General features: G+C 67.4%; 50 protein-coding genes, 2 tRNA genes and 1 pseudogene (1 of these 53 cut by a window edge). 9 read left to right on the plus strand and 44 right to left on the minus strand.

Translation table 11 applies throughout. The features are described from left to right. Positions 1 to 192 precede the first annotated feature (192 nt). From RIF23_RS03210 to RIF23_RS03220, 3 genes are all read left to right on the plus strand, one after another. Positions 193 to 426: a hypothetical protein gene (locus tag RIF23_RS03210; RefSeq protein ID WP_310910793.1), complete on the plus strand. Its 234-nt coding sequence runs from the start codon at positions 193 to 195 to the stop codon at positions 424 to 426. A gap of 91 nt (positions 427 to 517) precedes the next feature. After that, the gene (locus tag RIF23_RS03215) at positions 518 to 709 is read left to right on the plus strand and encodes a hypothetical protein (RefSeq protein ID WP_310910794.1); all 192 of its coding nucleotides are present in this window, start codon (positions 518 to 520) and stop codon (positions 707 to 709) included. Between the two features lie 90 nt (positions 710 to 799). Beyond that, positions 800 to 1174 (plus strand): tyrosine-type recombinase/integrase, encoded by a 375-nt coding sequence (locus RIF23_RS03220; protein WP_407659388.1) that lies wholly within the window; start codon positions 800 to 802, stop codon positions 1172 to 1174. Positions 1175 to 1251: 77 nt separating this feature from the next. Here RIF23_RS03220 and RIF23_RS03225 read toward each other — a convergent pair. From RIF23_RS03225 to uvrB, 16 genes are all read right to left on the minus strand, one after another. Then, a tRNA-Pro gene (locus RIF23_RS03225) sits at positions 1252 to 1325 on the minus strand. Between the two features lie 112 nt (positions 1326 to 1437). Further along, a complete protein-coding gene (locus RIF23_RS03230) occupies positions 1438 to 1974 on the minus strand; it encodes a DUF523 domain-containing protein (RefSeq protein WP_310911238.1) in 537 nt (178 codons plus the stop codon). 26 nt (positions 1975 to 2000) lie between these two features. Then, a complete protein-coding gene (gene der / locus RIF23_RS03235; RefSeq protein WP_310910795.1) occupies positions 2001 to 3461 on the minus strand; it encodes a ribosome biogenesis GTPase Der in 1461 nt (486 codons plus the stop codon). A 96-nt stretch (positions 3462 to 3557) separates the two neighbouring features. Continuing rightward, positions 3558 to 4277 (minus strand): (d)CMP kinase, encoded by a 720-nt coding sequence (gene cmk, locus RIF23_RS03240; protein ID WP_310910796.1) that lies wholly within the window; start codon positions 4275 to 4277, stop codon positions 3558 to 3560. Positions 4278 to 4401: 124 nt separating this feature from the next. Next, the gene (locus tag RIF23_RS03245) at positions 4402 to 5544 is read right to left on the minus strand and encodes a prephenate dehydrogenase (protein ID WP_310910797.1); all 1143 of its coding nucleotides are present in this window, start codon (positions 5542 to 5544) and stop codon (positions 4402 to 4404) included. Between the two features lie 49 nt (positions 5545 to 5593). Beyond that, positions 5594 to 5956, minus strand: coding sequence for a chorismate mutase (aroH, locus tag RIF23_RS03250; protein ID WP_310910798.1), 363 nt, complete (start codon positions 5954 to 5956; stop codon positions 5594 to 5596). A 117-nt stretch (positions 5957 to 6073) separates the two neighbouring features. After that, the gene (locus RIF23_RS03255) at positions 6074 to 6997 is read right to left on the minus strand and encodes a pseudouridine synthase (RefSeq protein WP_310910799.1); all 924 of its coding nucleotides are present in this window, start codon (positions 6995 to 6997) and stop codon (positions 6074 to 6076) included. Next, on the minus strand, positions 6990 to 7541 hold the full coding sequence (gene scpB / locus RIF23_RS03260; RefSeq protein WP_310911239.1) for an SMC-Scp complex subunit ScpB: 552 nt from the start codon (positions 7539 to 7541) through the stop codon (positions 6990 to 6992). The genes RIF23_RS03255 and scpB overlap by 8 nt, the downstream gene beginning before the upstream one ends. A gap of 53 nt (positions 7542 to 7594) precedes the next feature. After that, positions 7595 to 8536, minus strand: coding sequence for a segregation and condensation protein A (locus RIF23_RS03265; protein ID WP_310910800.1), 942 nt, complete (start codon positions 8534 to 8536; stop codon positions 7595 to 7597). A gap of 73 nt (positions 8537 to 8609) precedes the next feature. Continuing rightward, complete coding sequence (locus tag RIF23_RS03270; RefSeq protein ID WP_310910801.1) at positions 8610 to 9047, minus strand: hypothetical protein; 438 nt, start codon at positions 9045 to 9047, stop codon at positions 8610 to 8612. Continuing rightward, positions 9044 to 9967, minus strand: coding sequence for a ParA family protein (locus tag RIF23_RS03275; RefSeq protein ID WP_310911240.1), 924 nt, complete (start codon positions 9965 to 9967; stop codon positions 9044 to 9046). Before RIF23_RS03275 ends, RIF23_RS03270 begins: the two co-directional genes overlap by 4 nt. A 188-nt stretch (positions 9968 to 10155) precedes the next feature. Beyond that, positions 10156 to 11205 carry a site-specific tyrosine recombinase XerD gene (locus tag RIF23_RS03280; protein ID WP_310910802.1) on the minus strand — a complete coding sequence of 350 codons (1050 nt, stop codon included), beginning with the start codon at positions 11203 to 11205 and terminating at the stop codon, positions 10156 to 10158. Positions 11206 to 11292: 87 nt separating this feature from the next. Next, positions 11293 to 11910, minus strand: a complete 618-nt coding sequence (locus RIF23_RS03285; RefSeq protein WP_310910803.1) for an NUDIX hydrolase — start codon at positions 11908 to 11910, stop codon at positions 11293 to 11295. After that, complete coding sequence (locus tag RIF23_RS03290) at positions 11907 to 13568, minus strand: CTP synthase (protein ID WP_310910804.1); 1662 nt, start codon at positions 13566 to 13568, stop codon at positions 11907 to 11909. The genes RIF23_RS03285 and RIF23_RS03290 overlap by 4 nt, the downstream gene beginning before the upstream one ends. A 169-nt stretch (positions 13569 to 13737) precedes the next feature. Next, on the minus strand, positions 13738 to 14733 hold the full coding sequence (locus RIF23_RS03295; RefSeq protein WP_310910805.1) for a GNAT family N-acetyltransferase: 996 nt from the start codon (positions 14731 to 14733) through the stop codon (positions 13738 to 13740). Between the two features lie 191 nt (positions 14734 to 14924). After that, entirely contained in the window at positions 14925 to 17030 is a 2106-nt protein-coding gene (gene uvrB / locus RIF23_RS03300) for an excinuclease ABC subunit UvrB (RefSeq protein WP_310910806.1), read from the minus strand. 199 nt (positions 17031 to 17229) lie between these two features. On the opposite strand from uvrB, the gene RIF23_RS03305 reads away from it, so the two are divergent. Then, on the plus strand, positions 17230 to 18396 hold the full coding sequence (locus RIF23_RS03305; protein WP_310910807.1) for a hypothetical protein: 1167 nt from the start codon (positions 17230 to 17232) through the stop codon (positions 18394 to 18396). A gap of 171 nt (positions 18397 to 18567) precedes the next feature. On the opposite strand, the gene coaE is transcribed toward RIF23_RS03305, so the two are convergent. From coaE to polA, 4 genes are all read right to left on the minus strand, one after another. Further along, positions 18568 to 19158, minus strand: coding sequence for a dephospho-CoA kinase (gene coaE / locus RIF23_RS03310; protein ID WP_310910808.1), 591 nt, complete (start codon positions 19156 to 19158; stop codon positions 18568 to 18570). 9 nt (positions 19159 to 19167) lie between these two features. Continuing rightward, complete coding sequence (locus tag RIF23_RS03315; RefSeq protein WP_310910809.1) at positions 19168 to 19689, minus strand: GNAT family N-acetyltransferase; 522 nt, start codon at positions 19687 to 19689, stop codon at positions 19168 to 19170. 93 nt (positions 19690 to 19782) lie between these two features. Beyond that, positions 19783 to 21315, minus strand: a complete 1533-nt coding sequence (gene rpsA / locus RIF23_RS03320) for a 30S ribosomal protein S1 (protein ID WP_310911241.1) — start codon at positions 21313 to 21315, stop codon at positions 19783 to 19785. 374 nt (positions 21316 to 21689) lie between these two features. Next, on the minus strand, positions 21690 to 24482 hold the full coding sequence (polA, locus tag RIF23_RS03325; RefSeq protein WP_310910810.1) for a DNA polymerase I: 2793 nt from the start codon (positions 24480 to 24482) through the stop codon (positions 21690 to 21692). Positions 24483 to 24631: 149 nt separating this feature from the next. Between polA and RIF23_RS03330 the strand changes: the two genes are divergently transcribed. Both RIF23_RS03330 and RIF23_RS03335 read left to right on the plus strand, forming a co-directional pair. Continuing rightward, positions 24632 to 25018, plus strand: coding sequence for a PaaI family thioesterase (locus RIF23_RS03330; RefSeq protein ID WP_310911242.1), 387 nt, complete (start codon positions 24632 to 24634; stop codon positions 25016 to 25018). Positions 25019 to 25249: 231 nt separating this feature from the next. Continuing rightward, complete coding sequence (locus RIF23_RS03335) at positions 25250 to 26473, plus strand: ABC transporter substrate-binding protein (RefSeq protein WP_310910811.1); 1224 nt, start codon at positions 25250 to 25252, stop codon at positions 26471 to 26473. Positions 26474 to 26706: 233 nt separating this feature from the next. Here the strand turns inward: RIF23_RS03335 and RIF23_RS03340 are convergent, their stop codons facing one another. From RIF23_RS03340 to RIF23_RS03360, 5 genes are all read right to left on the minus strand, one after another. Continuing rightward, on the minus strand, positions 26707 to 27510 hold the full coding sequence (locus tag RIF23_RS03340) for an ABC transporter ATP-binding protein (protein WP_310910812.1): 804 nt from the start codon (positions 27508 to 27510) through the stop codon (positions 26707 to 26709). Next, on the minus strand, positions 27507 to 28448 hold the full coding sequence (locus tag RIF23_RS03345; RefSeq protein ID WP_310910813.1) for an ABC transporter ATP-binding protein: 942 nt from the start codon (positions 28446 to 28448) through the stop codon (positions 27507 to 27509). Before RIF23_RS03345 ends, RIF23_RS03340 begins: the two co-directional genes overlap by 4 nt. Next, on the minus strand, positions 28438 to 29424 hold the full coding sequence (locus RIF23_RS03350; RefSeq protein ID WP_310910814.1) for a branched-chain amino acid ABC transporter permease: 987 nt from the start codon (positions 29422 to 29424) through the stop codon (positions 28438 to 28440). Before RIF23_RS03350 ends, RIF23_RS03345 begins: the two co-directional genes overlap by 11 nt. Positions 29425 to 29433: 9 nt before the next feature. Further along, positions 29434 to 31167, minus strand: a complete 1734-nt coding sequence (locus tag RIF23_RS03355) for a branched-chain amino acid ABC transporter permease (protein ID WP_310910815.1) — start codon at positions 31165 to 31167, stop codon at positions 29434 to 29436. A 269-nt stretch (positions 31168 to 31436) separates the two neighbouring features. After that, positions 31437 to 32003: an ANTAR domain-containing response regulator gene (locus RIF23_RS03360; protein ID WP_310911243.1), complete on the minus strand. Its 567-nt coding sequence runs from the start codon at positions 32001 to 32003 to the stop codon at positions 31437 to 31439. 138 nt (positions 32004 to 32141) lie between these two features. Between RIF23_RS03360 and RIF23_RS03365 the strand changes: the two genes are divergently transcribed. Both RIF23_RS03365 and RIF23_RS03370 read left to right on the plus strand, forming a co-directional pair. Next, a tRNA-Leu gene (locus RIF23_RS03365) sits at positions 32142 to 32227 on the plus strand. 793 nt (positions 32228 to 33020) lie between these two features. After that, on the plus strand, positions 33021 to 33962 hold the full coding sequence (locus RIF23_RS03370) for a DUF1266 domain-containing protein (RefSeq protein ID WP_310910816.1): 942 nt from the start codon (positions 33021 to 33023) through the stop codon (positions 33960 to 33962). Between the two features lie 100 nt (positions 33963 to 34062). Here RIF23_RS03370 and pyk read toward each other — a convergent pair whose 3' ends face one another. From pyk to hisI, 18 genes and pseudogenes are all read right to left on the minus strand, one after another. Continuing rightward, positions 34063 to 35490 carry a pyruvate kinase gene (gene pyk, locus RIF23_RS03375; RefSeq protein WP_310910817.1) on the minus strand — a complete coding sequence of 476 codons (1428 nt, stop codon included), beginning with the start codon at positions 35488 to 35490 and terminating at the stop codon, positions 34063 to 34065. A 97-nt stretch (positions 35491 to 35587) separates the two neighbouring features. Next, a complete protein-coding gene (locus RIF23_RS03380) occupies positions 35588 to 36463 on the minus strand; it encodes a prenyltransferase (RefSeq protein ID WP_310910818.1) in 876 nt (291 codons plus the stop codon). Positions 36464 to 36527: 64 nt separating this feature from the next. After that, positions 36528 to 36953 (minus strand): DUF2784 domain-containing protein, encoded by a 426-nt coding sequence (locus RIF23_RS03385; protein WP_310910819.1) that lies wholly within the window; start codon positions 36951 to 36953, stop codon positions 36528 to 36530. 131 nt (positions 36954 to 37084) lie between these two features. Then, entirely contained in the window at positions 37085 to 38545 is a 1461-nt protein-coding gene (locus tag RIF23_RS03390; protein WP_310910820.1) for a glutamate synthase subunit beta, read from the minus strand. Positions 38546 to 38575: 30 nt separating this feature from the next. Beyond that, positions 38576 to 43165: a glutamate synthase large subunit gene (gltB, locus tag RIF23_RS03395; RefSeq protein WP_310910821.1), complete on the minus strand. Its 4590-nt coding sequence runs from the start codon at positions 43163 to 43165 to the stop codon at positions 38576 to 38578. A gap of 810 nt (positions 43166 to 43975) precedes the next feature. After that, a complete protein-coding gene (locus RIF23_RS03400) occupies positions 43976 to 44983 on the minus strand; it encodes a hypothetical protein (RefSeq protein WP_310910822.1) in 1008 nt (335 codons plus the stop codon). Between the two features lie 47 nt (positions 44984 to 45030). Continuing rightward, on the minus strand, positions 45031 to 46191 hold the full coding sequence (locus RIF23_RS03405; protein ID WP_310910823.1) for a hypothetical protein: 1161 nt from the start codon (positions 46189 to 46191) through the stop codon (positions 45031 to 45033). A 103-nt stretch (positions 46192 to 46294) separates the two neighbouring features. Continuing rightward, positions 46295 to 47500, minus strand: coding sequence for a prolipoprotein diacylglyceryl transferase (lgt, locus tag RIF23_RS03410; RefSeq protein ID WP_407659368.1), 1206 nt, complete (start codon positions 47498 to 47500; stop codon positions 46295 to 46297). Further along, positions 47469 to 48401 carry a DsbA family protein gene (locus tag RIF23_RS03415; RefSeq protein WP_310910824.1) on the minus strand — a complete coding sequence of 311 codons (933 nt, stop codon included), beginning with the start codon at positions 48399 to 48401 and terminating at the stop codon, positions 47469 to 47471. The genes lgt and RIF23_RS03415 overlap by 32 nt, the downstream gene beginning before the upstream one ends. Next, positions 48355 to 48954 (minus strand): MauE/DoxX family redox-associated membrane protein, encoded by a 600-nt coding sequence (locus RIF23_RS03420; RefSeq protein ID WP_407659369.1) that lies wholly within the window; start codon positions 48952 to 48954, stop codon positions 48355 to 48357. The genes RIF23_RS03415 and RIF23_RS03420 overlap by 47 nt, the downstream gene beginning before the upstream one ends. 27 nt (positions 48955 to 48981) lie before the next feature. Then, positions 48982 to 49800, minus strand: coding sequence for a tryptophan synthase subunit alpha (gene trpA / locus RIF23_RS03425; RefSeq protein ID WP_310910825.1), 819 nt, complete (start codon positions 49798 to 49800; stop codon positions 48982 to 48984). Then, positions 49800 to 51062 (minus strand): tryptophan synthase subunit beta, encoded by a 1263-nt coding sequence (gene trpB / locus RIF23_RS03430; RefSeq protein ID WP_310910826.1) that lies wholly within the window; start codon positions 51060 to 51062, stop codon positions 49800 to 49802. Before trpB ends, trpA begins: the two co-directional genes overlap by 1 nt. A gap of 204 nt (positions 51063 to 51266) precedes the next feature. After that, a complete protein-coding gene (trpC, locus tag RIF23_RS03435) occupies positions 51267 to 52073 on the minus strand; it encodes an indole-3-glycerol phosphate synthase TrpC (RefSeq protein ID WP_310910827.1) in 807 nt (268 codons plus the stop codon). A 106-nt stretch (positions 52074 to 52179) separates the two neighbouring features. Next, a complete protein-coding gene (locus RIF23_RS03440) occupies positions 52180 to 52650 on the minus strand; it encodes a DUF2752 domain-containing protein (RefSeq protein WP_310911245.1) in 471 nt (156 codons plus the stop codon). Positions 52651 to 52746: 96 nt separating this feature from the next. Next, a complete protein-coding gene (locus tag RIF23_RS03445) occupies positions 52747 to 52986 on the minus strand; it encodes a CD225/dispanin family protein (protein WP_310910828.1) in 240 nt (79 codons plus the stop codon). 401 nt (positions 52987 to 53387) lie between these two features. Further along, positions 53388 to 53711 (minus strand): HGxxPAAW family protein, encoded by a 324-nt coding sequence (locus tag RIF23_RS03450; protein ID WP_310910829.1) that lies wholly within the window; start codon positions 53709 to 53711, stop codon positions 53388 to 53390. 25 nt (positions 53712 to 53736) lie between these two features. Beyond that, entirely contained in the window at positions 53737 to 54411 is a 675-nt protein-coding gene (locus RIF23_RS03455; protein ID WP_310910830.1) for a Trp biosynthesis-associated membrane protein, read from the minus strand. 85 nt (positions 54412 to 54496) lie between these two features. Next, a pseudogene (gene hisI, locus RIF23_RS03460) lies at positions 54497 to 54871 on the minus strand (phosphoribosyl-AMP cyclohydrolase); the annotation flags it as partial. 117 nt (positions 54872 to 54988) lie between these two features. Between hisI and RIF23_RS03465 the strand changes: the two are divergent. Further along, positions 54989 to 56023 (plus strand): sugar isomerase, encoded by a 1035-nt coding sequence (locus tag RIF23_RS03465; protein ID WP_310910831.1) that lies wholly within the window; start codon positions 54989 to 54991, stop codon positions 56021 to 56023. Here the strand turns inward: RIF23_RS03465 and RIF23_RS03470 are convergent. Next, a protein-coding gene (locus RIF23_RS03470; RefSeq protein WP_310910832.1) for an ABC transporter ATP-binding protein crosses the window boundary here: on the minus strand, positions 55993 to 57671 show its 3' portion. The gene runs 190 nt beyond the window's last position; only the last 1679 of its 1869 coding nucleotides appear in the window; its start codon lies off the right edge, out of view; it ends in the stop codon at positions 55993 to 55995. The two genes, RIF23_RS03465 and RIF23_RS03470, sit on opposite strands and share 31 nt — an antisense overlap.

The raw sequence follows: 57671 nt of genomic DNA on the forward strand, positions 1-57671 counted from the left end.
GCCTGGCGGGAATCACGGCGTCCCCGATCGCTCGGTCCGTGGTGCTCGATCGCGCCACGGCGCTCGCGGCGCACGGCCACGGTCACACGATCCCGTGCCACCGGACCCCTACGACGACCCGGAACAGCCTGCCCCACCACCCCCCAGCACCCGGCCACCTCCCCCCAACGCAACACACACGCGGCACCCCAAATGGAGGGACAGTCCAAGACCGGACACCAGCCCACAGCCCGCCCCACCCCCCACGACGGCGCGGAGCGCCACCACCGGGACCGGTGGGGCGACCTCCCCCTCAACGCGATCCACGCTGAGGACATCGCCGTGTGGGTCGCCCAGCTCCAGAAACCGCGCGACGAGGGCGGCGCCACCCTGGGCGCGTCACAGACCTGCCATGCGCACGCCGTGCTGTCCATGATCCTCGGCTGATGCGTGCCTCGCCGGATCCCCCGCACCCCGGCGAAAGGCGCCCGCCCCCAAACCGAGTCACGCCGAACACGTCTACCTCAGCTATGAGCAGGTGGAAACCCTGGCGAACACGGCGGCGGAGCTGCGCACGAAGTACAACCAGACCTCCGCGGCCTCCTCGGTGAACCGCGCGCTGATCCGGCACCTCGCCTACACCGGACTGCGGTGGAGCGAGGCGCCGGCCCTACGGGCCAACAAGGTAGACCTTGACAAGCGCCGCATCCGCGTCTCGGTCGCGTTCTGAGATCAAGGGCGACCTTCTGAAACAGCTTCCCACACCAATGAGCGGCGGACCGTACCCATTCCCGCCTCCCTTGGCCCAGAGCTGAAACCGCTGGTCGACAGACGCGGCGATGACGCCCACGTCTTCACGACCAAGCGGAGCGCTCCACTGCGCATCCACAACTGGCGCATCCGGGAGTTCAACAAGGCGCGGACGAACGCCGGACTCGACGGGACCGGGTTGACCCCGCACAAGCTCCGGCACACGGCCGCCTCGCTGGCGATCGCAGCGGGCGCGGACGTCAAAGTGGTTCAACAGATGCTCGGCCACGCGACGGCGACCATGACCCTCGACACCTACGGACACCTGTTTCCCAGACCGGCTCGACGAGGTCGCCGACGCCATGGACACGGGCCGCGTAAAGGCAATGGGCGCGGTACACGAAAGGCCGGACGCTCCGAACCGTGTGCACTGAATGTGCACTGAATGTGCACTGAACCGGACAACCGGCCTTCGCTGCGTCTCGCAACCAGGCGCCTACCTGCGCAGACTCCGGTCCTGAGTCGGGACGGCGGGATTTGAACCCACGACCTCTCGACCCCCAGTCGAGTGCGCTACCAAACTGCGCCACGTCCCGGTGGTGCAGGGGATCGCTCCGCCTGCGCCGCATCAACTCTATCGCATTCACACGGGTGCTGGAGACACACGGCGGCCGGCACCTCGGGGAGGTTTCGCGGCTGATCGAGGCCTCATGGACCACCCTGCTCCAGGGCTGTCAGGTGCGCCTGGGCCGCGGGAATATCGCGCTCGGTGTAGACCGCGATGCCGTGGTCGAGCAACAACCGGGTCGTCACACCGGGCCCACTCACGGTTTTCCCAGCGAAGGTTCCGTCATAGACCTGGCGCAGTCCACACGACGGACTGGACTCCTTCACCACGGCGACACGGACCCCCGCCGAACGGGCGGTCTCCAGGGCAGCGTGCGCACCGGCGAGATAGGCGCGGGTCACGTCCACGCCCTGGGGGGTGACGATCCGGGCCGTGCCGTCCAGCACGGCCCGCGCTCCGGCTGCGTTCTCGATCTCGGCCGGAGGCCGGGGGACGCCCAGCCCACCCCCCACCTCGGGACAGTAGACCACCGCCCGGCCTTCGGAACGCCACCGAGCCAGGATCGCGCCCGGAGCATGGTCATCGCCATCTCCCGTCAACCCGACAACCGGCTTGGCGGCACCGTCGAACCGCACCGGCCGCCCCATCAGGCAGGCACTCACCAGGACCGATTCCATATGCACGTCCGTCGTCTCCGGACCGGTCAGCGTCGCCGCCGCGTGGAACGCTCCGAGCGCCGGCTCCCCTTGGAGGCCTTGCCCGAGGTGCCGCTGCGCTTCTCTCGGATCCGCATGCTGAGCCGGATGGGACTGCCAGCGAACCCGAACTCTTCCCGTAGCCGCCGCTCCAGGAAACGCCGGTAGGAATCCTCCAGGAAACCCGTGGTAAACAGCACGAAGTGGGGCGGGCGAGTTCCGGCCTGCGTGGCGAACAGGATTTTCGGCACGCGTCCGCCCCGCCCCGGCGGCGGCTGGGCCGCCACCAGCTCCTTCAGCCAACCGTTGAGTCGGCCAGTGGAGATCCGCTGGTCCCAGCCGTCCAGGCTCTGCTGGGCCGCTGTCACGATTCGGTCCACGTGCCGCCCGGTGTGGGCCGAGATGTTCACCCGGGGGGCCCACCAGACACGCCCCAGCTGGCGGTCGAACTCCTTCTCCAGATACCGGCGACGCTCCTCGTCCCCGGCCAGCAGGTCCCACTTGTTGCAGGCGAGGACCAACGCCCGTCCCGACTCCACCACCTGCTCCACCACCCGGATGTCGCCCTCGGCCAGTGGTTCGGACACGTCGAGCAGCACCACCGCAACCTCAGCCCGATTCAACGCCGCCGTGGAACGCATGGTTGCGTAGTAGTCCGCGCCTTGCAGGTTCCGAAACTTGCGTCGAATTCCGGCCGTGTCGATGAAGGTCCAGGTCCGGCCGCCGAGTTGGACCTCTTCGTCCACGGCGTCGCGGGTCGTGCCGGCCATGGGGTCGACAACCACTCGGTCCTCACCGGCGAGGCGGTTCAGCAAACTGGACTTGCCAACGTTGGGACGGCCCAACAGCGCGATCCGCCGCGGACCCTCGTCCCCCTGCGCCGCGGGGTCCACCCGTGGGGCACGCTGCCCGAGAGCATCCACAACGGCGTCCAGCAGGTCGCCACTGCCGCGTCCGTGCAGGGCACTGACCGGGTAGGGCTCGCCCACGCCGAGACTCCACAGTTCGGCGGCATCGGCATCCTGGGGAGCCCCGTCCACCTTGTTCACGGCGAGCACCACGGGACGGTTCGTGTCCCGCAGTACGCGCAGCACGGCCGAGTCGGCATCCGTAGCCCCCACCGTGACGTCCACGACGAACACGATCACGTCCGCGCTGGCCGCCGCGTACTCGGCCTGCCGAGCAACCGTCGCCGCCAGACCGGTGGCCTCGGACTCCCAGCCCCCCGTATCCACCAGGGTGAACTCGCGCCCGCGCCACGTCGCGTCGTACGCGACCCGGTCCCGAGTCACACCGGCAACGTCCTCCACCACGGCACCACGCCGACCGATAATCCGGTTGACCAGCATCGACTTTCCCACGTTGGGACGGCCCACCACCGCCACAACCGGGCGCTCGGCATCGAGCCGCGGCTCCGTGTCCGCCGCCCCCGTGTGCTGCCCCTCGAGGGGGCTGTTCTCGTCGTCCACCCGTTCCTGCCTCTCCTGGTTGTCGTCCCCACGCGCCCAGGCTGCGTTCCGTGGGGATCCTCACATGTACAGCGCGCCCCGTGCCGAAGCCAGGCTTCAGCTTCGAGCGACCACGTGCTGTCGCACCTGGGCAACGAGATCGGCGACAACGTCGATGACCTCGGCCAGGGTGTAGCCCGTGGTGTCCAGCTCGACGGCATCTTCGGTCTGGGTGAGCGGGGAGGTACTCCGTGTGGAGTCCAGCCGGTCCCGACGTTCCAACGCCGCCTGGGTCGCGGCGACGTCCTCCGTCTGACGTTCGTCACTGCGCCGCGAGGCACGAGCCTGCGTACTCGCGGTCAGATACAGCTTGACATCGGCATGTGGTGCCACGACCGTAGTGATGTCCCGCCCCTCCACGACGATACCGTTCCCGGACTCCACCGCGGCGTCGATGAGGGACCGCTGGTCGGCCACCAGGCGCTGGCGCACCTCCGGTACGGCACTAACCGCACTGACCTGTCCGGTAACCCACTCGGAACGGATCTCCGCAGCCACGTCCCGGTCATCCACGGACACCGTCGGCATCTGTGGGTCCCGACCCATCGCGATGCGCGGGCGGTGCACGTGTTGCGCGACGGCATTCGGATCGGACACATCCACATCCTGCTCCAGCATCCAGTGCGTGATCGCCCGATACATCGCCCCCGTGTCCAGGTACTCCAATCCACACCGCTGCGCAACCCCACGCGAGGTACTGGACTTCCCCGATCCGGAGGGACCGTCGATCGCGACGACGACGCCCGCTTTCCGTCCCTGATACCCGTGCGCGCTCACAGATCCTCTTTCCCTCGTTCCGCCCGGGGCCGCACCGAGCTGCCCGGCCCGAGCAGCAGTCCCACTCGCAAAGTCCGGCGACCAAGGCTACAGTTCCCGGGACCACCGTGGATCCCGGTGCTGGTCAGGCGTGCACCGACCATCCCTGAGCGGCGAGTATGGTCCGCAGTTGGTCTCCGGCCTCCGGAACCACCCACAGCTGGGCCAACCCCACCGGCAACCCCGGCGAGTGGTCGAGCCGCACGTCCTCGATGTTGACGTCGGCCGCCCCCGCAGCCTGGAACAGACGCGCGAGACTGCCCGGCTCATCCGGGATGACCACCGGCACCACCGTATAGTCGCGATCCCGGCCGAATCCGTGCTTGGCAGGCAGGCGCTCCTGTCCAGCCTGGCCCCGCAGCAGCAGGTCCCGGACCGGGTGCAGGCCGTCCGCCCGCCGCGGATTGGCACCGGTTTCGCGCAGCGCCGCCGCCGCATCCTCGAGATCGGCGGCGAGCGCAGAGAGCTCGCCCGCAACCGACGCCGCGTTGTACCCCACGATCTCGGTCCACAGCTGGGGATCTCCAGCTGCGATCCGGGTAACGTCCCGGACCCCCTGCCCGGCGAGCCCCAGGGCTCGGCTGTCCCCGCAGGAGAGCCGAGCGGCCACAGCCGCAGCCGCCATATGTGGTGCGTGGGAGACGAGGGCAACCGCCCGATCATGCTCCTGGGCCGAGAGTCGAACCGGATGCGCCCCGGTATGGGCCACCAGCTCAGTCACCACACGAACCGCGGTGGGGTCGGTCTTATCCGATTCACACAACGCCCACGACCGCCCGAGGAACAGGTCGGCGCGCGCCGCCCCGGCACCGCCTCGCTCCCGCCCACCCATCGGATGGCCGGGAACGTAGGTCGTCATATCGCATCCGGCGGTGCGGGCCGCCTCGACCACCCAGGTCTTGACACTGGCCACATCCGTGTAGACATGGGCTACCCCCCGATCCTGGGCACTGCGCAGCGTGCCCGGAACCGCGGCCGGAGGTGCGGCCACGATCGCCAGGTCGGCCGGTGCCACCCCGTCGTCCCCCGCGGCACTGTCGAACCACCCCCGCACCGGTTCTCCGGCCCCGAGATCACAGGCGAGGCTCACGGCCGCGGGGTCCGGATCACTGAGCAGGACATCCACGTCATGCTCCCGCAACGCCAAGGCGATCGACGTCCCGATCAGCCCGGCGCCCAGGACCAGTACCCGCCGCACGGCCACCACCCCCGCGTCGTCACAGCGCACCCGATGCGCGGTCGTAAATCCAGGTTAGAGCACCGGGCCCACGGTCCGGCTATTGCGCGATGTCCAGACGTAGCGCCTGAGCTCCCCGCAGGTAGACATGCGCCAGTCCGTCCCGGGGCCGTTCCGTTTCCACGTGCGCCATCAGCCGCACCACACGGGGCAACGCCCCAGCTACATCGATCTCGACCGCACACATCAACGGAACGTCGACCAGTCCCAGCTTGCGCGCTGCGAGGGCAGGAAATTCCGAGGTGAGGTCCGGGGTAGCAGTGAACAGGATACTGATCACATCGGCACTGGTGAGCCCATTCCGCTCCAGTACCGTCGCGATGAGCTCACTGGTGGCCTCCAGGACGAGCTCCCGCTCGTCGGCCTCCACCTGAACCGCTCCTCGGATCGCCCGTACCGCCACTGCTCGTCCTTTTCCGTCCTGTAGGAGGCGACATGCCCGCGTCTGTCTAGCGCATCCCCACAGCAATACAGCAATACAGCAGTACCGCACTGCCGTGTGTCAGTCGAACCGTTCCCGTCACAGCCCCACGGCAGTGTAGAGGGCACTGACCTCCGCTGCCGTCAACGAACGGACCACGCCCGACTTCAATGACCGCAGCTCCACCGGACCGACCCGGGTGCGGGCCAGCTCTCGAACCGGATGCCCCACCGTGGTGAACATCCGCCGCACGATATGGTTACGGCCCTCGTGCAGGGTCAGCTCCACCAGCGCCCGCGCCCCGGACTCCGACACCACCCGCACCGCGTCCGCGTGCGCCACTCCGTCCTCCAGCTCCACCCCGGAGCGCAGCTGCTGCAACGCGGACTTGGAAATCGGCCCCCGCACACTGGCCAGATACGTCTTGGGAACCGCGTAGCGGGGGTGGGTCAGCCGATTCGCGAGTTCTCCGTCATTGGTCAGCAGGATCAGACCCTCGGTGTCGGTGTCCAACCGCCCCACATGGAACAACCGGTGCCCGGTCTCCGCCGCGTAGTCAGCCAGACTTGTCCGCCCCTGCGGATCCGACATCGTACTGACCACCCCGCGTGGCTTGTTCAGGGCGTAGTACTTGCGGTCCGCTGCGGTGACGACCCGCTGCTCATCGACCCGCACCACCGATGTCTCGGGGTCCACACGAGCACCGAATCTGCGTACGACGTGACCGTCCACACTGACCCGCCCCGCGGCGATCAGTTCCTCACTGCCACGCCGGCTGGCGACCCCGGCCTGGGCGAGGACCTTCTGTAGACGCACGCCACCAGGCACATCCGGGTAGCTGTCCCGGTCCCCCTCAGGCCGGTCCTCGTCGGTTGGATCGTACTCGGCGCGGATACGCCGAAGTCGTGCCTGAGCGCCCGGCGACAGCGACTGCGGGGTCTCTCGGCCCCCGCGTGTGTCGCGGCCCGAACGCCGGTCGGACGCGCCGGGGCGCTTGTCTGGTTTGCGGGATGGCTTATTCACCGGTTCTGTCGAGACCTTCGATGTCGTTGGGATCCTCGGGCAGGTACGGAGCCAGATCTGGGAGCTCGTCGAGGTCACGCAAGCCGAGCCGTTCCAGGAAATAGGTGGTGGTCCGGTACAGCAGGGCCCCGGTCTCCGGGTCCTGCCCGGACTCCTCGACCAGACCGCGCTGCACGAGCGTACGCATCACGCCGTCACAGTTGACCCCGCGGATGGCGGACACTCGACCTCGAGCCACCGGCTGGCGGTAGGCCACCACGGCCAGGGTCTCCAGCGCCGCCTGGGTCAGGCGTACCTCCTGGCCCTCGCGCAGAAAACGTTCCACGACCGTGGCACTCTCCGGCCGAGAGTACATGCGCCAACCGTCGGCGACCTCACGCAGATCGAAACCGCGCCCCTGTGCAGTGTACTCCTCCGCGAGCGCGTGCAGGGTCTCGGTGATCACCGTGACGTCGATCCCCAGGGCGCGTGCCAGCTCGTGGGCACGGACCGGCTGGTCCACCACCATGAGCACCGCCTCCAGGTGGCGTCGCAGCTCCTGCACATCGCCGGGGTCGGCGAGTACCGCAGCCGCCGTGCCGCGGCTGTCCCCAGCGGTCACTGTTCTGCCTCCTCGCGTCGGTCTGGACGGGCTCCCGTCTCGGAGTTTCCGCCCGCGCTCCCATCACCTGCCTCCTGGTCAGCGGACTCGTACTCGGCGCCGAGACCCGCTGCCAGTGCCGCGATGGGATCGCTGTGCCGGTCGCCGGTCCACCGCACCTGGAGCGGGCCGAGCGGTTCGTCCTGTGTGAGTTCGAGCGTGCCGGCGCGGAACAACTCCAGCAACGCCAGGAAGCGGGCTACCACCTCGAAGGTACCCGTACAGTCGGCGACGAGCTCGGCGAACGTGGACGTCTCTCCGGTCGACAACTCCGCCACCAGAATCGCTGCCTGCTCGCGCACGCTGGTTCTGGGCTGGTGCAGATGCGACACCTGTACGCTGGGGGGCTCCTTGGGGGTGAACACCCGGGCGGCGAGCGCGGCAAAGGCTTCGGGGCCCAGCCGAATACACACCTCGGGTCGAATCTGGGCGAAGTGCTCCTCGAGCGGCACCGCCCGCGGGTAGCGCCGCCCCTGGGTCGCGAAGCGATGTGCCAGTTCCCCGGACACCTGCTTATAGGCGCGGTACTGCAACAGCCGCGCGAACAACAGGTCCCGCGCCTCCAACAGCGCGAGATCGGCTTCGTCCTCGACTTCCCCACGCGGCAGCAGCCGGGCCGCCTTGAGGTCCAGCAGTGTCGCGGCCACCAGAAGAAAATTGCTGGCCTGGTCCAGATCCCAATCCTGTTCGTGGGCCCTGGTGTAGGCGATGAACTCGTCGGTGACCTGGGAGAGGGCCACCTCGGTCACATCCAACTTGTGTTTGGAGATCAGGGCCAGCAACAGGTCGAAGGGTCCTTCGAAATTGTCGAGATGGACCTGGAACCCTTCGCGTTCTCCCGGTTGGACCTGCTCGTCCACCGAGCCCTCCAGCTCCACCTCCCCCGTGGAAGTGCTCATCTTCCCAGCCTGGCACGACCTACCGCACCTGGAGGCCACGCTGGCCGTCCCCGCAGACACAGAAAGCACCACATCAGCGGCCGGTGGACTCCTCCTCGGCCAGGCGACGAGCCAGCAGGCTCTGTTCCCCGTGCTCGTCATAGTCGGCGAGCAGGGCGGCCACGGCCTCCCGGACGATTCGACCACGGTCACACACCAGGCCGTGGTCGGCACGCAGCGACAGCCGTGCCTGCTCCAACGCGAGCAGTTCCCCCGCCGAAACGTAGACCGTAATTTTCTCATCATGGCGTTGGCGCCCACTCGGTCGGGGGGCACCACTGGGTTTGCCGGTGGCACGTCGTCGTTTCGGTGGTCCACCCTCGCTGGATGCCGACGACGACGATCCAGCCCCTGCCTGCTGGGCGGCCGGAGCGGCGGGCACAGCGGACGTGGCAGCTGGATCACCCTGGGACGCGGACGAGGTGCTCGGGCCCGTCGAGCGGAACAGCTCGGAGGCTCCGGGCAGTGTCATCCGTTGTGCTCGTTGAGCGGCCACCTCGCCACCACCTCCTTGGCCAGTTCCCGATAGGCGTTGGCGCCCGCGGATGTGGAGTCGAACCGGGTTATGGGCTCACCGGCCACTGTGGCGTCGGGAAACCGCACGGTGCGGTTGATCACCGTGTGGTAGACGCGCTCCCCGAAACCGTCGATGATCGTGGACAGCACCTCCCGCGCGTGCAGTGTGCGTGGGTCGTACATCGTGCCCAGGAAGCCGTCAATCACCAGACGTTCGTTCAACCGTTCCTGCACCTTGCCGATGGTGTCCATCAGGAGGGCAACACCGCGCAGCGCGAAGAACTCGCACTCGAGGGGGACGATAACCCCGTCCGCTGCGGTGAGAGCGTTCACCGTGAGCAGCCCCAGTGAGGGCTGGCAGTCGATCAGGATCACGTCGTACTCGTGAGCGATCGGGGCGAGGACCCGGGCCAGCATCTGTTCCCGGGCCACCTCCCCCACCAGCTGAACCTCGGCAGCCGAGAGATCGATATTGCTCGGGATCAAATCCAGACCGTCGATGTTGGTCTTCATCAGCACGTCATCGATCGTCACGTCGCGCTGCATCAACAGGTTGTACACCGTGAGATCGAGCTCGCGCGGATCGAGTCTGCCCAACCCCACCGACAGTGCGCCCTGCGGATCGAAATCCACGAGCAGAACACGTCGGCCGTACTCCGCAATGGCCGCGCCCAGGTTGATGGTTGTGGTGGTCTTACCAACCCCACCCTTCTGATTACACAGTGCTATGATCCGTGCCGGACCGGTGCGGTCCGGTGGTCCCGGCTCCGGAAATTCCGGCTTGTCCCTGTTGATACTCGCCCCCGTGCTGTACGCGTCGTCCCCCCAGGGGTTGCTCGCCGGCGCCGCCGGGCCCTGTTCGGTGCTGCCATCCACAGTCGGGTCCTGCCCGCCCGTACCGTGCTCCTCGGACCAGCTCACAACCCTTGACCTCCCTACGGACCCACCCGCACCGCAGCGGCATCGTGCGTGGGGCGGCCGTCTGGAAAACTCGCCTTGTCGACAGCGCGAAACCGTCGTGCGGCGACTCTAGAACGTCGCCCCACACGATTCAACGCAACACTCTAGGGGGTGGGCGTGTGGGACGCAGCGGCACGTGGGTGACTCCTCGCATAAATCTCGCGCAACCGGTCCACCGTCACCAGGGTGTAGATCTGCGTGGTGGTCACCGAGGCGTGCCCCAGGAGCTCCTGAACCACTCGGACATCGGCCCCGCCTTCGATCAGGTGAGTCGCGAAGGAATGCCGGAGGGTATGCGGCGACACCCCCGACACGGTGAGTCCGGCTCGCCCCGCCGCTGCCCGGAGGACGCCCCAGACTCCCTGGCGGGTCAGCCGTCCGCCCCGAGCGTTCAGAAACAACGCGGTGCTTGCCTGTCCCGTTCCGGCGGCGACCAGGGCCGGCCGCGCCCGCACCAGGTAGGAGTCCAGCGCCGCACGGGCGAACCGACCGACCGGAACGACACGTTCCCGGTCCCCCTTGCCGTGGAACCGCACCACCGTCGCCGTCAGACCCACCTCCCCTCGAATCCCGTCCGCCTGCGCCGAGCTTCGCGATTCGCCCGCGCCAGGAGCCTCGGAAGCGTCGACGGTGTCGGTAACGTCGTCCACATCGAGTGCGACCACCTCCGAGACGCGAGCTCCCGTGGCATACAGCAGCTCCAGGAGGGCACGGTCCCGCAACGAGCGGGACATTCCGGTCTCGGATCCAGCATCTCCTGCGGCGGCCAGCAGGGCCTCGACATCGGCAAGCGGGAGCGCTCTCGGCAGGCGCCTGTGCTGCGTTGGCGGATGCACCTCGTGGGTCGGGTCCCCCGTGGTCAGCTGTTCCCGGAAAGCATACCGGTGCAGTCCCCGGACAGCGGCCAGGGTGCGCCCGGCGGAACTGGAACCGAGTGGGGTATGCACCGCGCTGCCCGAGCGTAGCTCGCGCACGAAGGAACGCACGTCCGCCTCGGCCACCTGATCCAACCGGGTGTACCCCGCTGCGCTCAGAAACTCCAGATAGCGACGTAGGTCACGCCGGTAGGACTCCAGCGTGTTGCGGGCCAGGCCCCGCTCCACGGTGAGATGTGTCAGGAAGCTCCGCACCTCCGCCTCGAGCTCCACCGCCACCACCGGCTCCGGTGTGTCTGAGGTTCGCACACCTGCCGATGATGCCACAGGTTCGCTGGCGGGGGACTGCACGCACGCGCCAGCGAGTCACTCCACCCGGTCGGCTGGCCGCAAGGCCGCGAAGGCGTTCGCGGCCGCAGCCTGCGCGGCGAGAATCCCCACCAACGCCAGGGAGTTGTGCAGCCGCCCGGCCAACACGGCCGTAACCGCCTCCGAGAGGGGAAGCCAGGACTGGACCATCCCCGCCTCCTCGTGGACCCGCTCGAACCCGATCTCTGCGGTGGGCACCTCGTCGAGATCCCGGGCCAGGTAGATCCGCACCCGTTCGTCGCTGAATCCGGGGCTCGGGAGACAGTCCACCAGTGTGTGCCAGCGTCCAGCCCGATAACCGGTCTCTTCCAGAAGCTCCCGACGGGCTGTGTCCAGGGGCGCCTCACCGTCGCTGTCCCGCAGACCGGCAGGGATCTCCCACAGCTGCTGACTCACCGCATGCCGATACTGGCGCACGAGCAGTACACGAGAGCCCGCATCCAACGCCACGATCGCGACAGATCCCGGATGGGTGACCCGGTCCCGAGCCACGGTCTCCGTCCCACCCGAGCCCGGCATCCGCACCCAGTCCGTGTGCACGGCCACGATCCCGCCACGGAACCGCTCCACACTGTCCACGACCGGCCAGGCATCGGGCTCGTCCCGGAGCGTCACGGCAGCCCCGTGACGCTCGACCGCGTTTTCGCATACTCCCGCGCCGCAGCCACCAGCCCACGGAAGAGGGGGTGGCCACGCGTTGGCCGCGACCGGAACTCCGGATGCGCCTGGGTCGCAACGAAGAAGGGATGCTGGGCCCGCGGTAGCTCGACAAACTCCACCAGCCGCTCGTCCGGAGACAACCCCGAGAACACCAGCCCCGCCTCCGCGAGTGCGGCACGGTACTGGTTGTTCACCTCGAACCGGTGTCGATGTCGTTCCTCGACCCGCTCCGCCTGGTAGAGCTCCGCCACGATACTGTCCTCGGTCAGTTGGGCCGGATAGTGCCCCAACCGCATCGTTCCACCCATATCGCGCTCCCCGGAGATCACGTCACGCTGATCCGCCATGGTCGCGATAACCGGGTGTGGTGCCTGTTCGTCGAACTCGGTGCTGTTCGCCCCGGTGAGGCCGGCGACGTCCCGGGCGTATTCCACCACCAGGCACTGCAAGCCCAGGCACAGCCCAAGCAGGGGGACGCCACTCTCCCGCGCATACCGGATGGCCCCGAGCTTGCCCTCGATGCCCCGCACTCCGAAGCCACCCGGAATCAGCACGCCGTCCACACCGTCGAGCTCGCGGGCGGCCCCCTCCTGGCTGGCACAGTTATCGCTGGCCACCCATCGGATATTCACCCGGGTGTCCTCCGCGAATCCCCCGGCCCGCACGGCCTCGGTGACGGACAGGTAGGCGTCCGGCAGGTCGATGTACTTGCCGACCATTGCCACGGTGACCTCGAAGCCGGGCTGGTGCACCCGACGCAGCAGATCGTCCCACTCCGTCCAGTCCACGTCCCGGAACGCGAGTCCCAGGCGCCGAACCACGAACGCGTCCAGCCCCTCCCGGTGCAGCACCTTGGGAATGTCATAGATCGACGCAGCATCCGGAGCCGAGACCACACCCGACTCCTCCACGTCGCACATCAGACTGATCTTGCTCTTCAGCGACTGAGAAATGGTCCGGTCCGAGCGACACACAATCGCATCCGGCTGGATCCCGATATTGCGCAACGCCGCGACCGAGTGTTGCGTGGGCTTCGTCTTGAGCTCTCCGGCCGGCCCGAGGTAGGGAAGCAGGGACACGTGCAGAAAGAGGCAGTTGTCCCGGCCGATCTCGTGGCGGATCTGACGCACCGCCTCCAGGAACGGCTGTGACTCGATATCACCCACCGTGCCGCCGACCTCGGTGATCACGACGTCCACACCATCGGTGTCCATCGCGTAGATGCGTTCCTTGATCTCGTTGGTGATGTGCGGAATCACCTGCACCGTGTCCCCGAGGTAGGCCCCCTGCCGCTCCTTGGCGATCACACTGGAGTAGACCTGGCCGGTGGTCACGTTCGCCGCCGAGGACAACTCGGTGTCCAGGAAACGCTCGTAGTGCCCAATGTCCAGGTCCGTCTCGGCACCATCCTCGGTCACGAACACCTCGCCGTGCTGGAAGGGGTTCATCGTCCCGGGATCAACATTGAGATACGGGTCGAGCTTCTGCATGGTGACCCGCAGACCGCGGGACTTCAGCAGACGCCCCAGACTTGACGCGGTGAGACCCTTGCCGAGGCTCGAGGCAACGCCACCGGTAACGAAAAGATGCTTGGTGTGTGCGGCGGATGCCACAGTGCTGCTCCCGTGGTTGAAGGCGGAACGGACGCCAGGTAGGCCGGTCTGGGCGCCCGTGCGGTGCCCGCCGGCGACGCGCCCGAGCGGGCGCGCTGGCGTCCCAGGCCGCGGACTCCACGGGCCACCATCGTATCAGCGCAGGGCACCCCTACCTCCGCACGAACCGTCAACGCAGTGCCAGGGCGGGGCGCACCTCCCAGGTCGTCCACAGGGGGCGGTAACCCATGCGACTCCAGAATGGTCCCGACAGTGGATTCGTAACGGCGTAGTTCAGCAAGGTCACCGCGACGCCGTGGGTGTCCAGGGCGTGGTGGACGTGATTGACCAGTGCCGTTCCCACCCCCTGCCCCCGGGTCTCCTCGGTGACGAATGCGTAACCGATGTAGGCAGCGGGGGTCGCAGCGACCAGCGGAGTAACCCATCGGGCCCGGTGCGGTGGCGAGGCCCAGACCATACCCACCGGGCGGCCGCGCCGCTCGGCCAACCAGATCCAGGATGGCTCGGCCTGGAGGGCCCGCCCCAACACGTTCCGGGCCTGCTGGGCGGTCTCCGGTTGGATGAACACGCCACCGAAATGCTCCTCGTACCGGTGTTCCTCCATGACCAGGCCAACCGTGGCCGCCAGGTCGTCGGTCCCGGCCAGCCGGATCGTGACATCCCGTGGTGGCAGGGCCGGGGGCACACCCCGGCCCTGGCGTCGGGCCGCCAACACCGTGTAGGGCTGCATGCCGTGACGAAGCAACGGCCGCACCCCGGAGACGTCCCGAGCCGGCCAGGTCAGCAGGGCCGCCGATTCCGCCCCCGTCCCCGTGGGCGCTTCCTCGAGCTGATCCCGCCATGTGGTCAACAGCTCGTCCAGAGCGCCCTCCGGGTCCGGCCCGCCCACCAGGGGCGTGAGCCAGTGTTGGTCCGGAACCCCCCAGGTACGTCCGATCTCCCCTGGCTGGTACCAGGCGTAGCGCATGCTTCCGGTCGCCACCGGCCGATCCATGGCGTCGCTGACGGTGAGCATCGGTTGCGGGCTCATCCCCGGGTGATAGGGCGTGGGAAGCAACGGATCAACGTCCTTCCAGCGCCGGGTCACCGAGTCCAGCAGGGCCGCGAACTCCGCACCACCTCCGGCCGGCTCCTCATGCCGGACCCGCGCGACGAACCCGCTCATCTTTCCCTCCCCAACGCCTGACCCCACACACGCTGTCGGCGGACGCAGGCGGCCGCCCGGAAGTACTTGCGCCCGTGTGAGTTCCGCACCACCGCGATGGTATCGCCTCGCCACACTCGCCCGAGGGCGGATCACAGATCCCATTCCGGACCCGAAAACCCACCCCCGGCCCAGGATCCGGACGCCTCGATTCACGGCACTCCCGCTGACTCCATTCCCCGCAGCTCCCGCTTGAGCTCCTTGACCTCGTCCCGCAGTCGAGCAGCCACCTCGAACTGGAGATCCGTGGCTGCCTGGTGCATCTGCTCGGTGAGCTGCTCAATCAGCTCGGCCAGCTCCGCTCGGGGCAGCTTTGCCACGTCGGCGGACCGTTGCGCGCTGTCCTTGCCCAGGCCCGGAACCGGAGTGCGTCCCTGTCCCGAGCCCCGGTATCCGGAACTGAGCAGTTCCTGGGTGTCGACATCCTCCCGGGCCAGCGAGTCCAGTATGTCCCCGATCTGTTTGCGCAGCGGCTGGGGATCGATCCCGTGCTGCTCGTTGTACGCGATCTGCTTGGCGCGGCGCCGATTCGTCTCGTCAATGGCACCCCGCATCGCGGTGGTGATCTCATCGGCGTACATGTGTACCTGGCCGGCCACGTTTCGGGCGGCACGCCCGACCGTCTGGATGAGGGAGGTCTCCGAACGGAGGAAGCCCGCCTTGTCCGCGTCGAGGATCGCCACGAGCGACACCTCGGGCAGGTCCAGCCCCTCCCGCAACAGGTTGATCCCCACCAGCACGTCGAACTCTCCGGTGCGCAGCTCCCGAAGCAGCTCCACACGTCGCAGTGTGTCCACCTCACTGTGCAGGTATCGGACCCGAACCCCGGCTTCGGTGAAGTAGTCGGTGAGATCCTCGGCCATCTTCTTCGTCAGGGTGGTGACCAGGACGCGCTCCTGACGTTGGGCCCGCGTACGGATCTCGTGCATCAGGTCGTCGATCTGCCCCTCGGTCGGTTTGACCACCACCTCCGGATCGACCAGCCCCGTGGGCCGAATCACCTGCTCGACGACGTCTCCCCCCGTCTGACGCAGCTCGTAGGAACCGGGGGTGGCCGACAGATAGACCGTTTGGCCGGTCCGTTCCAGGAACTCCTCCCACCGCAGGGGACGGTTGTCCAGGGCCGACGGCAACCGGAAACCGTGTTCGACCAAGGTACGCTTCCGAGCGGCGTCTCCCTCGTACATCCCGCCAATCTGGGGCACTGTGACGTGCGACTCGTCCAGCACGAGAAGGAAGTCTTCGGGGAAATAGTCCAACAGCGTGTTGGGTGGACTTCCGGCGTCCCGACCGTCGAAGTGGCGGGAGTAGTTCTCGATACCGCTACAGGATCCGACCTGACGCATCATCTCAATGTCATAGGTGGTGCGCATGCGCAGACGCTGGGCTTCCAGCTGCCGCCCCTGGGCCTCGAGCTCACGCAAACGTTCGGCGAGCTCGGCCTCGATGTCGGTCACCGCACGCTCCAGCCGCTCCGGACCAGCCACATAGTGCGAGGCCGGGAAGATGTAGTACTCCTCGCCGCTGCCCAGAACCTCACCGGTGAGGGGGTGGAGCGTTTGTAGCCGCTCGATCTCGTCCCCGAACATCTCGATGCGGACCGCAAGCTCCTCGTAGACGGGGATGATTTCCACCGTGTCGCCGCGCACGCGAAAGGTGCCGCGGGTGAACGCGGTGTCGTTCCGCGTGTACTGCATCTCCACGAGGCGGCGCAACAGCTCGTCCCGCTCGATCTGGTCCCCGACCCGCAGCGCGGCCATCCGGTCCACGTACTCCTGGGGGGTGCCGAGGCCATAGATACACGAAACCGAGGACACCACCACCGTGTCCCGCCGGGTGAGCAGAGAGTTGGTCGCAGAGTGCCGTAGTCGCTCCACCTCATCGTTGATGGAGGAGTCTTTCTCGATGTAGGTGTCACTCTGCGGAACATAGGCTTCGGGCTGGTAGTAGTCGTAGTAGGAGACGAAGTATTCGACCGCGTTCCCCGGAAGCATCTCCCGCAGCTCGCTCGCGAACTGGGCCGCGAGAGTCTTGTTGGGTTGCATCACCAGGGTTGGCCGCTGGACCTGTTCCACCAGCCAGGCGACGGTCGCCGTCTTCCCCGTCCCCGTGGCACCGAGGAGGACCGTGTCCGGGGCTCCGTCCTCGATGCGACGCTTGAGTTCGGCGATGGCGCCGGGCTGATCACCGGCCGGAGTCATCTCGGAGACGACCTCGAACGGCGTGTCCTTGCGTCGAATCTCTGTCACCGGCCGCACGTACCCACACTCCCCGCGAATCCACCGTTGTCGGGTCCACGCTATAGCGCCCTAGTGACAACACTCGCTGCGCGGCTTAGATTCCGAAGAGAGACCCGGACGCGACAACACAACACCGGTCACACCGGACGCTATAGCCCCGGAAACCCCAACGGGCCCGGAGTGTGGATCACCAGACGGAGTTCTCCCGGAGGTCGGAATGCGGCGAGACGAACTACGGCCAGTCATCGACCCCACCCTTCCCGACGACGTCGCCCGGCGCCTGCGCAGGCACCCGGAGCTGCTGTACCGGGAGGAAGATCCGGTCGGGCGCTGGCCAAGGTCCACCAGCACCCAAGCGCTGGGCTCCGGTGGGGCACTCGCGGCGACCGGACTGGTGACCATGCTTGCACTGGCATCCTCTACGGCCGCAACCGTGTTGGTGATTCTGTTGGTCCTCATGCTGACCGGAGCATTCACACACTACGTGGGCCAGAATTTCTTCGACGAGCCCTGGGAGTCCTGGTTCGTGACCCCATGGTGGTCGGTGTGGATCATCGGCAGCGGGGTCGCCATGACGGCCTGGATTCTGGAAACAGCCAGCCGTGGGCTGGAGCTGGTCACAGCCGTACCGGCAACTCCCGAACAGGTCGCCGTCGCCGGCGTCCTAGCCCTGAGCGGGGGCATTGCCACGGTCGCTCTCGCTCGACCGGACATGCCCACGCTGGTGGCTGCCCAGTACCGGGACCACTATCTGAGCGTCGACGAGTTCGGCACCCGCACCAGTGAGGCGCGGTGGATGCTGCGGGGTGACCGTCCCGCATCCGAGGCCGAGTTGCTGGCCGAGGTACAACTGGCGATCGATCGGGTCCTGGAAGGACGTGCCGTGTTGGGGGACAGTTTCAACGCGCAGCAGAGCCTGGCACTGTTACGAGACCAGGAATGGCAGATCGCGCTGGACCTCCGCCGGCACCGCCAACTGCGCACGGACCTCGATGAGCGGTACGCCCAGGCGGCTACGGACCGTGTGGTGGCCGCGCTCCGCTTCCAGGAAGAGGCGCTGTACCGTGCGCACAGCGCTATCCAGGCCCGGGTCAATCGCGTACGGGACTACGGGCATCAGGTCGAGTCCGCTGTTGTCGCCCACCGGGAATGGGAACAGTGCCTGGACATCGCCGCGGCAGCCGACGATTTCGTCGACCTTCTGGCCTCGGCCACGCACGAGGCCCACGGGCTGGCATCGCTCGAGGAGGCCCGGGCCGAGGTCAAAGCCACGCGCGAGACGCGCGACGCCCGGATCCGCGAGGTGATCGTGGCCGGAGACTGGCTGGCCCAAGTCCCACCACCACCGAACGCGCCCCGCCAGTCCACCTCCGTCGTACCCTAAGCCCTGTGGTGGGCACCTTTTGGGACATGCCCTCGGGACGACGCTCGCTGCGCGGATGCACCCACACAGCCGGACGCCGTTCTCCCCCAGCACCGCCCCCCAATACCGCTCCCCACCCCGAACACGGGTACATAACACTCCGATCCGAATAACCACCGCACCGAGGGCTGCTCACCGGGCGGTGAGCTTGCCCCACAACCGGGACACCTCCGCGGCCAGATCGGCGCGTGTGCCGGAATTGTCCACCACGTAGTCCGCGACGGAGCACCGCTGCTCCCGGCTGGCCTGGGCCCGAACTCGTTCCCAGGCATGGTGCTCGTCCTCGCCCCGGTCCCGCATAACCCGTTGCACCTGGATCTCTTCGGGAACGTCCACGACCACGACCACGTCGTAGCGCTGCTCCAATCCGTTCTCCACCAGCAACGGAATGTCTTCGACCAGAACAGAGTCCGGCCCCACACCAGCGGCCAGTTCCTCGGTGCGTCGTGCGACGCGGGGATGCACGATCGCGTTCAGTGCCTCGAGCTTCGCCTCGTCAGCGAACACGATCCGGCCGAGCTTGGGCCGGTCGATGGCTCCGTGGGGATCCAGAACCTCGGGCCCGAACTCGGCCACCACCTCGGCCAGACCCTCAGTTCCGGGGGCCACGACCTCCCGCGCCAGAGCATCCGCGTCGATCACCACCGCTCCCCGCTCTGCGAGCAGCCGCGCCACCTCACTCTTTCCGGAGCCGATCCCTCCGGTCAGTCCAACCCGTACCATGGGCGCATCCTAGCGTCGAGCCTCGCTCACGACAGCGGCGACTCCGGGAACGAGGTCCTTGCGCAGCTGCACCATGGTCAGGTGTTCGCTGATGCGTTCCCGGCTCGTCTCCGCATAGCCCAACTGGTGTCCCAACCGCAGCGCGCCCACTGTGGCATCCGGCACGAACAACGCCACTGTGGTGACCTCGGGGACGTACGCGGCAACGGTGGCTTCCAACTCGCCGAGTAGAGCCCGTCCCACACCCCGTCGGCGTTGGTCGGGGGCAACGGCCAACCTGTTCACCAGGAAGGTGGTCCCGGTACTGCGCCCCCGGATCATGCCCACAATGCGCCGATCCAGGCATGCCGCCAGGAGCGGGTGTCCCGCGGCGAGGTGCTCGCGCACCTGATCGACACCCTCCGTCAACGGCGCGATATAGGGGTCACCGTAGTTCTGCGCCTCGTCCACGTAGGCGCCTCGCTGAAGTGCCCATACCTCACCAGCATCCGTGACCTGGGCCGGACGGATCGCAGACCGGGGATCGCACATACCCGGAACCTCCCACCGACAGCGCGAACACCTCGACCATAACGAAGGGACCGCCCCTGAGGGCGGTCCCCATATCGCACGAACGGATCGAGATCAGCCGTCGCCGCCGGCGAGCTTCTCCCGCAGTGCGGCCAGGGCCTCGTCCGAGGCGAGGGCGCCTCCGGATGCCGGCTGCTGTGCCGCCGGCGCCTGCGCAGCGCCGTTGTTCTGGTTGGAGCTAGGAGCGGGGGCGGGCTCGGCCGCCGCCTCTTCGGGCACCGCCTCCTCCTCGCTGGCGGTGGCCTCTGCGGCGGCCTCGGCCGCGCGCGCCTCCTCAACCTGCTTGCGGTGTGCCTCGAAGCGCTCCTGAGCCAGAGCGTACTGGCGCTCCCACTCGTCCCGCTGGGTCTCGTAGCCCTCGAGCCACTCCCCACTGTCGGGGTCGAAGCCCTCCGGGTACTTGTAGTTGCCCTGCTCGTCGTACTCGGCGACCATGCCGTACAGCGTCGGGTCGAACTCGACCTGCCCCACGACAATGCTCTCGTTGGCCTGCTTCAGCGAGAGACTGATGCGGCGCCGGTCCAGATCGATGTCGATGATCTTGACGAAGATCTCGGTACCGACCTGCACCACCTGCTCCGGGATCTCCACATGGCGTTCGGCCAACTCGGAGATGTGGACCAGGCCCTCGATCCCTTCCTCGACCCGGACGAAGGCACCGAACGGCACCAGCTTGGTGACCTTTCCGGGAACCACCTGGCCGATCTGGTGCGTGCGGGCGAACTGCTGCCAGGGGTCTTCCTGCGTCGCCTTGAGGGACAGCGAGACCCGCTCGCGGTCCATGTCGACGTCGAGAACCTCGACGGTGACCTCCTGGCCCACCTCAACGACTTCGCTCGGGTGGTCGATGTGCTTCCAGGACAGTTCGGAGACGTGCACCAGGCCGTCGACACCGCCCAGGTCCACAAAAGCACCGAAGTTGACGATGGAGGACACGACACCCTTGCGAATCTGGCCCTTCTGCAAGGTGTTGAGGAAGGTCTGCCGGACCTCGGACTGGGTCTGCTCCAGCCAGGCGCGCCGGGACAGCACCACGTTATTGCGGTTCTTGTCCAGCTCTATGATCTTGGCTTCGAGCTCACGCCCGACATAGGGCTGGAGATCCCGCACGCGGCGCATCTCGACCAGCGAGGCCGGCAGGAAGCCACGCAGCCCGATATCCAGGATGAGGCCGCCCTTGACAACCTCGATCACGGTGCCGGTAACGACTCCGTCCTCTTCCTTGATCTTCTCGATCGTGCCCCAGGCGCGCTCGTACTGGGCGCGCTTCTTGGACAGGATCAGACGGCCTTCCTTGTCCTCCTTTTGCAGGACCAGGGCCTCGACGGGATCTCCGACCGCGACAACCTCGCTCGGATCCACGTCGTGCTTGATCGAGAGTTCCCGGGACGGTATGACGCCCTCGGTCTTGTATCCGATGTCGAGCAAGACCTCGTCTCGATCGACCTTCACGATGGTGCCTTCGACGATGTCACCGTCGTTGAAGTACTTGATGGTCTCGTCGATCGCTGCGAGGAAGGCTTCCTCGGACCCGATGTCGTCGATCGCTACCTTCGGTGTCGAGGTGGCCTCGGTGCTGCTCGTCATGTGTGGGTGGACTCCGGGTACGGACATGGACAGATAGGAAATTTGTGCACGCAGCGGATCCGCATCGGCGAGTGGAGACCCGTCCCCGGACAGCAGCATCATCGCTGAAGTTCTGTACCGCGGTTGGGTGCCCGGCCGGCAACTCTCGTCACGCTGGAGTGTCCTCCACCGGAACGGGGCGCACATGCGAACCCACAACGCTTCGGTCAGCTTATGAGACGGGCGCGCTCCGGTCAATTGGAGGCCAGCGACCGCCCGATACGCAGAACCAACCTAGACAGGATATCCCGCACGGAAGCGACGGTCGAGTCGACCCGGCCCCAGCTCGCACCGACGGACGTGCCCCCAGCGGCACATCGCAACGGGCGTCAACCTCAATGCGCGGCATCCCGCCAGTTCGGGCCCACCCCCACCGACACGTCCAGTGGCACCGACAACGGGTGGGCACCCGCCATGCGTGAGGTCACCAGCTCCCGAACCGCGGACAGCTCACCACTGGTCACCTCGCACACCAACTCATCATGGACCTGCAACAGCATGCGGGAGGCATAGCCGCCCTCCCGTAGGGCGGCATCCACCTCCAACATCGCCACCTTGATGATGTCGGCAGCGGACCCCTGGATCGGGGCGTTCAAGGCCATACGCTCGGCCATCTCCCGCCGCTGACGGTTGTCACTGGCCAGTTCGGGCAGGTAGCGCCGGCGTCCCAACATCGTCTCGGTGTAGCCGTCCCGGCGTGCCTGCTCGACCACCTGGCGCAGATAGTCACGTACCCGCCCGAACTGGGCGAAGAAGTCTTCCATCAGACCGCGGGCCTCGCGCGGCGACACCCCCAGCTGCTGGGACAGCCCATACTCACTCAGCCCGTAGGCCAACCCGTAGTTCATGGCCTTGATCCGAGCGCGGGCCCCATCGTCCACCTCGGCCACATCGATCCCGAACACCCGCGCAGCGATCTCGGCATGGAAGTCGTATCCGGTCTGGAACGCCTCGATCAGGGCGGGGTCCTGGGACAGGTGCGCCATGATCCGCAACTCGATCTGGCTATAGTCCGCCGTGAGCAGATGGTCATACCCCCGGCCAACCACGAACGCCCGACGGATCCGCCGTCCGGCGTCGCTGCGCACCGGGATGTTCTGAAGATTGGGATCTGCCGAGCTGAGACGCCCGGTCGCCGCCACCGCCTGGTTGTAGGTGGTGTGGATTCGACCGTCGTCCGCGATCGTCTTGATCAGCCCATCCACCGTGGTCCGCAGCTTCGTCTGATCACGGTGACGCAGCAAGATCACCGGGAGCTCGTTGTCCGTCTGGGTGGTCAACCAGTGCAACGCGTCGGCGTCGGTGGTGTATCCGGTCTTGATGCGCTTCGTCTTGGGAAGACCAAGTTCCTCGAACAGCACCTGTTGCAGCTGCTTGGGCGATCCCAGATTGAACTCACGCCCCACCACACGGTGTGCCTCCGTGACGGCCTGCCGCACCGACGCGGCGAATTCGGCGTCCAGCTCGTCCAGATAGTCCCGGTCCGCGGCAATCCCAGCAAACTCCATGGCCGCCAGAACCCGAACCAGGGGCAGCTCCACCGTCCGGAGCAGTTCGTCTGCGCCCCGCTCCCGCAACCCCACGTCCAACTGTTCGGCGAGACGGCGCACGGCTTCCGCCCGCAGCCCCAGCCCCTCTCGTTGCCGCGCGGCCTGGTCCCCCCCGTCGTCACTCCCCACATCCAGGGTGAGCTGCTCCCCCGCGGCCGTGCCTTCGTCCAACTCCCACCCGAGATGACGCTGACACAGATCAGCCAGGTCCAGCCTGCGTTGTCCCGGCTGGATGAGATAGGCAGCCAACGCGGTGTCGCTGGTGAGTCCCTCCAGGTCCCACCCGTGGGCGAACAGGGCCAGGATCGGCCCCTTGGCGTCGTGCATGGCCTTGGGGCACTGCGGATCCGTGAACCACCGAGCCAGAGCCGATTCGTCCGCCGCATCCAGCCCCGTGGGATCGACATACACACACGCGCCAGGAACCGCGATCGCGAGGGCGCTGATCCGGCCGCCGCCGTGGCCCCACGTTCCGTCGGCGGCCACCCCGGCACGCATGCCCCCCGTGGCGTTGTGTTCCAGCCAGGCGGCAAGTTCTCCCAGGCCGCACGTGTGCACGTCCACCGCCGCCGCGTTGTGGTCCCGCGCCCCGTCCTGGTCCCCATCCGGCTCGCCCGAGCCGACGACCGTGAACAGCCGCTCCCTCAGGGTCGAGGCGAACTCCAGCTGGTCAAACAACGCGTCCACCCCGGAACGGTCCATGGGGGCGGGCTGGAGCTGCGCGGGCTCGACGTCGAGAGGGACATCGGTCGCCAGCCGGTTCAGCTGATGGTTACGCAGAACGTCGTCGAGGTGTTGGCGTAGGTTCTGGCCGGCCTTCCCCGACACCTCCCCCGCATGTTCGACCAGCGCCTCCAGCGATCCGTACCGCTCCAACCACTTCGCCGCCGTCTTGGGGCCCACCCCGGGAACACCGGGGAGGTTGTCGGCCTTCTCCCCCACCAGCGCCGCCAGGCCACGGTACTGCGTGGGTGACACCCCGTAGCGTTCGCGCACCCGTTCCGGGGTGATTCTGGTTAGCTCAGACAGACTCTTGCCGGGGTAGAGCACAGTGCAGTCGTGCGTGACGAGCTGGAAGGCGTCCCGGTCCCCGGAGGCGATCCGGACGTCCATCCCCGCTGCCAGCCCCTGAACCGCTAGGGTGGCGATCACGTCGTCGGCCTCGAAGCCTTGGGCGCTGACCCCGGGCACCCCCAGAAGTCCGAGTAGCTCCTGAACCAGCTCCACCTGGCCGGGGAACTCCGCCGGGGTCTCGCTGCGCCCAGCCTTGTAGTCGGGATATACCTCGTCGCGAAACGTCGGTCCGGACAGATCCCAGGCCACCGCGATGTGCGTCGGTTCCTCGTCCCGGAGTAGCTTCACCAGCATCGAGGTGAACCCGTACACCGCGTTGGTGGCCTGGCCGGTGCTGGACTGGAAATTCTCGACCGGCAATGCGTAGAAGGCCCGGAACGCCATGGAGTGGCCGTCCAGAAGCAGCAGGCGCTGCCTTTCCTGTGTTTCCTGCGTTTCCTGCGTTCCCGTGCCGACAGCCGGGCCGGACGCGTGCTCACCGGAGGTCTCTCGTGTCGTCACCACAACCGGCATCCTAGGATGCTGCCCGGACTTTTTCGCACCAACGCAGCGACGACGCGCGGACGCGTGCCACGAAACCTGGAGCGTGCGCGGGACGCGGGCTGGAAGGGCAGGCACCAGTGGCAGAACGGGATGAGCGGTTGGGCGAGATCATGGGTAGCGACGCTCCTGGCGGTGACCTCGCCAGCCGGATGGGGGTGGAGCTGGTCGAGGCATCGGCCAAGCGCGTGGTCGGGCACATGCCCGTCGCCGGCAACACCCAACCCTACGGGCTACTCCACGGCGGCGCCTCCTGCGTACTCGCCGAGACACTCGGCTCGATCGGGTCGGCACTGCACGCCGGCAGCGACCGCATCGCCGTCGGCATCGAGATCAACGCGACCCACCACCGCAGTGCGACCTCCGGACACATCACCGGCGTGGCCACACCGGTCCACCTCGGAGGCACCCTGGCGAGTTGGGACATCGAGATCACCGACGAGGCGGGGCGACGGGTCTGTACCTCGCGCCTCACCTGCATGCTCCGGGACGCCGGCTGAGGGTGACCGCAGCCCGAGACTCGAGGAGCACGCGGACCGGCATTGACTACGACCTGATAACAGCATGAACCCGACTCGGCGGCGAGATTGGTCACTGCCTTCCGTGCACCGCCTCACCTCTGCTTAAGTTCCGCTTACGCCGCACCTTTTTGTCATCCGCGACACAAGCCGGGGTCGCGGCGTCCACGGTGCACCCACGCATCCGACGCCAAGTGGAATGGAGACACCGCGATGGCACGCAAGAAGGCGCTCAGCCTCCTCGCCGCAGCCTCCGCCCTATCTCTCGGGTTGACCGCCTGTAACGGGGCAGACGAGGGCGAAGAGTTCCAGTACGGCTACGTGCTCCCGGAGACGGGTGACCTGGCGTTCCTGGGCCCGCCACAGATCAGCGCCGCAGAGATGGCCCTGGCGGAGATCAACGATGCCGGCGGCATCCTCGACACCGAGGTTCCCGATATCGAACCGGGTGACGAGGCCAACGACGCCGGTCAGGCCAACGAGGCCGCCAACCGCCTGGTTGACCAGGACGTAAACATGGTGCTCGGGGCCGCAGCCTCCGGAATGACCCACGCTATCTACGACACCGTTACCGGTGCCGGAATCGTGCAGTGTTCCGGATCCAACACCGACCCGGACCTGAGCACCATCGACGACGGTGGATTCTACTTCCGCACCGCGCCCAGCGACCTCCTGTCCGCCCCGGTGCTCGGCGAGCAGATCATCAACGACGGACACACCAGCGTGGCGGTAGCCAACCGGGCCGACGGCTACGGTGACGGCTACGCCGAGGTTCTGGTGGACACCGCCGAGGCCGAAGGCGCCGAGGTGGAGTTCAGTGAGGGGTACGACCCCGAGACCACCGACTTCAGCTCGATTGCCGGAGATATGGAAGGCTCCGGCGCCGACGCCTACGTCGTTATCGCCTTCGAAGAGGGCGTGCAACTGCTGGGCGACCTCCTGGAGGCCGGGGTGGATCCCGAGCAGATCTACGTCACCGACGGGATGAACGATCCCGACCTGGGCTCCAGCATCGACGAGGACAACCCGGAGATCGTTGCCGGGATCACCGGTGCCGCGCCCGGCGCCGACAATCCCGACTTCGACACCCAGCTGGAGGAGCACGATCCCGACCTGGAAGTGTTCCAGTTTGCCCCGCAGGTCTACGACTGCGTGATCGCCACGGCGCTGGCCGCCGAGCACGCCGAGAGCACGGACCCGGGCGAGTACGTGGACTCGATGACCGCGGTTACCCAGGACGGAACCGAGTGCACCGGCTTCAGCGAGTGCCGGGATCTGCTCGCCGACGGTGAGGAGATCGACTACCAGGGGGCCAGCGGCCCGATCGCCTGGGACGACAACGGCGACCCGACCGTCGCCTCCATCGCGGTGTTCAAGTTCGACGAGGACACTGCCGAGCACGGAATCGAGGAGTACGTGGAGTCCTCGACCGACTGACGCGGATCCACGCGCCGGGCCGGTTTCAACCGGAGCACGCGGACTCGGGGTGGTGCGCAGGTTCGCCTGCCGCGCCACCCCACACGTATGTCGTATGGCCTGTCTCTGCGGACCTCTGCGGGTCTCTGCGGCTGTCCCGGCGCTTCGGTGCGGGTGCACCGGGCACGAAAAACCGGTGCGGCTGTGGCGACCGCTCGAAGCGGGCCCGGCCACAGCCGCACCGGCCAGCACGCTCAGGCCTTGGCGAGCGTCCCCAAGTAGAGCTCGACCACGTTTGGATCCTGCAAGAGCTCCCGCCCGGTTCCGGTGTAGGCGTTGCGCCCCTGGTCCAGCACATAGCCGCGGTCGGCGATCTGGAGACACCGGCGAGCGTTCTGTTCCACCATGATGATGGACACCCCGATCGAGTTGATCTCCTGCACCCGCTGGAAGACCTCGTCCTGGTAGAGCGGGGAGAGCCCGGCCGTTGGCTCGTCCAGGAGCAGCACATGCGGGTTCATCATCAGTGCCCGCCCCATGGCCACCATCTGACGTTCTCCACCGGACAGGGAACCGGCCTTGGCCTTGCGCCGCTTGGCCAACAGGGGAAACAGACCCGCAACCGTCTCGAAGCGGCTGCTGACAATCTCGGGCCGGAGAAACGCTCCCATCTCCAGGTTCTCTTCGATGGTCAGCGACGGGAACACGTTCTGCGTCTGCGGGACGTAGCCCACCCCGTGCTCCACCAGCTCGTGGGCGGCCAGGCCGGCGATATTCTCCCCCCGCAGTGTCAACGCACCCGAACGCACGGGAATCAGACCGAAGATCGTCTTGACGAGGGTCGACTTCCCCGCTCCGTTGGGGCCGATGATCGCGACCACCTCCCCCTCGGCCAGGGTAAGAGTGCAGCCGGTAAGAATATTGACCTCGGGGACGTACCCTGCGACCACCTCGTCCGCAACCAGCAGATATTCGTCGTAGCGACGCTCCACCGCGGATGCGCCCTCCTGTGCGCCGGTGGACACCTCCCCCGCACTGGTACTGGGGTGTTCACTCATCGTGTTTCCTCCGTGCCCTGGGCAGCGCCGTCGTTGCCGGTCGCTCCACCGTTGGAGCGGGTGGTCTCATCGTGCTGTGTCCCCAGATACGCGTCGATGACGGTCTGGTTGGATCGAATGTCGTCGGGACGTCCCTCGGCGATCACCCTGCCCTCGGCCAGCACGATGATCCAGTCGCTGATCCCCATGATGACGTCCATATCGTGCTCGACGAAAAGAATCGTGGTTCCCTCGTCTCGCAGCGCGGATATGTGTTCCAGCAGCGACTCCACGAGCACGGGATTCACCCCCGCCATGGGCTCGTCGAGCATCACCATGGACGGTTGCACCATCAGGGCCCGGGCCATCTCCAGGAGCTTGCGCTGACCGCCGGACAGACTTCCGGCGATCTCGTCGCGCATGTGTGTCAGCCGGAACCGCTCCAACAGTTCCTCGGCCTGCCGCTGATTCCGCTGCTCCTGCCGGGACCAGTACCACCGCAGGAAGGAGCCCAACAATCGCTCACCAGTCTGGCCGGGAGCGGCCAACAACATGTTCTCCAGGACACTCAAGCGGGTCAGCGCCTTGGTGAGCTGGAAGGTGCGCACCATGCCCCGACGGGCCACCTGGTGTCCCGGAAGGCCATTGATCCGACCCCCCTGGAACGTCCACGAGCCGCTGTCCGATCCGTCGAACCCGGTCAGAACGTTGAACAGGGTAGACTTTCCCGCCCCGTTGGGACCGATCAACGCGGTGACCGTTCCACGCTGCACCTCGAGGTGTTCCACGTCCACCGCCGTCAGCCCGCCGAACGAGCGCCGCACCCGATCGGCCACCAGGATCGGATCCGGTTTGGCGCTCCCGGGCTCTGCGGCGACCCCGGTCAGGTCTGCCCGGGCCCGCCCAGTGCCGTCAGCGTCCGCGGAGACCTCGTCGAGCCCAACCCCGTTATTTGACATTGACCAGCATCTCCCTGCGGTTGCCGATGAGTCCTTGCGGTCGGTAGATGATGAGCAGTACCAGAATGAGCCCGACCAGGGCATGGCGTACCGCACCCAGCTCGCCACCGGTGACGAAGGGGAGCCAGCCCATCTGGTCCAGGGCACGCATCGTCTCGTCGGTGAAGGTGAGCAGGAACCACATCACAACGGAACCGATGACTGGCCCCCACGTGCGGCCCGCCCCACCCAGCAGCAGCATCGCCCAGAGGTAGAAGGTGACCTGGGGCCGGAACTGGTCCGGAGTCACCGATGCCTGGTGGAGAGCGATCATGACACCGGCCAGCGCACCAAAGACACCGCCGATGACCAGGCTCTGGAGTTTGTAGACGAACACGTTCTTACCGAGGCTGCGCACGGCGTCCTCGTCCTCACGGATCCCCTTGATCACCCGGCCCCACGGGCTGTGCATGAGCGACCACATGATCAGACAGGACACCAGGACCAGTGACCAGGTCACCACCATCGTCCACAGGTGTGGGCTGGAAAAGGTGATGTCCCCGACGCCGTAGCGCCCGGGCGGGAACGGGTTCAGTTCCCGGAAGCCGTCACTGAGATTCTGCCTCCCGAAGACGCCGCCGGTGAGATCACGGGCGAACGGGGCCCGGTAGACGAACCGCAGCCCTTCGGCCACCGCGATCGTACAGATCGCCAGGTAGTCCGCACGGAGGCGCAGTGTGGGGATCCCCATCAACAACGCCAGTACGACCGCACACAGGATCGAGGCTGCGACGCCCACGCTCAGCGGCAGCCCGAAGGTGCCAACGCAGACCGCGACGCCGTAGGCGCCGACCAGCATGAAGCCGACCTGCCCGAAGTTCAACAGGCCGGTGTAGCCGAAGTGCATGTTCAGGCCGATGATGGCCAGCGCGTAGATGGCCGCGACCGGGCCGATCGCCGAGGTGATGGATGTGGTCAGGATGCCGAGAAAGTCCATGGTCCGCCCCTAACCGATCCGCTCGCGTCGGCCCAGCAGCCCCTGCGGCCGAACCAGCAACATGACGATCATGATGGCCAATGCCCACGCCTCCATCAGCTGGTGTGGGAACCACAGCGTGGACAGCATCGCGACCAACCCGATCGCGATCCCGCCGAGCATGGCCCCGTAGGCGGTTCCGAGCCCCCCCAGAATGACTGCGGCGAACATCAACAGCAGGAGGTGAAAACCCATCTGCCAATGCACGATCTGGTGGATCCCCGCGAGAACCCCACCCAGGGCCGCGAGTCCACCGCCGAGTGTCCAGACGTACAACGTGATCCGGGCGACGTCGATCCCGGAGGACTCGGCCAGATCGCGATTGTCGGACACGGCGCGCATGGCCTTGCCAACGCGGGTGAACTGGAGCATGCAGGCCACGGCGACAAGGACCAGTACCGCGATTCCCATGATCGCCAGGGAGCGGGGGGCGATGGTTATGGGCCCGAGACTTACCAGCTCCTGGACCTGGTACTCGGGGTAACTGGACCTACTGCCCCCGAACATCACCAGCAGCACGTGGCGAAGGAGAAGCGCGACCCCGATGGAGACGATGAACAGCTGGATGAGCGCGACGTTGCGCAGGCGCAACGGTTGCCATATGTAGCGTTCCATACCGGCGCCGAGCGCGGCACCCAACACCACGGCGATCAGAACAGCACCGATCGCACCCCACCAGATCCCGGCGGCGAGCCCGAGAAGCGCGAGCGCGCCCTGCACGGACAGGATCGTCGAGGCGGGCATCCGCCCCCGGAGTAGGCGCCCGGTGGTGATGACCAGCGCTGCGATCGCGACGGGAACCAGAACGATCGCCGCGAGGTTGGCCGGGGTCGAGCCGAGCCCGGGATCACCGGCTAGGGAGATATGCCACTGTGCGGCCTCGCCACCGAAGATCCCCACCAGGGTGGCTCCGACGATCCCCAGTACCAGGATTGCTCCCTGGAGGGGTAACCGGATTGTGGGGCGCAGCTGGTCTCGCAACAGCAACCCCACCCCGATGGCCAGTGCCGCCGCCACGAACAGCCCCAGGATCGAGTTGCCGAGCCCCCCGGCCCCCGTGCTGAACAGCAGGGCCATGAGGGCACCGAACGTGACCATGTCTCCGTGCGCAAAGTTGATCATGCGCGTGGTCCCGAAGATCAGGGACAGCCCCACCGAGGCGATCGCGATGACCAGCCCGAACACCAGGCCATTCGTTGCGACCTGGGCGAACTTGTGGGAGAAGGGCGCCCCTTCGTCCACGTCCGGGGGCTCGGCGCCCTCCTCGGCCTCGGCCTCTTCCTCGGCGAGTTCTTCCTCGGTGTCGTCCGGGCTGGCCGCGGGTTCGTCCCCGTCCTCGGGTTCGTCGAAGCGGTAGATCAGGCGTCGTTCATCGCCGGAGCCAATCTCAAGGTCATCGTGTTCGGCACCGGGAATCAGGTCCAGTTCGGCGACGTCCTCGGGCACACTGTCCTCGTCGAGGACCGCCCGGTAGGTCCCGGGCCCGGGAAGAACGAACTCCCACTGCCCGTCGTCGTCGGTTGTCGCTGTCCCGAGCTCGGTTTCGTCCTCGAACACGGTGATCTCGACTCCCGCAATGGGTTCGGGATCGTCGATCTCACCGTGGAGCGTCTCTTCGCCCTGTTCGTCAGCCACCGCCCCACCAGGGGCCAGGAGCATCATCGCGAGCACGGCGATGAGCAGGGTGACGATGCGTCTGTGCACGCGCGCTCCCTCGCACATCATTCTGGTGGCCTCCCGGAGGGTTACCGAGAGACTCGAATCCTGGGTGGCGGTGAGTTTAGTCGCACTTCGTGGAAGGGTTCAGCACTCCTGTGGCTACGTGACCCAAACGTCATCCCTTTGTACGGGTTCGTGATCAAAGTGGAACCAGGGCACCACTTGACGCCAACCCCCACATTCCACACAAAACGGGCGCGCCGGGGCTGCACTGCTGCCCCGGCGCGCCGGACATGCCCACGGCCTGGCGCTGCCTACCCGTCGCCCCCCAGGGTGTCGATGACGGTTTCGGCAACCTTGCGCATCGTCAACCGGCGATCCATGGAGTTCTTCTGGATCCACCGGAAAGCCTCCGGTTCACTGAGACCGTGCTGAGACTGCAACAGCCCCTTCGCCCGGTCCACGAGCTTGCGGGTCTCCAGGCGCTCCTGTAGATCACTGACCTCCGCCTCCAGCGTGGTCAGCTCGGCGTACCGACTCGTCGCCATCTCCACCGCCGGCACGAGTTCGGCCTTGCTGAACGGCTTGACGAGATAGGCCATCGCCCCGGCCTCCCGCGCGCGTTCCACCAGCTCCCGCTGGGAGAACGCGGTCAGGATGACCACGGGTGCGATGCGCTCGGCAGCGATCCGCTCCGCCGCGGACAGCCCGTCGAGCACCGGCATCTTGATGTCCAGGATCACCAGGTCCGGCCGGTGCTCGGTCGCCAGAGATACCGCCGTTTCGCCGTCACCTGCCTCCCCCACCACGGTGTAGCCGTCCTCCTCCAGCATCTCCCGGAGGTCGAGACGGATCAGGGCCTCGTCTTCCGCGATCACCACGCGGCTCTGCGTCTGGGTCACGCACACGAGGGTATCGGGAGCATGTACACTCTGGGACGGAGGCTCACCCCAATACCTTCCAGGCACCCCAGAGCCCCAATTCGGCATCCATATCGGATACAATTACCAATGATCCATGCCGGAATGATGGAATGGTAGACATGAACGACTCAAAATCGTTTGCCCCTGTGGGCGTGTGGGTTCGAATCCCACTTCCGGCACCATCCGAGTAACCGGGCCCGACGTGGATCCATCAACGGATCCGCGCGGAGCCCACCCCCAGGTTCCCACTGGTGTTTTGGGGTCCTGACCACGTTCTACGGAGCCCCGCAACCACAGCATTGACACGCACCCGGATCTCGCCCGACCCTCGATCTGGGAACGGAACTCGAAATTCCCGGTGCCCGGAAAGACCCGCTGTCGAGTCCGGGCTGTGGACCGCCCGGGGCCAGCCTCCGCGCACGGAATCCCATAACCGGGAGTGACACCGCTGGCGAACTTCGCTGTGTTGCCTAGCCGTGCCGAACCGCCTCTTCCCAGCAACGACGGGGATCCGACCGACCATCAGCTCCGGACCCCGGATTTTGGCTTCCTCCCGCGCCTACCGGCGAGACGCGCCACCCCCGGGGGGGCAGGAAACCCACCTCTTCGTCGGCGCCACCCCAGACCGGACTCGGAATATCCGCCATATCCGAGGTCACCTCCACCGGCCGTAGCGGCAGAACGTGTCGTCCCAATGTTCGTTGCGACGTTGACGTTCCGGTCATCGCGGACCCTGCATCCAGCCCCCGCCCAGATCCGGTGCCGAATCTCGGCCCGGACCTCGCCGAACGGTTCGAGTGTGCACTGGCCGGCGACCCGCCCAAGGATCACATCCCAGCTACAACCTGAGCACAACCCGCAGGTTTGGTGGCCACACACCCGTACAGTCCCCGATTCTGGAGACAGAGCGAAGCAACGACGCACACCCGGTGCGGTCTACTGCACCCCGCACGCCGTAGGAAGGAGGGGCGCGGAGTGCTCAGCACGACGGTGTCGATTCTCGGCGCACTCACCATCCTGGCGTGGCTGGTTATCGCGTGGGCCTCGAACCGGCGCCAACCCTGGGCACTGGCCCCCCTCGCCCTCCTGGTGCTGGGGCTCCTCGCCCTCGGCCATCCCGGTTGGGCCCTGCTCCCCCTGGCCGCACTGGTCGTGGGCTCCTTCACCGAACTGGTCATCGGGGTCCGGGAACCCCCGGCCCTACGGACCAGGCACCCGGAGGCGCCGCTGAGTACCGAACGGTGGGCGGCCGCGGTCGCGGCACCGTTCCGGGTCGCCCTGGCCGAGCCATGGGACGTGGTGGTCCGTCCCTCGCTCCGACGCCGCTACCGCCGGGTCCTGACCGAACAGTGGGGAGCCGTGGACCGGGACTCCCTGCTGACCGCGGTGGATCACCTGTGGTCCGAACTGCGCAGTGGGCCACGTGCGGACCTCATCGTGGATCTGAGCAACGGTGTCGCCTCCACCCGCCGTCACCCCGACGATCCCCCGGGACGCACGATCGTGCTCACTGCGGACCAGGTCGCCCGCCTCCGCGAGATCTCCGGCGCACACGACACGGAAACCGTGGTGATCGGCGCCTTCCAGTGGTGGACCTCGGCACACCTCATTCGGTTGGCCTGCGGTGGGGCGGCGCTGGACTGGCTGACTCCGCGTGAGACGAACCGGCTGCTACGTCAGGTCGCCTCGGACCTCCAGCGACGGTACGGCGGATGGTACGAGCTCGCGCAGGCCTTCCACGCCGGCCACCTGCTGTGGGACGGCGCTGGTTCCACGGACGCCGAGTCACGTCGGGTCTGGACAGCGCTCGGCATCCTGACCCGCGACCCGGACAGCCCATGGAACCAGTTGCCGTGGGACATGCCCCTGGAGCGTGTTCCGGGCGAACCGGGAGCCGCCGACAGTGCCCGGCTCTAGCCGGATGGCCCGTGGGAAGACCCCTGGTCCGGGTACCGCGTCATGCGCATCCGACGCCGGTACCGGGCACGCCTCCCCGTGCTCGTCTGTGCTCGTGGTGCTAGTCGTTGCTGATGGCCTCGCCGATGGTGTGCACCCGCAGTGCGTTCGTGGACCCCGGAGTGCCCGGCGGACTACCCGCAACGATGACCACCCGTTCGCCCTCCCGGCATCGCCCCTGGGCCACCAGCCCCTGTTCCACCTGGCGCACCATCTCGTCGGTGTGGCGGACGAAGGGCACGCAGTGGGTCTCCACACCCCAGGTGAGGGCCAGCTGTGCCCGGGTCTCCTCAGAGCTGGTGAACGCCAGGAGTGGGATGGGTGAACGGTACCGGGCCAGGCGTCGGGTGGTCTCACCGGTCATGGTGAAGGCAACGAGGGCGCGAGCTCCCACGGTCGCACCCACCTCGGCCGCGGCACGGGCGATGGCACCACCCGTGGTCTCCGGCTTGCGCTCCAGGACGTGCGAGGCGTGGAGCGTGTCCTCCTCCGCCGCGGCCACGATGCGGTCCATGGTCTGGACGGTCTCGATGGGATAGTCACCCACACTGGTCTCTCCGGAGAGCATGACCGCATCGGTCCCGTCCAACACCGCGTTGGCGACGTCGGAGGCCTCGGCCCGGGTTGGCCGAGGTGCGTGGATCATCGACTCCAGCATCTGGGTAGCGACGATGACCGGTTTCGCCTTGTACTGACACCGCTGGATGGCCCGCTTCTGCACCATGGGCACGCGTTCCAGGGGCAGTTCAACCCCGAGGTCACCGCGAGCCACCATGATGCCGTCGAAGGCCTCGATGATGTCGTAGAGGCGCTCCACGGCCTGCGGTTTCTCGATCTTGGCAATCAAGGGAACCCTGCGTCCGACCTCGTCCATGATCGCGCGTACGGCGTCAGCATCGGCGGGGCTACGCACGAAGGACAGCGCAATGATGTCCACTCCCTGGGCGAGTGCCCACCGCACGTCGGCCTCGTCCTTCTCCGTGAGCGCTGGCACGCTGACCGCGACCCCGGGAAGGTTGATCCCCTTGTGATTGGACACCGGTCCGCCCACCACGACCCGGGTGTGCACCTCGGTATTGGTGGTCTTGACACATTCCAGTGCCACCCGACCGTCGTCGATCAGGACGCGGTCCCCCGGTCGTACGTCACCCGGGAGTCCCGGATAGGTGGTCGAAGCTCGGTGCGTATCGCCGGATATGTCCTCCGTGGTGATTGTGAACTCGGCGCCGACATCCAGTTCCACCTCGCCCTCGGCGAAGGTACCCAAGCGGATCTTGGGCCCCTGGAGATCAGCGAGAATGCCGACGGCGCGCCCCGTGTCCCGGGACGCGGCTCGCACATTGGCGTAGCTGGCGCTGTGGTCGTCGTGGGTTCCGTGGCTGAGGTTGAGTCGCGCTACGTCGAGGCCTGCCTCGACGAGGTCCCGGATTGCCTCCGGGCTCGCTGTGGCTGGGCCCAATGTCGCGACGATCTTTGCTCGACGTGTCACACCACATACTCTATGGCCTTCGGCGACGGAATTGGTCTAGTCCATGTTGCGGAGAGGTGTCAGTGTGTCGGACACGCCGCGAACAGCGACAGCTTCGTCACCCATCGAGCCGACCATAGTTCCGCAGAGTGAGCAGGTAATCGAGTGTGCGGATCCCCCGCCACTCCGCCTGGGCGACGTGGGACCAACTGTCCCGGTGTGCTGGCCAGCCGCCATCGGACTGTTGGGCCGAGACCAGAGCGTCCAGATGGGTGTGGATCTCCTCGTCGCTGAAGAGGCGACGTGCGACATGGCCGGGGTGTGTGGCCAGGTCGAGCGGGGTGCGCACGTGCCCGACAGCACTCGGGTCCAGTTCGAAAACGGCGCGGATCATCACACCGATCCGGTCGAACTCCCGGTGGGCGCGTGTCTGGTCGGGAACGTACTGGAGGAAGGTGCACACCGACTGGGCCTCATCGGGTGTGGTCCACTCCATTCGAGCAATTCGTTCCCAGCAGAACGCGGTCGCATGGTCACGCCAGGGATGCGTGACATGGTGCTTATGGAGGATTCCGGCCAGGGCCGCGGTCGGATTGAGACTTCCCCCGAAGTTCTCTGCGTTCCGCCAGTGGGGCGCGGACTCGGTGTGCCGCACTGTGGGTAGGACCCACGGCACGCCCCCGTCGGGCCTGGAGATGCTGACCAGGTAGGTGGCGATGTGGGAGGCGGAGTCTCGCGGGATCTCCCCCAGCTCGTCCTGGATGCGCAACGCCAGCTCGGTGCACTTCGGTTGGCTGCCATGCCCCCGCAGGTCGGGATCGAGGGCGTTACCGTATCCCCCGTCCACGTTGCGGTACGGCTCCAGTGCCGCGCGCACGGGGGCGACGGGACCACTCTCCAGGTGGTAGGCGAAGCGATGCCGATCCAGGAGTCGGGCCTCGCGCTGCATGAAGTGGTGCGCGCCGTACAGCGTTTCCGAGCTCGCCATGGTCATGAGGCACAAGATAGGAGTACCGCTGCTTGCGACACACCTCGACGCGCGTCGGCCGGTCAAGTGTTTACGTGCGGCTCTGCCCCGTGGCGGTCATGGGATCTGCGGCTCCGGTCCCGTGGTCTCTACGTCGACGGGCAGACCTGCGCCACACCACGGCGGCTCCCAGGTAGGACAGGAGAACGACCACCCCTGCAACGGCTTGGAGGGTGCGGAGATGGCCCTCCGGATAAATGATGCCGGCCAGATAGTGCTCGATGAATCCTGTGCCCTCCATCCCGGACTGGCCGGCCTGTTCCCGTCCCCAGTTCTCGACGTAGGTCAGCGGACAGGTCCAACCGACGATCGCGATCGCCAGGCCGTACAGTGCGATGGGAACGTGCACCAGTACCATACGCGGCCATTTCCAGGTCAGGAACCCACCAAAGACCACGTACAGGAGGAAGGCGAAGTGGACCAGCATCGCCGCTTCGCCGAGTACGCGGTAGATCATGGTTCCACGCTACTGGGAGTGACCGTGTCGCGCTATCGGTGATTATCCGGGTTCGGGGATCCGGTATCGAGCTGTGATGGTGCCGGGCGTGGGAGTGGCGAGTCCCCACCCCCGGCACCTGCGCTCGGCGCTCAGGCCAGGGCGCGGGTGTTCGGCGTCACCGGAGCGGGCAATGCGCTCTCCCCGATGTCGCTGAGGTCCCGGTCGACCGCTGCCGCAGCTGCGCGCCCCTCGGCGATGGCCCAAACGATCAGCGACTGACCGCGCCCCATGTCGCCTGCGCAATACACGCCCTCGACGCTGGTGGCGTACTCACTCGACCGGGCGACGTTGCCTCGCCCGTCGTACTCAACGCCCAGCTCGTTGAGCATGCCCTCCTGCTGCGGCCCGACGAAGCCCATCGCGAGCGTGACCAGCTGGGCGGGAATCTCGCGCTCGGTCCCGGGGACGGGTTCGAACCCCTGGTCCGTGCGCGTGCAGTCCACCAGACGCAGCGCCCGTACCCGGCCCTGGTCGTCGCCCAGGAACTCCACGGTGCTCACCGAGTAGATCCGCTCACCGCCCTCCTCGTGAGCGGTGCTGACCTTGTACAGCATCGGCGAGGTCGGCCATGGTTGTGACTCGGGACGATGCGCCGGTGGCCGGGGCATGATCTCCAGCTGGGTGACGGAGGCGGCACCCTGCCGGTGCGCGGTGCCCACACAGTCCGCGCCGGTGTCCCCACCCCCGATGACGATGACGTCCTTACCCTCGGCGCTGATGGCCGGCGTGCTGATGTCGCCGGCAGCTACCCGGTTGGCCTCGGGCAGGTACTCCATCGCCTGGTGCACCCCGGAGAGCTCCCGGCCTGGAATCGGCAGCTCCCGCCATGCGGTGGCACCACCGGCGAGCAGCAGCGCGTCGTTCTCCTGGCGCAGCTGGCTGACCGAAACGTCCACGCCCACCGACACACCCGTGCGGAACTGGGTCCCCTCCGCGCGCATCTGGCCGATCCTACGGTCCAGGTGACGCTTCTCCATCTTGAACTCGGGGATCCCGTAGCGCAGGAGTCCGCCGATCCGGTCGTCGCGCTCGAACACGGTCACTTCGTGCCCGGCACGGGTGAGCTGCTGGGCAGCGGCAAGGCCGGCAGGCCCGGAACCGACAACGGCCACGCGCTTACCCGTACGCGCCTCCGGAGGCTGGGGCTGCACCCATCCCTCGGCCCACGCCCGGTCGATGATCTGGGACTCCACGAGCTTGATCGTGACCGCGGGCTGGTTGATCCCCAGCACGCAGGCGTCCTCACACGGTGCCGGGCAGAGTTTCCCGGTGAACTCCGGGAAGTTGTTGGTGGCATGGAGACGCTCGATAGCCGAACGCCAGTCGTGCGAGTAGACCAGATCGTTCCATTCGGGAATCAGATTGCCCAGTGGGCACCCGTTGTGGCAAAAGGGGATTCCGCAGTCCATACAGCGGGAGGCCTGTCGTTCGACCGTGCCGCGGTCGATGTCCTCGTAGACCTCACGCCAGTCCTGGATGCGGATGTCCACCGGACGCCGTGCGGGCTGCTCGCGCTCCCGGGTGTGCAGGAACCCTTTGGGGTCGGCCATGCTCGTACTCCCTCCTCTCTGTGTGTGGCCTCAGGACTGCGCGGCGGCCATGATGGCCTCGTCGACGTCCGTCCCCTCGCGCTGGGCACGGGCACGCGCTTCCAAGACCCGCTTGTAGTCCAGTGGCATGACCCGGGTGAATCGGGCCACGGCGACCTTCTCGAAGGACGGGGCGGCGTCCAGGAGTCCCCGGGCGACGGTGGAACCGGTTTCGGCATGGTGCCGGTGCAGCACATCGGCGAGGAACTCGGTGTCCTCGGCGTTGATGGCTTCGAGCTCCACCATCTCGGGGTTCACCCGTTCGGGGTCGAGGTCCAGGATGTAGGCGATCCCGCCGGACATTCCCGCAGCGAAGTTGCGTCCCACCCCACCGAGAACCACGACACGTCCCCCGGTCATGTACTCACAGCCGTGGTCGCCGATACCTTCGGCCACCGCCAGAGCACCGGAATTGCGGACACAGAACCGCTCACCGACCACGCCGCGGACGAAGAGCTCACCGGAGGTGGCCCCGTAGCCGAGCACGTTTCCGGCGATGATCTGGGTTTCGGCCGCGAATGGTGCCGCGACGGGAGGCTGCACCGTGACGCGCCCCCCGGAGAGACCTTTGCCCACGTAGTCGTTGGCGTCGCCGTGCAGCCGCAGGGTGATGCCGGGTGGGAGGAAGGCCCCCAGGGACTGGCCCGCGGACCCGGTGAGTTTCACATCGATGGTGTTGTCGGGAAGGCCGGCGCCACCGTGCCGCTTGGTGAGCTCGTGCCCCAGCATGGTGCCCACGGTGCGGTTTACGTTGCGGACCGGCATTTCGAGGGTGAGCGGCTCGCCACTGGTGAGCGCACCCTCGCTGAGCTGGATCAGCGTGTTGTCGAGGGCCTTCTCCAGACCGTGGTCCTGGCTTCTGCGCTGATGCGGGTGATCCTCCGGAGCGGGCTGGACCTCGTGGAGAACGGGCCCCAGATCCAGGCCGTGCGCCTTCCAATGGTCGACGGCAGCGGCCGTGTCGAGCGCGTCGACCGCGCCGATGGCCTCGTCCAGACTGCGGAAACCGAGAGCGGCCAGGTACTCGCGGACCTCCTGGGCCACGAACTCGAAGAAGTTCACGACGTGCTCGGCCTGGCCGGCGTAGCGGCTCCGCAGATCCGGGTTCTGTGTGGCGATACCCACGGGGCAGGTGTCCAGATGGCAGACCCGCATCATCACACAGCCGGACACCACCAGGGGTGCGGTCGCGAAACCGTACTCCTCGGCCCCGAGCAGCGCCGCGATCACCACATCGCGGCCCGTCTTCATCTGGCCATCGGTCTGTACCACAATCCGGTCCCGCAGACCGTTGGCGAGTAGGGTCTGCTGGGTCTCGGCCAGTCCGAGCTCCCACGGGGTCCCGGCGTGCTTGAGTGAGGTCAGCGGGGAGGCCCCGGTTCCTCCGTCATGCCCGGAGATCAGCACCACGTCGGCGTGCGCCTTGGAGACCCCGGCCGCGACCGTGCCGACCCCGGCCTCCGAAACCAGCTTGACGTGAACCCGCGCCTCCGGGTTGGCGTTCTTGAGGTCGTGGATGAGCTGGGCCAGGTCCTCGATGGAGTAGATGTCATGGTGCGGCGGAGGAGAGATCAACCCGACACCGGGTGTGGAGTGACGCGTGTGGCCAATCCACGGATACACCTTGTGCGCGGGGAGCTGCCCACCTTCACCGGGCTTGGCCCCCTGGGCCATCTTGATCTGGATGTCGTCAGAGTTCGTGAGGTACTCGGACGTCACACCGAACCGGCCGGAGGCTACCTGCTTGATGGCGCTGCGCCGCAGGTCACCGTTGGAGTCCGGGGTGAACCGATCCGGGTCCTCCCCACCTTCACCGGTGTTGGACTTGCCACCGAGCCGATTCATGGCAATGGCGAGGGTCTCGTGTGCCTCGGCCGAGATGGAACCGTAGGACATGGCGCCGGTGGAGAAACGCCGAACGATGGAGCTGACCGGCTCGACCTCCTCGATCGGGACCGGTGGTCGGTGGCCCTCACGCAGCTGAAGCAGCCCACGCAGAGTCATCAGCTCCCGTGACTGGTCGTCGACGCGGGTGGTGTACTCCTTGAAGATGTCGTAGCTGCGCTCCCGCGTGGAGTGCTGGAGCTTGAACACGGTTTCGGGGTTGAACAGGTGGGGTTCACCTTCCCGGCGCCACTGGTACTCCCCACCCACCGGGAGCCGACGGTGGTCAGCCGGGTTCTCGGTGTAGGCCATGGCATGCCGCTGCCGGGCCTCCTCGGCGAGAACCTCGAAGTCCACACCACCCAACCGGGAGGTGGTGCCGGTGAAGCAGTCATCGATGACCTCGGCGCCGAGTCCCAGTGCCTCGAAAATCTGGGCGCCGGTGTAGGAGCCGACCGTGGAGACGCCCATCTTGGACATGATCTTCAGGACACCCTTGCCGAGGGCCTTGATCGTGTTGCGGGTGGCCGTCTCGGGGGTGATGTCTCCGATGCTCTTCCGGTTCGCCAGATCGCGCACCGTAGACAGGGTCACGTAGGGGTTGACGGCCGATGCGCCATAGCCCAGCAGCAGGGCGATGTGGTGGCACTCGCGAGCGTCGCCACTCTCGACGATCAGGCCCACCTTGGTCCGGGTCTTCTCCCGGACCAGGTGGTGGTGGACGGCCCCGGTCAGCAGCAGGGAGGGGATCGGAGCCCGCTCGGCGGTTGCGCCCCGGTCACTGAGGACGAGGACACGGGCTCCCTCCGCGATGGCTGTGGAAACCTCCGCGCGGATTTCGGCGAGACGGTCCTGGAGCGCCCGCCCCCCACCGGCCACGGGGTAGGTGCCGTTGACTACATGGGTACGCAGCGCGGCTGCATGCGCACCCGCTCCAGCCTCGATCACCCGTGCGAGTTCACGGTCGTCGAGGATGGGCGTCTCGAGGCTGAGCCGATGGCAGTCGCCGGGTTCGGCGGCCAGAACGTTACCTTCCGCTCCGACCACGGTCCCCAGCGAGGTGACGAGCTCCTCCCGAATCGCATCCAGCGGTGGATTCGTGACCTGCGCGAAGTGCTGGGTGAAGTAGTCGTACAGCTGGCGGGGGCGTTCGGACAGCGCGGCCACGGGCGTGTCCGTGCCCATGGATCCGATCGGTTCCGCCCCCGTACGCGCCATCGGAGTGAGGATGACGCGCAGCTCCTCCTCGGTGTACCCGAAGACCTGCTGGTCGTGCAGCAGTTCGCTTTCGGAGTGAGTGGTGGCCTCGGCTTCCGGGAGATCCGCCAGCCGCAGCACTCCCTCCTCAAGCCAGTCGGAGTAGGGGTGCTCGGCCGCAAGCTCGGCCTTCACCTCCGCGTCGGTGAGAATCCGCCCCTCAGCCGTGTCGGCGACGAAGATGTGGCCCGGTTGGAGCCGGCCCTTGCGCACGACGCGTTCCGGTTCCACATCGAGAACCCCGACCTCGCTGGCCAGAACCACCATCCCGTCGTCGGTGACCCAGTAGCGCCCCGGACGTAGCCCGTTGCGGTCCAGGACCGCTCCGACCAGGGAACCGTCGGTGAACGTGACCGAGGCCGGGCCGTCCCAGGGCTCCATGAGCATCGAGTGGAACTCGTAGAAGGCACGTACCTTCGGATCCATCTCGGCGTGGTTCTCCCAGGGCTCCGGGATCATCATCAGCACAGCGTGCGGCAACGAGCGCCCACCCAGGTGCAGGAGTTCCAGCGCCGCGTCGAAGGAGGCCGTGTCGGAGTCGTCATCGCCGGCGATGGGGAACAGCCGGGAGATGTCTCCTGGCAGGACGTCACTCTCCAGGACGGCTTCCCTGGCCCGGAGCATGTTGCGGTTTCCACGGACGGTGTTGATCTCGCCGTTGTGTGCGATGTAGCGGAAGGGATGGGCCAGCGGCCAGGAGGGGAACGTGTTCGTGGAGAACCGCGAATGCACCAGCGCCAGGCCGGAGGCGAATCGGCGGTCGGAGAGGTCCCGGAAGAACGGCTCCAACTGGGGGGTGGTGAGCATCCCCTTATAGGTAATCGTACGGGGGGACAGGCTCGCGAAGTAGACACCTGCCTCGTGCTCGGCACGCTTACGTACACAGTAGGCGTACCGTTCCAGCTCGATTCCACCGAGACCCTCGGTCGGTGTTCCGGGGGCACCGGCGAGGAACAGCTGTCCGAAGTAGGGCATGACGGCGGTGGCGGCAGGTCCACAGAAGGTGGGGTCCACGGGCAGCTCCCGCCACCCCAACAGCCGCAGCCCCTCGTCGGCCACGATGTGTTCGATCGTCGTGCGGGCCTGGGCGCGCGCAGTCTCGTCCTCCGGGAGGAAGGCGATGCCGGTGGCGTAGTGGCCTGTCTCGGGCAGGTCGAAATCGCACTCGTCCCGGTACAGCGCGTCGGGGATCTGTGTGAGGATCCCAGCGCCGTCGCCGTCTTCAGGATCGGCGCCGGATGCGCCGCGGTGGTCGAGGTTACGCAGCACGGTCAGTGCCTGGCGGACGATCTCGTGGTCGCGGCGGCCGGAGAGGTCGGCGACGAGCCCGACCCCACAGGCGTCGTGCTCGTAGGCACGGTCGTAGAGTCCCTGGGCGGTGGTGCGCGGGCCGGCGTGCTCGGTGTTGACCGTTGCGCGCGGTGCGTGGCCAGCAGGCATCTACTCTCCTGTCGTCTCGGTCGGCATTCTGAGCGCGCTCGGGACGACGTTGGCCCTGCTGCTACGGCGAGGTGGGCACTGCCCCACCGGTGCGCTGCGGCTCCCTGGGATGCCGCGCGGCCACGTCCTCGTGGCTGGTTGGGGCAGACTGCCGACGCTACTCGCCGGTTAATCACGGTACACGGCGTCCAGCCTCAGCGACGAATCTGAGGTCTAGACCAACGGCCGCCACACTGCGGCCCCGGCTGACAGCACCGTGCCCGTTCGTCGAGAATCGACGTGCTTTCCTCCATGTCGCCAGAATGACCGGCGATCAAACCCGTTTTGCCGCACGGATCGCCCGCATGGTGAACCCGAGCAGCATCTGCGGGTTACCCAGTGTAGCGCCCGGTTCGAGCCGAGGGACGCCACCCCCACGCCGAAGCTCCGCCGTGCCGGTCAGGGCGTGCTTTCGAACCTGCTTGGTGTGGGCTCGGGGCGACTACGACTGGAGTGGTGGCCCGGTGGATCGTGTCGGGGAATTACCCTGTGTGTGCCGGGCTGGGCGCGGTGCGCGTTCGGTGGGCGACACCGCACGGCGGCCAACGGGACGTGGAGGCGATGTAGAAACTCCCTAGCCCGCCGGGAATGCTCCCCCATCACGGCCAATCTGGCGGGACGCCCGTGGGAACGCGGCACAGAAACCGGGAGGCCGGGTCCCCAAACCTGGCACGAATCATTCCCACGGATCCAGGGGTCCGCGGCGCCGCACCACGCCAGGCGGGGGTCGCCGAACCCCGAGTTGCCCGCAGTCACCCCACCAAACCGGGCCTACGGCCCCTCAGGGGTGCCGCCCTGCTGTTCGGCTTCGGGGGCACTGTCCGGCTGGGTGGCCGGCTCGGGCTCCTCGGCCTGTTCCTGCTGTTGTGGCTGTGGGGTCGCCGAGTCCGCAGGGGTGTCGTTGGGCTGCTCTTCCTGCGGTGTGGCAGGGGCGTCGTGCTCGCTGAGCCGACGGAACAGGGCCATATCGATCTTGTTCAGAGCGATCAGGGGGGTGGCGAGACTGTCCCGTTCCGTCACGGAGGTTGAGTCGCTGCGCTGGGCCCAAACCGCCACCAGATAGTGACCGTGTACCGTCAACTCGGCCTCGCTGTACCCGTCGCCGAGGGGGGTGTCCGCGGGGTCGGGGCGAAGGAAACCAGCATCGCCCGCCGCATCCGTGTCGGATTGCTCACTTTGGGCGGCGGAGGCCGCCTGGTCCAGCGCCGTCGCCACGGAGCGGGAGCCGTCGGTGTCTTCCAGGTTGAACAAGGCGATCTGCCCGACATGCTCCGCTGCCTCGTAACTGCCGACGGCGACCTGGGTACAGCCTGCATCGGCGAGCACCTCGACGACACGCTCACCGGTGACCGCTGCCGCACAGTCCTCATCCACGCGGTGCTGGGTAAGCGTGAAGGTCACCTCATCTGCCGTGAGTTCTTCACCACCACGCTCGAACACCTCGTACTCACTCAACGGACGTGTATCGCGGTCCCGGTCCGGCAGCACCCGACCTGCCTGGTTGGCCTCGTGGATGCGCACCGCGGCGGGACGACCGTCCCCGTTGTTCTCCGCACCGCTCAGTACCCACCACACGGCACCTCCCACACCCACCAGCGCGACGACCACCACCGCGACCGCCGTGGCGCGGCGCCCACGCCCCGAAGCCGGTGACCGTCGGGGGCGGCGCCGGCTCCGTCCTCGACCGCCACGCTCACGCGCCGGATCCGTCCCGGTGCTCTCCGGCGCAACTACGGCGCGGGGATGGGACTCGAACTCGTCCGGACCGGAAGGTGACACCGCTACTCCACGTCGGTTCGTGATTGGGGTGGCTGGCCGGAGCTACTCTAGTCGTCCTCGGCGTTGGCCGCGTTCACCCATTCGAACACCGGATCTGCGGCTTCGGTCACCGCAACATTGAGGCTGGCTAGGGAATCGTCGTCTCCCGGAGACTCCCCGTCGGAACGCGCCACCCAGTACACCGCCAGGTAATGCCCGATGACCTGGGCTGTTGCCTGACTGTAGCCGTCTTGGAGCCCCTCGTGGTCACCCTCCAGTGGTAGCACGAAACCCGGATCGCGACTGGCGGGGTCGAGCTCCTCAGCCACGGCTTCAGCGTGTCCCGCCTCCGCGAGATCGAAGAGGGTGAACTGGGCCACATACTCCTCGCCCTCGTCGTGGTACAGCCCACGGGCCGCCGCGGTGCACTGTCCCTCGGACAGGGTCTCTGCCAGCTCATCGCCCCAGACCGTGGCAGTGCACACATCGGTGACCTCAGTATCCGTCAGGCTGAGCTCGACACCGGCGGCGGCAATGTCCTCGTCCTGGGAGAACAGTCCCTCCTCGGTCAACTCGGAGGCATCGCCTTCCCGTTCGGCCAGGGAGTCGAACATTTCGGCCTGTGGCGCCGCGTTGTAGACGTCCGGTTGGAGCCGGGAGTGCCCCTCCGGCGGATCCACGATCGGCGCCTCGGCCTGGCTGCTGGTGACTCCCGCTCCGAACACCTGCATTCCCAGTAGGACGAGCAGGGCCAACAGTGCCACCCCGCAGGAAACCAGAAGCCCGCCCAGGACGTATCCTCCACGGCGCCGACGGCTCTGCTCGGCGAGGTTCGCCAGAATCTGGCTACTTCGCTCGCCCATGTTGCCCCCACGGGACGCGCCCGGGTTCCGTGGGCTTCGCTCCCGTCGACGGGACCGCCCCGACTCGGTGTCCGCGCCCGTGGCACGGACGCGTCGCCGCCCCCCGGTTGTGGGCTCACGTGTGGGGTCACGTGTGGGCTCACGCGGAGCACGATCCCCTCCGTCCTGGGAGGCGCGGCCGTCCTTTCGGCGGGGCGCGCGGCGCCGCTTCGACGACGTCTGGCTGGCCCGATCCGATCCGGCCACGGTGTCGCCGCTGTTCTCGTCTTCGGTCCGGCTCGTGGCGCGGTCGGCACGGCGCCTGCGGGAACCGCGTTCCTGGCGATCCGCCGCCGTGTCGGTGGCGCTGCTGTCAGCGTTACTCATCGCACCCCGTCTCGCCTACGGCGCATGGTGTCTCCCCGGGCGTGGCGTCTGCCATGGTGTCGGCTCCGGCGCAGCCATCGGTGTGTTCGCTCCCGGACCCGGGCTAGTCTTCGGACCTGCCGTCCCGGTCCGGGTGCACCTCGGTGTCCCGCTTCGAGCTCGAGTCTCGTTCCGTCTGCGATTCCGGATCCGCCGTATCGGCAGTCGCATCGGCCTCGGCGTCGATCTCCGTCGCGGACTCGGATTCGGCAGCCGGTGTGTCGACGGCTGCACCGATCTCGGCCTCAGCACGGACGCCCGTCCCCGTGTCTGCGTCGGCACCTGGTGGTGTCGTCTGATCAGTGGCACCGTCGGTGGGCGCGTCCGCGCCGGCCACATCGGAGCTTACCGCCGCGGGGACCGTGGTCCGGTCCTCGTCCTGGGGTGATTCTGGACGCACCACTTGGGAGAAGCGTTCCTGGTTGCGCCCGGCCCAGAGGAAGTAGGCGAGCGCTCCGGCGAATACCGCCAAGGTGGTCCAGTTGTTCAGACGCATACCCAGGATGTCATTCGCCGGGTCGACTCGAAGGTACTCGATCCAGAAGCGCCCTAGGCAGTAGCCCATGACGTACACGGCGAACAAGCGTCCACCGCCCAGCAGCGTCTCATAGCGGCGTCCCAGCCATGCCAGGAGAGCGGCCAGGGCGATACACCACAGGGACTCGTAGAGGAAGGTGGGATGGAAAGTGTTCCCCGGAAGTTGAATTCCGGCGACCTGCTCCACGACCTGAACGTGACGGTCCTGGATGTACACCGCCCACGGCAGGTTGGTGGACGCGCCGAACAGCTCCTGGTTGAAGTAGTTGCCCCAGCGTCCGATGCCCTGAGCCAGGGCGATTCCCGGCGCCACGGCGAAGGAGAACTTGGTCAGCGAGATGCCCTTGCGGCGGACGACGATCCACACACCGAGTGCGCCCATCGGGATGGCGCCCCAGATGCCGAGCCCGCCCTGCCAGATCGCCAGCGCCTCCCATGGACGATTGGGACTGTCGGGCAGGAAATAGAGCTGATAGTCGGAGATAACGTGATACAGCCGTCCCCCGACGATGCCGAGCAGCACGGCGGGGGCGGCGGCATCCAGGACGGTCCCGGGCTCGCCCCCCATTCCGACCCAGCGCCGCTCTCCCCACCACACCGCGACGACGATCCCGGCCAGGATGCACAGCGCGTAGATCTGGATGGTGACGGGCCCGAGACTGATCCCGTCCTGCAACGGTGGGGGCGGTATGGGACCGAGGTCAATCAGTCTCGGTGTCATCTGCTGCGTCATCGTCCTCGGGTTCCTCGTCGGGGTCGGGGGGATGGTCCTCGGTGGCTTCCGCAGACCAGGGCTGGGTGTCGGTACTCCCCGGATCGGCGTCCTCGACCGCGCCGCGTAGGCCACGACTGCTGTACATCTCGTTGCCGAGACGTTCGCCGTTCACGTACACCGTCGGAGTACCCGTGAACGCATCAGCGCTGCCCGCAGGGTAACGCTCGTTCACGGATGCCGTCGCCTCTAGGACCTCCTCGACATAGCTGCCCCCGAGGTCGACGTCGACGCTGTCGTCGTAGTACCGCTCGATCAGCTCACTCTCGGAATGCACACGTTCGGCGAACTCGGGGGCGTCAATACCGACGTCCTCGCCCCAGGCGATCAGGTCCTCGGGCACATAACCCACCGAGTTGTTCGAGGGCTGGTGCTCCCACAGCAGCTCGGAGTACTCGACGAAACGGTCATGATCGGCGGCCGCCCGGGCGGCCGCCGCGGCGCGCAGCGAGTTGGCGCCGGCGGTTGCGTCCTGGGAGGCGAAGATGCTGACCGTCCGCAGGTGCACGATGGCCTCGCCTTCGGCGGCGAGCTGTTGCAGTGTTCCGGCGTTGACGTCCTCGAAGTCGGCACACGCCGGGCACTGGAAGTCGGCGTAGACCTCGACGACCGGCGCCTGGGCGTCCTCCTGCGCCATCACGACACTGCCGTCCTCCTGGAGGACCTGCGGAGCGAGGTCACCGGTGAAGTCCTCGCCCTCGTCCTGAATGCTGTAGAGGTAACCACCACCGGCGACCAGGACGACGATCAGGACAGCGGCCCCGATTATCGCGACGAGCTTGAGTTGTTGGTTGCGCCGCCGCTGCCGTTGCTGTTCAGCCTTCAGCCGATCCCGGGCGGCGCGTGGCGACGCCTTGCTCATCGTCATCCCCGTTCGTTGATTCGGATGCAAAACGGTCGGTGGGGGACTGGGCGGGGTAGAGCCCGAAGGCCTGGTCAGCCGATAGTGGGGAACGCGGCCAGATCATGACGATTCCGGCAAGGAGAACAAATCCAAGGTCCCGCAGGAGCGGCGTCACATAATCCGCCTCCCCCGGCGGAACCTGGCCACCGCTGCCGAAACAGCCACAGTCGATGGACAGCCCGCGCGCCCACGCGGACACGATACCGGCGGTGAACACCACCATGAGCACGGCAGTGAGCGCACCGACGTAGCGTGTGGCCAACCCCAGGAGCAGCAGCACCGCCAGCGCGATCTCGAATGCCGGCAGGGTGTAGCCCACCACCCGTGCCAGTTCGGGTGGCAGCAGTTCATAGGCTTCCACCGCCTGCACAGAAACCACGGGCGCGGTGACCTTACTCAGGCCCGCATAGCCCAGCACTCCGGCCAGCGCCAGGCGCGCGAGCAGGGTCACCCACGGTTGGGCGGTATCCCACGCGGGCAGCGTCCTGATCAGCACGTTCCGTGACCTCATCGTGGACACACTATCGTGACGCACGCCTCAATCCGTCCGTCGTACTCCCTGGGCCAACTCCTCGGCAAACGCGCGCACCGCGGAGCGAGCGCTGGCCATGTCCACAGCATCGAGCACACGTTGGCAGAATCCGGCTCCGACGATGACCCCGTCGGCGTATCCGGCGACCTCGGCGGCCTGATCGCCCGTGGAGATGCCGAGGCCCACACACACCGGCAGGGGATCCGCTCCGGGCTCGCGGGCCGCGCGTGTGCGAGACACCAGTTGCTGGGCGGTACCGGCGACCTGGGCCCGGGTTCCGGTCACCCCCATCAGGGAGGCGGCGTAGACGAAGCCCCGGCAGGCATTGGTGGTCGTCTTCAGCCGGACGTCGGTCGAGGACGGGGCCACCAGGAACACACGATCCAGGCCGGCGGCGTCACTGGCCTCGATCCACGCACCGGCCTCCTCCGGCAGGAGGTCCGGGGTGATCATCCCCGAGGCCCCGGTGGCAGCCAGGTCTGTTGCGAAGCGTGCCACCCCGTAGTGGTCCACGGGGTTCCAGTACGACATCACGAGAGCGGCCGCGCCGGTCTCGGCCGTGGCCTCAGCCACTCGGAGAACGTCCGTGGGAGTGGTGCCCGCCTCCAACGCGACGCCGGCGGCACGCTGGATGGTGGGGCCGTCCATGGTGGGATCGGAGTAGGGCAAACCAACCTCCACCACATCGCAGCCTCCCGCGACCATTGCCTCGATGACGGAGACCGAGTCGGCGACTGTGGGAAATCCGGCGGGAAGGTATCCGATGAGTGCGGCACGGCCCTCCTGGCGGGTTCGCTCCAGCCGGTCGTGCAACCGGGTCCGCATCAGGCGCTCCCCTCACTGTGCGTTTCCAGAAAGCCGAAGTACCGGGCGGCGGTGTCCACGTCCTTGTCTCCCCGCCCGGAGAGGTTCACCAGAACGGTTGCGTCGGAACCGAGTTCCTGACCCAGCTGGCGCGCCCCCGCGAGCGCGTGTGCGCTCTCGATCGCCGGGATGATGCCCTCGGTCCGGCACAGCAGCTGGAATGCCGCCATCGCCTCGTCGTCAGTGACCGGGCGGTAGGTCGCCCGATTGCTGTCGGCCAGCCAGGCGTGTTCGGGACCGACCGCGGGATAGTCCAGGCCCGCCGAAATGGAGTGGCTGGGCACGGTCTGTCCGTGCTGGTCCTGAAGCACATAGGTCCGGGCCCCCTGGAAAATGCCGGCCGACCCGCCGGTGATGGAGGCCGCATGCCGTCCCGTGTCGACTCCGTCCCCGCCGGCCTCGAAGCCGTAGAGCGCCACATCCGGGTCATCGACGAAGGCGGCGAAGATCCCGATCGCGTTCGAACCACCGCCCACACAGGCCGCGACGGCGTCCGGAAGTCGCCCGGTCCGTTCCAGCACCTGGGTGCGCGCCTCCGCCCCGATGACATAGTGCAGGTCGCGCACCATCGTGGGGAAGGGATGGGGGCCGGCGGCCGTCCCCAGAAGGTAGTGCGTGGTATCGACGTTGGCAACCCAGTCCCGAAACGCCTCGTTGACCGCGTCCTTGAGGGTTCGACTGCCGATCGTGACCGGAATGACCTCGGCACCCAGCATGCGCATGCGAGCCACGTTGAGGGCCTGGCGCTCCGTGTCCTCGGCACCCATATAGATGACGCAGTCCAGCCCCAGCAGTGCACAGGCGGTGGCTGTGGCGACACCGTGTTGACCGGCACCGGTTTCGGCGATGACCCGGGACTTACCCATCCTTCGGGTGAGGAGGGCCTGGCCGAGAACATTGTTGATCTTGTGGGACCCCGTGTGGTTGAGGTCCTCCCGCTTGAGGAAAACCCGCGTGCCCCCACAGTGCCGAGCGAACCGCTGTGCCTCGGTCAGCGGGCTCGGGCGCCCGGTGTACTCGGACAACAGGGTGGAGAGCTGGGCCCGGAACTCGGGATCGTCCTTGGCGTGCTCCCAATGCGCGGCAACCTCGTCCAGGGCGGCCACCAGGGCCTCCGGACTGAATCGGCCGCCATAGCCGGGCACGGATCCGTAGTGGCCGTTCCCGTCCCGATAGTCGGGCACCGGGTAGGGGTGGTCTACTGGAGAAGAAGTCGTGGACATATCGGTAGCTCCGGGAATCGGGACGCGGATACGCAGATCAGGACCCACGCGGGTAGTGCGCTGCGGGACCGGGGTCGCGCGGGCACCGGTCCGTGATTCCACGGTAGCCGTGTCCAGGACCCACCATAGCCACTGCCACCACTGCCACCACTGGCGAATGCAGGCCAGTGCATCCGTCGCCGGATGGGGGTGCTCAGGTGCGGTTCAGTGCCGGTCCCGCAGCGCCGGGTGTGCACCGGCTGTCACCAGGTCGGCCACTGCCTCGCGGGGTCGGCCGCCAACGACCAGGCTCTCCCCCACCAGGACCGCGTCCGCGCCGGCACCCGCATAGGCGAGGAGATCGTGCGGCCCCCGCACTCCGGACTCGGCGACCTTGACCCGGTCATCGGGAATCAGTGGGGCCAGCCGCCGGAACGTGTCCCGGTCGACCTGGAGGGTGTGCAGGTCGCGGGAATTCACACCGATGACGGTGGCCCCGGCGGCCACCGCCCGCTCGACCTCCTCTTCGGTGTGTACCTCCACCAGGGGGGTCAATCCCAGCGACTCGGCCCGCTCGACGAGTGACACCAGGGCCTCCTGCGCGAGTGCCGCGACGATGAGAAGCACCGCGTCCGCACCATGCAGGCGCGCCTCCCACAATTGATAGGCGCTGACGACAAAGTCCTTACGCAACAACGGCGTATCCACAGTGGCCCGAACGGCTGCCAGGTCGGCCAGGCTTCCCGCGAAGCGGCGCTCCTCCGTAAGCACACTGATCAGGCAGGCTCCGGCCTGAGCGTAATCGTGTGCGAGGGCCGCCGGGTCGGCGATCGCTGCCAGGGCTCCTTTGGAGGGGCTGGCGCGTTTCACCTCGGCGATCACCCCCACCCCGGGACCACGCAGCGTAGCCGCAACATCGATCGGGCCGGGGAGGCCCGCGGCCTGCTCCTTGAGCCGCTCCAGCGGGGTGGCGGACTGCCGTTCCGCGAGATCGGCGCGCACACCGTCGAGGATCTCCTCGAGTACGCTCACGTCGGCGCCCCTCCTCTACCGGTCCACGTCCTTGTGAGTCAGCACCGATCGTAGCCGGCTGGCGGCACCGCCGTGGCACTGCCCTCACCGAAAGTCGGCAGCGGCCTCACAGTAGGGGCGCGGGTACGCCTCCGGGAGCCAGAAAGCTTACCGCCGGTATGTTCCGCACGATCCAGTATCCGAGTATGCCCACGAGCATGAGCCACAGCCACAGGGGACGTGGCACCGGAGGCGGACGTTTCGGGGGACGGAATGCGCGGTACAGCCATGTGGCCCAGGCCCAGGCCAGAAACGGCAGGAATGCCATCAGGAGGAGGTTCATCTGGAGCGCCCCCACAATGTCGGCGTGGGTCAGCGCCGCGACGGCACGCATCGTGCCGCATCCGGGACAGTAGGTTCCCGTGAGCGCCAGCCACGGGCACACCGGATAGTTGCCCTCCTCATTCGGATCCACGAAGTGGACCAGGATGGCGGCGCCCAGGGCGAGGCCAGCCAGCGCTATCGGCCACACCGCGGGGTGTATGCGGTCCAGACCAGCTCGCCATCGGGACTGTGTCCGATCGTGCGGACCCGCCATCACGTCCACAACCTCACCCCCTGCGGCCGATGCTACCCGCGGGGCCACCGTGGGATGGCGATGGCCCCGCATGGCGAACCGAGATGGTCCGGCCCATCAGTAGTAGTGCGTTCCGGTTGGTGCCGGCACCAGTACGAAGAAGTAGAAGGTCCACCACACCGCGTTCAACACACCACCGATCAGGCCGATGAGTCCGAAGATCTTGGCCTTGTTCGCGGCATCCTGGGCTCCGTGGTAGTCCCCGATCTGCCACTTATTGCTGACCTGGAGCGAGAAGATCAGGCTGATAATCCCGAACAGGGTGCAGCAGAGCAGGGAGACGATCGCTGCCCACATCCAGTTGTCCGGCTGCTGGCCGGGAGGCGGGCCACCCATACCCGGGCCGGGGGGCGGGCCGCCGCCGGGAGGCCCGGGTGGTGGACCGTAGCCACCGGGAGGCCCGGGTGGTGGACCATAACCGCCGGGAGGCCCGGGTGGCGGGCCGTAGCCACCCGAAGGAGGACCGTAGCTCATGGGCGCGCTGCCCCTTTCGTAACCATGGCGAATGCCTGTTTCCGCGGCCCCCTCACGGAGATGTTTACCGACGGGGATCAGGGCCGGAAACCGGTTCGGGGCGGCGATCAAGGACAGGCCGCATCATGTCACACGCACCCCAGTGAAGGGGAACGATCCGGATACGACCGGACGACGCGGCTTCGTTCCTGTCCAGGAGCTCAGTACTCGCGCAGAGTATCAGACTAGGACCCGGCGACCGGCTGCGGCTTTGCGCCGGATTCGGTCGCCTCGTCGCTGACACCCGCCGCCGTGGAGCTTGGGGCGGAGTGGGGTTCCGAGGCCTCGGGGGCAACACGGGGATGTTTCCGTCCCAGTCCCGCCTTCTTCATGACACCGGAAATGACGGCACAGACGACACTGACTCCCAGGGTCACCAGGCTCCACACCAACACATCCTCGGTCAGGATGATCATGGCCGCTCCTGCTGACCACACCACCGTCCAGGAGACAGTGAGAAACCAGGCTGCCGGGGTGTTGCCATGGTCGTCGTGGTGTGCCTCGGCCATTACCGCTCCCTCATCGCGCGTTGACTCAGTACCTGGGTTCCGGGTGGATGGAGCGCTCCGGAGCCTCCCGCGTTGCCGCGTCCCCCTCCGTGGTGGGATCGAGCCCCTCGGAGAGCGCGTTCCACAGGGTGCTGGGATCCTGCGGATCCCCGGCGTGCCCCTGACCACCACCGCGATCGTACCGGGCTCCCATCACGGGCCACGCGGCCCCCCGGGTGAGGACCACCACCCCCACGGTCAACAGGACGACGGCAGCCACGATTCCGACAACCGGCCACGTCCAGTCGAGTGTGAGCGAGCCGACAGTCTCGGCGTTGGCTGTGGTGGGGCTTCCGGCCTCAGCGGCACCCCCGGCGCCGGTATCCGCGCCGACGCTCCACTGCTGTGGACCCACGCGGACCGCCCGCACGATATCCGCCGCCGCCGCACCGGCGAGAGCGGCGACCACAACACCCACGGTGCGCCGCGCCCAGCCACGGGTGGCCAGCACGGCGGCCAGAGACGCGAGCGCCGCCCACGCGGTCGCGGCGGCCAGTGGACTCACCTCTCCCCCAGCCAGCTCCGGGCCAGCCGGCACTGGCCCCGCGTCGCCCGACGGAACAGCCCAACTCTGGCTCAGTGCGAGGAGCAGCCCACCTGCTGCCATGGCGAGCACACTCAGCACGACGGCGTACTCACGGCCCGGTGACACCCGACTCATCGTGTTGCCTCCCCTCAGCGCTCACCTCGACTCCCGCGGCGGTCGTGCTGTCCGTGGATGACGCATCGGGCCTGCTGCCCCCAACCACAAGCGGTTGACTGTCGAAACAGGTCCGATCACCCGTGTGGCATGCGGCTCCCACCTGCTCGACCTGGAGCAGGACGGTGTCACCGTCGCAGTCGAGAGCAGCGTTGACCACCCGCTGCGTGTGCCCCGACGTGGCCCCCTTGACCCAGTACTCGCCACGGCTGCGCGACCAGTAGGTTGCCTGGCCGGTCGTGAGGGTCCGCCGTAGGGCCTCGTCATCCATCCACGCCATCATCAACACCGCGCCGCTGTGCTGGTCCTGGACGACGGCGGCGACGAGTCCGTCCGTGGTGCGCCGTAGGCGGACCGCGATGGCAGGATCGAGGGCGGGTGTCGTCCCGTCCCCCGAATTCTCGGGACAACCATGGCTCATGGCGCCAGCCTATGCTCTAAGCTCTGGTCGATCGTACCGGGCCACCCGTGCCCAACCGCCGCTGTGGCCCGGCATTGACGAGCACCAAGCTCGCACCGACGCCACCACTCCGGGAGGATGACACTGACCGCGCAGCACCTGGCCGACGAGCTGGCCGGTAAGCCGGCCGCACTGAACAGGTTGGCCCAGCGCCTCTCTCGCGTGGATCCATTCCGGGCCCTGCCCGGTCTGATCGAGGACGGACCGGACGAGGTGGTGCTGCTCGGGCTGGGTGCGGCCCGCTACGCTGCCGGGCCGATCGTCGATCGCCTACGGCAGGCCGGTCTGCCCACACGCACCGAGTCCCCCGCGGCCAGACGTCTGGGCCCGGCAGGTCCAGGCACCCTCGTGGTGGCCGTTGTGGTCGCTGGGGGCCAGCGCGAACTCGCACCCGCATTGGACCACTACGCGGGTGGATCTCCGATTGTCTTGGTCACTCCCGATGTTTCCTCCCCGTTGACCAGCTTCGCCGATGTTCTGGTTCCCCTCGAACCGGGCGAGGACACCCTCGCCTGTCGAACCTTCCAACACGCCCAGGCCATGCTCCTACATCTGGCGTCCCGCCTGGGAGCGGCGCCAGCCGGGGCGAGCGCCGATGTCTCCGTGCTGGTGCGGCGGGCCGCGAATGCCACGGCCGATCTGGTGGAACGAGCACCGCACTGGGTGGGTCAGCTGGCCGAGCGGTTGTCCGGCCCCGGTGCGATACACCTGTTGGCTCCGGTGGAGCGACTGTCGTCGGCACAGCAGGGGGCACTTGCGGTACGCCGGGGGCCGGTCCGTGCCGCCCACGCGAGTGAGACGGCCGAGTGGGCGCACACCGACCGCTATCTGGCGGCAACCCAGCGGTACCAGGCCCTCCTGCTGCGGGGATCGCGGTACGACGAACGAGCCATGGATCAGATTCTCCAGCTACGCGGAACCGTGGTTACCGTCGGTGGCGAGTTGGAGGGGCAGGCCACGGGCATCCGCTACTCCGGCGACGGCGACGAAGACGTGGCCCTACTCACAGAGCCGGTGATTCCGGAACTGCTGGCCGAGCACTGGTGGAGCCAGCGCGAGGTGGGGAGGCGCCCCAGGAGCGGTCAGGCCGTTCCACGTACCCAGGAGGCGTAAAGGTCGGCGTAGGGTCCCGGGGCCGCGACGAGCTCGGCGTGCGGCCCCCGCTGTACGACGCGGCCGCCGTCGAGGACCACGACTTCGTCGGCCGCCTCGGCTGTGGACATCCGGTGGGCGATGGTCACCGCGGTGCGTTTCCGGGTGAGCCGGTCGAACGCCTGTTGCAGTCGGGTTTCGGTGGCCGGGTCCACCGCGGAGGTGGCCTCGTCGAGCACCAACAGATCAGCGCCCGCCAGGTGCGCCCTGATCAGCGCCGCCAGCTGGCGTTCCCCGGCCGAGAGAAACTCTCCTCGCTGGCCCAGCTGGGTATCGACCCCGTCGGGGAGGGTGGCGACCCATTCGGACAGCCCCAGTTCGGCGATCGCCTCGGTGAGTTCGGTGGTGCTGGCGTCCGGATGCGCGAAGCGTAGGTTGTCGGCGAGGGAACCCTCGAACAGAAAACCCTCCTGCGGCACCAGAACCACACGTCGGCGCAGGGACGAGAACGCGATGCTGCGCAGATCGACGCCGTTCAGCCGGACCGTTCCCGAGGTCGGATCCATGAGCCTGGTGAGCAGTTTGACGAGCGTGGACTTGCCCGATCCGGTCTCGCCCACGATGGCAATCCGGTGCCCGGCCGGAATGGTCAGGCATACGTCCTGCACGACCGCTTCACCGCCGGGATAGGCGTAGGTGAGGTGGTCAGCGTGGACACTGATCGCGCCCTGGGGCAGCCGTGTTCCGTGCGGCCCCGGGTCAGCCACATCGGGAGGAGTGTCGAGGACGGCGAGCACCCGTCGCCATCCGGCAATGGCGTCCTGGGCCTGGTTAAGAACCTCCGTGGCCATCACCATCGGTGTGACGAAGAGTGTCAACAGGAACAGGAAGGCCACGAGCTGGCCCGCTGTCACACTGCCCGCAACCCCGAGGAGCACTCCGAGAACCACGACGGCGGCACTGGCCGTCGCCGCGACGAGCTCGGCCAGGGGGGAGACGGTGACGCCGAGCCGATGGGCGCGGGTCTGGGCCCGACGGGTGGCGTGCACGGTATCGCTAATCCGACGGGTGGTGCGGTCTTCACTCGCGTGCACCTTGATGACGGCAGCTCCCAGCACAGCTTCGGAAATCGCCGCGAGCATGTCCCCCGTGCGTTCCCGAACCCGCAGATAGGCACGGGACAGCCACCGTTGCAGGGCCCGCACCGCGAGGAACAGGGGCAGGAAGCAGACCCACACCACCAGGGTGAGCTGCCAGGAGTAGTAGGCCATCAGGCCCGTGGAAATCAGCAGTTGGCCACTGCTGACGATCAGCAGGATCCCGCCCCACTGCATGAAGTTACTGATCTGGTCGATGTCGGCAGTGACCCGCGAGACCAGGGCGCCTTTGCGCTCACTGTTCTGGGTCAGGGTCGCCAGGTCATGCACGTGTCGGAAGGCGCGGATTCGCAAACTCGCCAGACCTGACTCAGTGGCCCGGTACAGCCGAACGTTCATCGCGTAGGTGCAGGCGGCGGTCACAACCACGGACACCGCGCAGGCTGCCACGGCGATGGTCACGAATCTGATGTCGGGCTGCGGCTGCGTCGCCGTAGCGCTGGCCTCGACGATACCGACGTCGATGACCTGTTGTACGGCGACCGGGACCACGACCTTGCCTGCGGTGGCGC

The organism is Lipingzhangella rawalii, assembly GCF_031628175.1.
GTDB classification, from domain to species: Bacteria; Actinomycetota; Actinomycetes; order Streptosporangiales; family Streptosporangiaceae; genus Lipingzhangella_A; species Lipingzhangella_A rawalii.

What these genes read in the sequence shown, in the direction of transcription:
- RIF23_RS03210 (WP_310910793.1), top strand. Translation starts at nt 193, where the DNA reads ATGGAGGGACAGTCCAAGACCGGACACCAGCCCACAGCCCGCCCCACC.
- RIF23_RS03230 (WP_310911238.1), bottom strand. Translation starts at nt 1,974, where the DNA reads ATGGAATCGGTCCTGGTGAGTGCCTGCCTGATGGGGCGGCCGGTGCGG.
- RIF23_RS03265 (WP_310910800.1), bottom strand. Translation starts at nt 8,536, where the DNA reads ATGAGCACTTCCACGGGGGAGGTGGAGCTGGAGGGCTCGGTGGACGAG.
- RIF23_RS03270 (WP_310910801.1), bottom strand. Translation starts at nt 9,047, where the DNA reads ATGACACTGCCCGGAGCCTCCGAGCTGTTCCGCTCGACGGGCCCGAGC.
- RIF23_RS03295 (WP_310910805.1), bottom strand. Translation starts at nt 14,733, where the DNA reads ATGAGCGGGTTCGTCGCGCGGGTCCGGCATGAGGAGCCGGCCGGAGGT.
- RIF23_RS03305 (WP_310910807.1), top strand. Translation starts at nt 17,230, where the DNA reads ATGCGGCGAGACGAACTACGGCCAGTCATCGACCCCACCCTTCCCGAC.
- coaE (WP_310910808.1), bottom strand. Translation starts at nt 19,158, where the DNA reads ATGGTACGGGTTGGACTGACCGGAGGGATCGGCTCCGGAAAGAGTGAG.
- RIF23_RS03315 (WP_310910809.1), bottom strand. Translation starts at nt 19,689, where the DNA reads ATGTGCGATCCCCGGTCTGCGATCCGTCCGGCCCAGGTCACGGATGCT.
- rpsA (WP_310911241.1), bottom strand. Translation starts at nt 21,315, where the DNA reads ATGACGAGCAGCACCGAGGCCACCTCGACACCGAAGGTAGCGATCGAC.
- RIF23_RS03330 (WP_310911242.1), top strand. Translation starts at nt 24,632, where the DNA reads ATGGGTAGCGACGCTCCTGGCGGTGACCTCGCCAGCCGGATGGGGGTG.
- RIF23_RS03335 (WP_310910811.1), top strand. Translation starts at nt 25,250, where the DNA reads ATGGCACGCAAGAAGGCGCTCAGCCTCCTCGCCGCAGCCTCCGCCCTA.
- RIF23_RS03340 (WP_310910812.1), bottom strand. Translation starts at nt 27,510, where the DNA reads ATGAGTGAACACCCCAGTACCAGTGCGGGGGAGGTGTCCACCGGCGCA.
- RIF23_RS03345 (WP_310910813.1), bottom strand. Translation starts at nt 28,448, where the DNA reads ATGTCAAATAACGGGGTTGGGCTCGACGAGGTCTCCGCGGACGCTGAC.
- RIF23_RS03350 (WP_310910814.1), bottom strand. Translation starts at nt 29,424, where the DNA reads ATGGACTTTCTCGGCATCCTGACCACATCCATCACCTCGGCGATCGGC.
- RIF23_RS03380 (WP_310910818.1), bottom strand. Translation starts at nt 36,463, where the DNA reads ATGACCATGGCGAGCTCGGAAACGCTGTACGGCGCGCACCACTTCATG.
- RIF23_RS03385 (WP_310910819.1), bottom strand. Translation starts at nt 36,953, where the DNA reads ATGATCTACCGCGTACTCGGCGAAGCGGCGATGCTGGTCCACTTCGCC.
- RIF23_RS03390 (WP_310910820.1), bottom strand. Translation starts at nt 38,545, where the DNA reads ATGGCCGACCCCAAAGGGTTCCTGCACACCCGGGAGCGCGAGCAGCCC.
- gltB (WP_310910821.1), bottom strand. Translation starts at nt 43,165, where the DNA reads ATGCCTGCTGGCCACGCACCGCGCGCAACGGTCAACACCGAGCACGCC.
- RIF23_RS03405 (WP_310910823.1), bottom strand. Translation starts at nt 46,191, where the DNA reads ATGAGTAACGCTGACAGCAGCGCCACCGACACGGCGGCGGATCGCCAG.
- lgt (WP_407659368.1), bottom strand. Translation starts at nt 47,500, where the DNA reads ATGACGCAGCAGATGACACCGAGACTGATTGACCTCGGTCCCATACCG.
- RIF23_RS03415 (WP_310910824.1), bottom strand. Translation starts at nt 48,401, where the DNA reads ATGAGCAAGGCGTCGCCACGCGCCGCCCGGGATCGGCTGAAGGCTGAA.
- RIF23_RS03420 (WP_407659369.1), bottom strand. Translation starts at nt 48,954, where the DNA reads ATGAGGTCACGGAACGTGCTGATCAGGACGCTGCCCGCGTGGGATACC.
- trpA (WP_310910825.1), bottom strand. Translation starts at nt 49,800, where the DNA reads ATGCGGACCCGGTTGCACGACCGGCTGGAGCGAACCCGCCAGGAGGGC.
- trpB (WP_310910826.1), bottom strand. Translation starts at nt 51,062, where the DNA reads ATGTCCACGACTTCTTCTCCAGTAGACCACCCCTACCCGGTGCCCGAC.
- RIF23_RS03440 (WP_310911245.1), bottom strand. Translation starts at nt 52,650, where the DNA reads ATGGCGGGTCCGCACGATCGGACACAGTCCCGATGGCGAGCTGGTCTG.
- RIF23_RS03445 (WP_310910828.1), bottom strand. Translation starts at nt 52,986, where the DNA reads ATGTGGGCAGCGATCGTCTCCCTGCTCTGCTGCACCCTGTTCGGGATT.
- RIF23_RS03450 (WP_310910829.1), bottom strand. Translation starts at nt 53,711, where the DNA reads ATGGCCGAGGCACACCACGACGACCATGGCAACACCCCGGCAGCCTGG.
- RIF23_RS03455 (WP_310910830.1), bottom strand. Translation starts at nt 54,411, where the DNA reads ATGAGTCGGGTGTCACCGGGCCGTGAGTACGCCGTCGTGCTGAGTGTG.
- RIF23_RS03465 (WP_310910831.1), top strand. Translation starts at nt 54,989, where the DNA reads ATGACACTGACCGCGCAGCACCTGGCCGACGAGCTGGCCGGTAAGCCG.